We start from the raw sequence: 57,671 nt of genomic DNA, 5'->3' as shown, positions 1-57,671 counted from the left end.
ACTATAAAACCTATAATTGATGCTAGCGTGACATTTTTATAATGTTTTAAAATGTAATTTAATACATGAGAAAAAGTTACCAAACCAACTACAGAGCCTAATGTAAAGACTGCTAGTACTTTTAACATCCTAAGACGTTCTATATTTGCAGTAAAGCTAAAATCACCTATTAATACTTCAGAAAATGTATCAAATAAAGCATTTACAGAGTCCACTAATAGTAAGACGTAATTGCCAAGTAAAATTAAGATAAATGATCCTGAAAAGCCAGGTAATGTCATTCCTGAAACACTAATTATTCCGCAGAAAAAAACAAATATTAGGTTATCATTTTCTGTAGCAGGATCTAGAAAACTAATACCTATTCCTAAAACAGCACCAATAATTAAAGCTAAGTATGTTGTGGTTTTCCAATCTTTAAAATCCTTACTTATGTAATAAATTGAACCTATAATCATCCCGAAAAAGACACTCCAAACATAGAGTTGGTAGTGCGTAATAAGATAGTCTAGGATTTTTGAAATACTAAAATAGCTTACTATCATTCCAAAAAACAGTAAGCTTAAAAAACGTCCATTTATATAAAGATAAAACGCTTTAAAGCGTCCTTTTAAAAGTAATTTAAAAGCAGTGCCATTTACCTTTTGTAAGGAGTGTATAAACTCTTCGTAAAAACCTGCAACAAATGCCACGACACCACCAGATACACCAGGAACTTTATTAGCTGCTCCCATGCCTAATCCTTTTAAGATTAAAAATAGTTTATCTTTAAATGTGCGTGTGTTTTGCATTTAGCTTGCTTTATTACCTACCTTTTCAAGAATAAAAATAGTTAAAAAACCTGCAATCATCAATCCAATTGCTAAAACTAATTGAGCGTCTGTATTAGCGTTAATTTGAGAATAGGTTGATGGCAGTACACTTTGCTCTAAAACGGTTTTGTAGCTATCAAAATCTAAGCTGTTTTTTTGAAACACACTTAACGTTTGGTAGTCTGAAAGTCCAATAAAATCGACTACAGATCCTGAAGCGTCATCCATTACCGAAATGGTTTTTTTATAAGGCCAAACTTTATTTAATGAACCTAGAATAAAACCGGTTAGAATGGCTAGAGTTGTATTATGGTAATTTTTGAATAGCCATTTTAATACGTGGCTAAAACTAAGCAAACCAACAATTGCTCCAGTTGCAAATAGAGCTATTTTTTTTAAATCAAAGTCATGAAAAGCATCACTTAATGTTTTATATGCTCCTAAAATTACTAATATAAAACTACCAGAAATACCTGGTAAAATCATAGCGCAAATTGCTAAGGCTCCAGCAATAAATAAAAAATAGGAGTTGGTATTACTAGCTAAAGATGGTAAACTAGTAATATAAAATGCAGCTATAGTACCAATAATTAATGCGATAATGGTTTTAGCAGACCATTTGTTAATTTGTTTACCAACAAAAAAGATACTAGCTATAATTAAACCAAAAAAGAACGACCATATTAAAACTGGGTGTTGTTCTATTAGGTATTTTGCTAGTCTCATAAACGAAACAAAACTGATAATAATACCTGTTAAAAGCGCTAAAAGAAAGTTACCGTTTAGTTGTTTCCAAAAGGCAAAAAAACCATCTTTTTTTAAGGTCTTTATTAATGATAGGTTAACACCACTTATAGTTGTAATTAACTCTTCGTAAATCCCAGAGATAAACGCAATGGTACCTCCTGATACTCCAGGAACTGCATCTGCTGCTCCCATAGCAATTCCTTTTAAACTAATAACAAGGTAATCTTTTAAGCGTCTTTGCATAATTTGAGTTTTGTTGGTAACCAAAGGTATGCAAAAATCATTTTATGTTATGATTTATGTAACTTTTTTAACGCGTTTTTAAAGGTCGTAGATTGGTAGACCATTGGAAAAATTTCTTCTATAATAAATATTAGTTCCTCGTCAAAAGTTAATCCGTTTTTTAGGTGGTAGCTTCCTTTTTCAGTTTCTAATAAACCATAGTAAATACCAGCTAGTCTAAATTCAATTTCTGCATCTTCTGGGTAAAATTCTGCTGCCTGAATTAAGTTTAAGCTAGCAGCTTCAGGTTCTCCTAATTGAATTAAAATATCTGCTCTTTGTAACCAAGAGGCTAACTCATAATTTCCAAGTTCTAAAGCTCGCTTATAGCCACGTTCAGATTCTTCTAAAAAGTTTAGTCTGTGGTTTATTTGTGCATATAACTTCCAATATACTGCATTGTCTGCATTAATATTAATTGCTTTATTAATATAATATAATGCTTTTTGGTAGTTTTTTTGTTTGTTATAAAACTTTGTAATGGCTATCCAACCCTTATCAAGTAATGGGTCTTCTTTAACAGTTTTATAATAATATTGTTTTGCTAAATCTATCTGACCTAGTTTTTCATGACATTGTCCTAATCTTAATAAAGCAAAAGATGTAGGGTCTTCCAATTCTAGGGTTACTGCGTAATTTTCGATTGCTTCGTTATAACGCTTTAACTTTTCTAGGACTCTACCTTTTTCAATGTAAGCACCTACAAAAGTGTCGTCAGAGATAATTGCAAATTCAAAAGCACTTAAAGATTTTTCGTATTGTTTTATAGTAAAATATTGCTTACCTAATTGGTGCCAAGCAACTTCACAATATGGGTTTTTATCTAAATAACTATTTAAAAAGGTGATTGCTTCATCATTTTCATTTAAAAAATCGAAGCAATACATAATGTTGTATAACGCAGAATAGTCATCCATGTCATCATCTAGACAACGCATAAAACTCTGTTTAGCTTCTTCAAAGTTATCTAAAAATAGATATTCCATTCCTATTAAAGAATGTAGTTCTGAGGATTCTTCTGCTAAATCTAAAGCTATGTTTAAAACCTTAATCGCGTCTTGATGCTTATCATCTTTAGATAATATATTAGCTTTTTGAATGTATATTTCTTCGTTTGATGGCTCTAATACATACAAGGCATCTAGTAACTGATTCGCTTCTTTTAGCTTATTTTCAAACACATAAATTTCTACCTTAAATAATTTAAGATTAGTAGATGTAGGATGTTGCTCTAAGCCTAACTTAATAGCTTTTTTTGCTAAAGATACTTTACCTTGGTTAAGGTAATGGTGTATTATATTTTCAAATTCGTCCGAGTCAAAAAACAACACATTGTTTGTTTTTAACATCGATTCAAATCTGCTAAGCGATACTTTATTTGGTTCTTCTTGACTAAACTCCATAGGCACTGTTTAGGTGTTTCTATTGTAATAAATGTACTGTTCTATTACTTTTTAAATGGCATTTGCCACTTTTGTTTTTAACAAAGTAATCAACAATTACGGGTTTTGATGTGTTTTTGATTGATTGAAAGAGATTTACTCTTTAATTAGAGTCCGTTATTTTATTTAATAAGTCAATAATAATGCCACACCCTTTAATAATTTCTTCATTACTGATTGTTAAAGGTGGTGTTATACGTATTGCTTTAGGCTCAAACAGCAACCAAAAGAGTATTAGTCCTTGATTTTGCGCTTGTAGTACCACTTGGTCAGTGATGTTTGCTGCAGTAGTTATGGCTGCTAACATTAAACCACGACCTCTAATTTCGGTAATTAAAGGATGTTTTAAGTGTTGCCTGATTAATTGTTCTTTTTCTAAAGCTTGTGACATTAAGTCACTATTTGTAACTTCTTGTAATGTGGCTAAAGCCGAAGCTGCAATTAATGGGTTACCACCAAAAGTTGTAATGTGGCTTAGCTTTGGTCCATCCTGAAAGGCATCCATATGAGCCTTAGACGCTGTAAATGCGCCAATTGGTAATCCACCAGCTAATCCTTTTCCGGTAACGACTATGTCTGGAACCACATTATAATTTTGAAAACCAAATAATTGTCCTGTTCTGCCAATTCCTGGTTGTATTTCGTCTAAAATTAATAGCGCTCCAACGTCCTGACATTTTGCTTTTAATTTGGCTAAATAATGGTTTTTAGGCTCTATAAAACCAGCTCCACCTTGAATGGTTTCAACTATTACTGCAGCAGTTTTTGTAGTGATATGTTTAAAATGTGGTTGGTAATTAAACGTAATGTGACTAATATCTGGCAGTAATGGTCTAAAAGGTGCTTTTCGCTCTTCAAAGTCCATTAAACTTAAAGATCCTAAAGTATTACCATGATAGGCATTATGGGCTGCAATAATCTGACTACGTCCAGTAACACGTCGTGCTAATTTTAAAGCACCTTCAATAGCTTCTGTACCAGAATTAACTAAATACGTAGATGTTAAAGGTTCTGGTAAGTGATCTGCTATAAATTTACATAAGTCTACTGCTGGCTTTTGGACATATTCTCCATAAACCATAACATGCAAATATTTGTCTGCTTGTTGTTTAATGGCATTAACTACTTTTGGGTGGCTATGTCCTAATGTACATGCAGATACACCTGCAACAAAGTCTAAATAGGCTTTGTTATTAGTGTCGTAAATATAGCTTCCTTTAGCATAAGAAATTTCTAGAGCTAAAGGATATGGAGACGTTTGTGCTTGGTGTTTAAAAAATCTATCCTTCATAACTCCTAATCCTGATCAGTCTTAGATTGTACTTTTTGATTAACTGTTTGTTTTTTTGAAGTTGCTTTTTGTACAGCAGGAGTATTAGTATTTGTATTTAGAAATTTTTTAGGAACATTCCTTGAGGCTTTAGGAGCTTCGTCTTTTTTGTTTAAATTCTTCTTTTCAGCTTCGTCGTCTGCTTTTTTAACACGTCCAATTAGGGCTTCACCAAAAAACTCTTCACCTTCTTGATAAGGTTCTAGTCCTTTAATTACAGGTAATGTAAATGGTGGATCGTCTTTAAATAAATCTTCAACAGATTTTGGACGTTCATCATCACGCCAATCAAAACCTCTTAATTTTCTAGCGTTTAATGGTAAATCTTCTTCTGTGTAAAGCTTGCCTTCAAATTGTAAAAGTTTTCTAAGCTCAACAACTTCTTTTTCTTCAAAATAGATAATAATATCTGCAGATTTTGATTTTTCTATTCCAATTAACTCTTGCTTATCATTTCTACTAAAGTTAATAGATTCTGCATTTTTAAGTATATCTACTTGTTTGATTTGATTATCATCATCAAACATTCCTATTAAACGTTTACCAGAAATTTGATTGTATGAGTCTTTACTAATCGTGTCCTTACTAATTAAAAAAGCATTATAAAAAACGATGAGTGAATCTAATTTTTCTGTTTTAGGATTTGATTTTAAATGAATCGTATCACCTGTCATTTGATTGTCCAGATTCCAGAGTATTGGTTTTCTTGCAGCCGAAAATGCATCGCCTTTATTTAATCGTTTTAAATTGATTAACTGTGTTAGTCCTGTTTTATGGTCTGCATGAATCGAATCTGCTTTGGCACTAATATCTGATTTATATACCTTACCATTGTAATAGCCTCTAGTAATACGATGTTCTGGTTTACCTGTAACCATCAACGTGTCTGCATGCATGTATATACTATCTTTTTCTTGGATAGTAATTGCTAAAGCGCGTTTGGTAATAAACACAGAGTCTTTAGCACGATAGACTTCTGCATAATGTCCTTTAATGATACTACTATTAATAGTGTCTGTAACGGTTATATTATTAGTTGCTGAGGCAAAATTTAGTCTTCTGTCAAAATGTAAACTGTCACCAACAATGACACGATTATCGTAGTCTATTCTTGAGTTTCGGACAAAATAGCCAGTGTCGTTTGTGGTGTCGTAAAAACCACGTTCGCTGTAAATTTTGCTACTATCACCAACTATTGTTGAAGGACCATACATGTAGGCATGACCATTATCAGAATAGTAATCCAGGGTTTTTGTGTTAAGCTCGTAATCTGGATTGACAAGTTTGACACTATCTACAAAACGGTATTTTTTGTCATTCATATAATAACGACCAATACGACTTGTAATCGTCCCAGATGAGTCCCTTACAACTTTACCTCCAGATTTATAATAAGATTCTTGTTTTGCTCTGTTAAAGTATAGCGTATCAGATGTTATGGTAGATTGAGGATCTGTCAATACCACATCACCACTTGCAAATGCTAATTGTGTTTTACCAGAATACTCCACGTATTTTGACGTTAAGTTTATGGTGTCACCTTGCTTCATGTTAACATTTCCGTAGGCTTCAACAAAATCTTCTTTACCATAAAATATGGCTTTGTCGCAAAACATATCAATACCATCATGGTAAATATGGACTTGACCTTGATCACTTCTGGTTAGGATACTTGCTCCTGGAAAGTTTTCTTCGTCAATATCACCAAATGCACCAGAGTCTTTAATCTCGATGGTTTTTTGCTGTGCTATTCCTAATTGCATAGTCAGCATTAAGAATAAAAAATATATGTGTTTATTAATTTTCAAGATGTTATTGTTTGGCACAAAAATAACGATTTAATAGACTTAGTATTATCTATTAGGAATTATTTAAGATGAAAAAACCTGCTATTAAATTGAATAGCAGGTTGGTAATTTTAATTTATTTTTTAATTACATAAAAATAGTCTGTTTTCTGTCTGGTCCAACAGATACTATTTTAATAGGAATTTCTAATTCTTCTTCTAAAAATGCGATATAATCATTTAGCGCTTTTGGTAATTGAGAAGCTTCACTCATTTTTGTTAAGTCTTCGCTCCAACCTTTAAACTCTGTATAAATAGGTTCTACATTTTCAGGTTCTATGTTAAACGGTAAATGTGTAATCGTTTCTCCTTTATATTTATAAGCAGTTGCTACCTTTAAAGTTTCAAAACCAGATAAAACATCACTTTTCATCATCATTAATTGTGTAACACCATTAACGCGACAAGTGTATTTTAAAGCTACTAAGTCTAACCATCCACAACGTCTAGCACGACCTGTTACTGCTCCAAACTCTTGGCCAACTCTAGCCATTTCTTCTCCATCTTTATCAAATAACTCTGTTGGAAAAGGTCCAGAACCTACACGTGTTGTATAGGCTTTAAAAATACCAAAGACTTCTTTAATTTGGTTTGGTGCAATACCTAAACCAGTACAAGCTCCTGCTGCAGTTGTATTACTTGATGTTACAAATGGATAGGTACCAAAATCGATATCTAAAAGCGATCCTTGAGCACCTTCTGCTAAAATGGTTTTACCATCTTTTAGTGATTGGTGTAAATAGGCTTCACTATCTATAAATTGTAATTCTTTAAGTTTTTCAATAGACTCAAAAAATTCAACTTCCATTTCTTCTAGATCGTATTGTACGTCAACATTATAAAATGCGATCATAGCTTCGTGCTTATTAGCTAAAGCTCTGTATTTTTCTTTCCAGCTATCTAGTTCTAGGTCACCAACTCTAATACCGTTTCTACCAGTTTTATCCATGTATGTTGGACCAATACCTTTTAAAGTAGAACCAATTTTGGCTTTACCTTTAGAGGCTTCGCTAGCTGCATCTAATAAACGATGCGTTGGTAAAATTAAGTGTGCTTTTCTAGATACAATTAGTTTGGCTTTGTAATCAACATCAAATTGGTCTAAACCCTCTAATTCTTTAATAAAAACAACTGGATCAACTACTACACCATTTCCAATAACATTCATAGCATCTTTATGAAAAATTCCTGAAGGTATAGTACGTAGTACGTGTTTTATTCCGTCAAATTTCAAAGTATGTCCTGCATTTGGACCACCTTGAAAACGTGCTATGATATTGTAATTTGAAGTTAAAACGTCGACAATTTTTCCTTTGCCTTCATCTCCCCATTGTAAACCAAGTAGTAAATCTACTGCCATTTTTAATTAGTTGTGTTGTTATTATTTTTTTTTCGATTTCCGTAAAAATATAGTGAGTGCTTAGAAATTTCGATATCAAAGACTTCCTCAATTGTTTTTTTAATTGCCTGAATTCTTGGATCACAAAATTCTATAACTTCTCCTGTATCTTGAAGTATAACATGGTCATGTTGTTTATCAAAATAAGATTTTTCGTAATGTGCTTGATTTTTACCAAACTGGTGTTTTCTAACTAAGCCGCAATCTAGAAGCAGCTCGATAGTATTGTACAACGTAGCACGACTTACACGATACTTCTTGTTTTTCATGTTTAGATATAGGGATTCTATATCAAAATGTTCATCGTTAGAATAGATTTCTTGAAGTATAGCGTAACGTTCTGGTGTTTTTCTATGACCATTCGCTTCTAAAAAAGAAGTGAATACGTTTTTTACAATCTCTTGATTTTTTATATCTGTTTTTGCGCTCATAAATACCAAGCAAATTTACATCTTTTTTTGAGGTTGCAATCATAAAACTTAGACTTTACTTTAAGTGTTATTAGACAGTTATTAACAACATTAATTTAAACCCGAGTTACCTTGTCTATACCGTTAAGTTTTTTAAGATTATCCATTAACTTTTTAAGCATGGATTTGTTACGTACAATAACATTAATTTTTCCTTTAAAGATACCGTCATCACTCTGAAAACTAATACTATTCATGTTGACGTGCATGTTGGATGAGATGACTTTAGTAATGTGATTAACTAGTCCTAAATTGTCTATTCCAGATAAAATAATCTGTGCAGCAAACTCTTGTTGTGACGAGTCTATCCATCTTGCCTGAATGATACGATAGGCATAATTAGATTGTAAACTTATCGCATTTGGGCAATTTTTTTTATGCACTTTAATACCATCGTTTATGGTAATAAAGCCAAATACTGCGTCTCCAGGAATTGGATTACAACAATTAGCTAATTTGTAATCTAGTTTTTCTTCTTCTTTACCAAATACTAATAGGTCATATTTATTAGTAATTTCATCTTTATTAACTTCTTCTGGAGATATAGTTTGTTTTCTGGTAATTTTATTTTTGAAAAAACTCATCAAAGCATTGCTACGCGATGCAGCATACTCCTTAAGCATCGTGTTGTCAATATTACCTGTACCTACACGGTAAAATAAGTCTAAACTAGTTTTTAAATGAAAATAGCTAACCATTTCGTTAACCGATTTTTCATTAAGCGTAATTTTAAGTTGTTTTAGTTTTCGTCTTAAAATTTCTTTTCCTTCTTCGGCTATTATTTTAGTATCTTCTTTTAATAGCGATTTAATTTTACCTCTAGCTCTTGCAGTGGTCGCGTAATCTAGCCAGTTAGGGTTAGGTTTTGCGTTTTCTGAAGTGATAATATCTACTTGATCACCACTACTTAATTCGTGACTTAAAGGCACTAATTTTCCATTAACTTTGGCGCCTCTAGTTTTTTTACCAACTTCTGTATGGATACTAAACGCAAAGTCTAAAGGTGTTGCGCCTTTTGGTAAAGATTTTAATTCTCCTTTGGGTGTAAATACAAAAATTTCTTTGGAATACAGGTTAAGTTTAAACTGCTCTACAAAATCGACTGCATTGGTAGAGGCATTTTCTAAGGCTTCCTGCAAACGATTAATCCACATGTCTAAATTATCTTCTTTGTCCTCGGCATTTTTATATTTATAGTGTGCAGCATAACCTTTTTCGGCTATTTCATTCATACGTTCACTACGTACTTGTACTTCTACCCATCGTCCTTTTGGTCCCATTACAGTAATGTGTAAGGCTTCATATCCAGTAGATTTTGGAGAGGATATCCAATCACGTAATCGGGTTGGGTTAGGTCTAAAATGGTCGGTTACAATGGAGTAAATTTTCCAGGCTAGAAATTTTTCGTTTTCACGATCACTTTTGTATATAATTCGGACAGCAAATTTGTCGTAAACCTCATCAAATGTAACGCCTTGTTTGTCCATTTTACGTTTAATAGAAAATATGGATTTAGGTCGTCCTTTTATAGTGTAGTTTAGGCCTTCTTTGTCTAAGGATTTTTTTATAACATCATTAAATTCGGTTATGTAAGCATCTTGTTCTTCCTTACTTTCTTTAATTTTATTAAGAATTTTGTTGTAAGTATCAGGTGCTGTGTACTTTAATCCTAAGTCCTCTAATTCTGTTTTAATATTATATAATCCAATTCTATGCGCTAAAGGAGCATAAATGTATAAGGTTTCGGATGCTATTTTTTCTTGTTTATCAGGACGCATACTGTCCATGGTTTGCATGTTGTGCAAACGGTCTGCTATTTTTATAATGATAACTCTAACGTCGTCATTTAAAGTCAGTAGCATTTTTCTAAAATTTTCGGCTTGTAAAGACACGTCCATGTCTTTTTCTTTACTTAAAGACGAAATTTTTGTCAAACCATCTACAATTTTGGCTACTGTAGATCCAAATAAATCTTCAATATCTTTGACACTGTAGTTTTCGTTATCCTCAACCACATCATGCAGTAACGCAGCAGCAATAGATGTTGCATCTAGACCAATTTGTTGGGCAACAATTTTGGCAACAGCAATAGGATGGAAGATGTAGGCTTCTCCGCTTTTTCTGCGTTGTGGACGATGTGCTTCAACAGCGACATCAAATGCTTTTCGGATTAGTTTTTTGTCCTCTGTAGACAATGTGCGATAGCTAACTTTTAAAAGTTGCTTATAGGCTTTTGCAATGTCTGCATTTTCTTTTTCAATATCGATTTCTGTCATAGATTGCTCTCCTTCATTTAAAATAGAATGAATACTAAAAATACTACAAAATTATGAATAGACAACACACATTAGTCTAATTTTGATTAAAACTGAATAAGCTTTTTGTAAGATGAAAATATTGCAATAAAAAGGCTATTGCTCTTTATAAACTTCCATTTTTAAACCCATACCATAATTGTTTAAACCAGCGTTTAAAAGATTTGAGTTATCAATGTTTTTTTTATCAAAAAGAACCCATTGTCCATTGTTTTGAAAAACACGTTTTACAAAAGTGGTTTTTTCAGAAATTTGGTCTGTAAAAGGTAATAAAGGTCTAAACGTTGTCGATACTTTTACAATACCACGTCTAGTTTTAACTTCTTGATATTTTTTATTTGGAAGTAATTTTCCGTTTTTGTCTGTAAAGCCTAAAACTTGTATGGAAATGTAAATACCATCTTTTGGAATAAAAACATCAAATCCAGACACATCAAATTCAAAAACAGGTTTGGTGTCTTGTGTGGCAATAAAAATGACTTTTTCGTAGGTTAAAACATCTCCAGGTTGTCCATTATTGTTCTCGTAAAACTGTACTCTAAATAACGTTGAAAAAGGACGTTTTGCTTTATTACTTTTACCTCTTTTGTCCCAATCTTTAGCTTCGGTTTTAATAGGAATTAACACTTTAGTGACATGCTTTGGCTTGTTGTCTGTGTTAGGGAAAAATACAGCAATTTCACTTTCAATAGTTGGTAACCAACATTTATAATAGTCGTCATGTGCTGTTGGTTTAAGTGTAACTTCTTTGTGTTTTCCTGAAGGTTTAGCAGTAACGATAACCTCGTCTAAAAGGTCAGATTGTGGTGTTAAATAAAGGGTGTCTTTTAGTGTTTTTGAAGCCAGCTTAACGTCTTTGTATCCTAATGCTGAAACGAAAAGCGAATCGATATCTGAATATAGCTTTTTAGTGAAGAAAAATTTACCATCGTCATCAGCAAATATTCCATTTCCGTTTCCAAATGAAACTGTTGCAAACGAGACGCCATTTTTTGTAATACTATCAATAATTGTAGTTTGACTAAAACTATTAATTGTAAATAGTACTAAAAGTAAAATAATGAAATATCTAGAGTGCATACAGTCTATTTAATAATGATTAATACCAACGTTTTTTCTTCTTTTTTGACGCTTCACTTTTACGTCCTTTTTTATGTTTGCTCCCTTTTTTTGCAGATTTATGAATGATTGGTTTTGCTTTTGGGTCTAGTGGGTAAGGATGCTCATCTATAACATCTAATTGTAAATGAATCAGTTTTTGTATCTCTAGTAGGTAAGGTTTCTCGTCTGCACTACAAAGTGAGTATGCCATACCAGTTTGTCCAGCACGAGCAGTACGACCAATTCTGTGGACATAAGTTTCTGGGACGTTAGGAAGGTCAAAATTGACTACTGCATCTAAATTATCAATATCAATACCACGTGCAGCAACATCTGTTGCAATTAATATATTGACTTCTTTTTTCTTAAATTTATTTAAAGCTTCTTGTCTTGCAGTTTGACTTTTGTCACCATGGATACTGTCCACTTTATAACCGTTTTTAAGCAGCGTTTTTTCTAATTTATCAACACCATATTTAGTACGTCTAAAAATAATAATGTTACCGTTTATAGTGTTTCGTAGTAAATGTAAACCTAATTCTATCTTGTCTTTTTTAGGAACAAAGTATAGTAATTGATTGACATTTTTAGATGTCGAACTGTTTTGAGCGACCTCTATACGTTGTGGCTCGTTTAATATTGTAGTTGCTAATTGTTCTACTTTATAAGGTATCGTTGCCGAAAATAACAAGGTTTGTTTAGTCTTAGGACATAACCTTTCAATTTTTTTGACATCATCAATAAAACCCATGTCTAGCATTAAATCTGCTTCATCTAATACTAAAGTTTGGACATAGTCCAGATTAATAACATCTTGCTTATGTAAATCCAATAAACGTCCTGGCGTTGCAATTAAAATATCAACACCATCACGAAGTATTTCTTTTTGTGGATCGATAGACGCTCCACCAAATATTACTGCGCTTTTTAAGGTAGTGTAAGTCGCATAGGCTTCAAAATTCTCAGCAATTTGTATTGCTAGTTCACGCGTTGGACTAACAATTAATGCTTTAATTTTTCTTCCTTTTTTAGGCGCGTCTTGTTTGTCAAATAATAACTGTAAAATAGGTAACGCAAAAGCAGCTGTTTTTCCTGTACCAGTTTGGGCAGAGACAATAACATCTTTTTTGTTAAGTACCACAGGAATTGTTTTTTCTTGTACCAACGTTGGGTTGTCGTATCCTTTTTCGGCAATTGCGCGTAAAATAGGTCTATTTAGTTGTAAGTCTTTAAATGACATGAATTAAGATTTGCTACAAAGGTAGTTTTTTCCAAGCATTTAATAAGGCTTAATATTTATTTACACAACCGTGAGTCTTTACTTTTCTAGGACTTGAATAGTGTAGGAGGAGATAATATCATTTTTAAATTTTAAGTGCACATCAAAAATGCCTTCATTTTTAAATGTACTAGCTAATGTTATCTGACCATTGTCTTGTTTTGTGTATTCTAAATCACGAGTAATTTCATTAAAACCAGAATATTCTATTAATGTGACATCCTTGATATTAATGCCATCTGGAATTTTAAAGCTAAAATTTATAACATCGTTTCTTTTTATGGTTGTATTTAAATTTGAAGGGTAAATAGGAATGATTTGATGTGTAAACGTTTTACCATAAACCATTGGAGATGCTTGATAATCACTTGCTATTAAAGTGCTATCCAGTAACCATTTTTTATTAATTGGATAATGGTTTTTGGCAAATAGAATGGGTTCAGTTAAAAAGTAACCTAAATTATAGTCTTTTATAAAGACATCATTTATAAAATAACCACTAGACCAAGTAGCATCGCATAAATACCATTTGTCGTTTAACTTAACTGCATTCCAAGAATGGTTAACTAACTGTAAGGTATATACATTAGTGGTTGTGGAACGTCCATAACCATTAATTATTTTACATTCTATATTAGCCAAAAAGCACAACTCTTTAATTAAATAAGCATAACCTGTACACATGGTTTTATTTTGCTTTAATAGTTTTTTTATGGCTTTATTTTTATAAGAATTATTCCAATTTACATAGCCCATACTATCCTTTTGAAATTTTTTTCTGTTTTTACTAACCTTACTGTCTTGTACTAAATCACCTTTAATATTACTGCAAACCCAAGTGTATATTGCTCTAAATTTTTCTGCTTCAGTAGGTAAATTAAAAGTCAAATTATGAGCAAGTAAGGGAAGGTTTTTTAAATCTAAGTTGCTATGACGTTTAGCGATATTATCAGCTCTAGTAAAATTGATGTCATCAAAATCGGTAATTTGAGCTGTTACTATGGTGCAAAGCAAAAAACAAAAAAGTAGGCTTAGTTTTTTCATTTTAAAACACTTTATTTTTTAGACGAATAAACTGATTTAACAGCAACTTTACCCATCATAATATAAGAATCGTTACTTAAGCTTACATTTAAAAGGACGTTAGACATGCTGTCTGGATTTTGAATAACCATCTTTTTAGAGTCATAACCAACATAGCTAAACACTAAAATATCACCTTCTTTTAGCTTTTCAGGAAAAATAAATTGTCCATCAAATTCTGTTGTAACACCTACAGTGGTACCTTGTAAAACAACGTTTGCGGTAGGAAGTGGTAAACCATCGTTATCATATACAGTTCCTTTTACAGTAATATTGGCTTGATTTTGATTGATTTTTATTTTAGAAGTTTTGACTCTGGATAGATTGTCTTGTGCTTTTGCAGTTGTTAAAGAGAATAGGGCTAAACAAGCTAATCCAATGGCGCTTATAAAACTAAGTTTACTTTTTTTTGCTTTAACAGAAAGTGTTGTTAGTTGTGCGTTTTTAAATCTTCCGCAGACGTTAGTGGTTTGTTTAGTGTTGAAGTAAAGACCGATGTCTTCAGTAGTCATTTCAGTAAAATCGATAACCTCTTTTGTGCAAGCGTTACAAAAACCACCTTTAAGTGTAGGCGTAAATTGATTATAATTTTGATTGCAAGGCGTCGTGATGTTTAAATTTATTTGATTTTTCATGATTATAGGTTTAATACATTATTATATAACAAACCTATGGTAACAATAGAAGTAATAAAACCGACACTTAGTTAATCCTCCTTTTGGGTGAGTAAACCATGTCTTTTACAGAGGAAGCAAAATTACAGTTGGTTGATTATTGACACATTTTAGCAGTAATACCTAATTGATTGGCTAGCTTTTTGCGACGTAAAGTAACATTTTGAGGATTAGTTTTTAAAAACTTAATAGGTAATGTTGAATGTATTGTAATAGCATCAAAAGTAGATTTATGCTCAAAAAAACATTCGCTATTATAAATGGTATTGTTATAACTAAATTCAAACGCGATAACGTACAAGTAGGTTTCAATAGTTTTTTTTGATCCTCCATTAAACGTGGAGTTACTATGCGAATAGTCGTCCACACGCTTATTTATAACTTTAGCAGTCGTATAGCTACCGTATTTTTTTATTTCGGCTTGCTCATAATAATACATAAAACTAGAAGGTAATGTATATAGCATAAAGGCTAAGCTAAGCACAATAAAAAGGCCTCCAAATAGTATAAATCCTAAACCATTTTCAACTTTAAAGCCTATAAAAGCAAACAAAACACCAAATAAAATTATAGCAAACCCAATGCCTAAAATTCCGAAGTGTGGTTTAAAGGCTTGTTTAATAAAACGTATTTGGTCTGATACAGTCGTTTTCAATGCTTAGTTTTAAATTACTTAAGCAAGTTAATTAAAAACAGATTTATATTTAGACGTTGCATTTATTAAATTAGCAGATAACGATTTTAACCATAGTAATTGGTTGCTTATTAAATGCGCTTCTTGAAGATCTAATAAGGTGTTAGTATCAATCTCAGTCTGACCTGCTTGTATGTCTATATCTCGTTTTTCAGAAAGATTAGCATATTTGTTTTGTAACGTTTGATGTGCTTTATTTACATCATCTACTTCTGTAAAAGGAATAGTTTTATCTTTTTCTAATTTTAAAATCACATGTTTTAAAGTATCTGTAATACCATCGATAATGGTATCAAATTCTTCTGAAGCAGATGTTGTTTTATGATTTAAAATATAACTACCAATAGACGCTACAGCAGATAATATGGTATGATTTAAAGTAACGATATCGTAAATTAAAACTGATTCTTTTTGTTTAGATTTTGGATCTTGTGTTAATCTTTGAAAGGCTGCATTTAGATTACTCATAGCTAAAAAGGCTTCTTTCCTAGAAATTTTATAATCCAAGTTTTTAGCTTCTTTATTATGGTATAACTGTTTAGTAGCCTTTAAATAATTACTGTTAGATGTAATGGCGTTGACTATAACTGCATCTAAATTTTTATATTCCCAACTAGGAAACAATAGGTAATTGGCTAAAACAGCAATGGTTGCTCCAATCACAGTATCAATTACTCTGTATTGGATGACATCAAAAGCATTTGGATCAATTAAAGCATATACAAAAACAATATTAAGTGTAATAAAAGCAGCTCCAGCTTTATAACTTTGTTGGATTAGTGAAAAGGCAAAGGTTAAAGATATTACAGCTAATACCATATATACTACGGTATTTTGAGTAATTAATACAACAGTTGTTGCTATAATAGCTCCAATAATAGTCCCTATAATTCGGTTTTTAGAACGCTCTTTAGTTAAACCATAATTAGGTCTCATAATAACCACAATGGTTAATACAATCCAATAGGCGTTTTTTAAATCAAAAAGGCTTCCTAATAAAAAACCAAATACCATAGCTAAACTCACCCTAAACGCATGTCGTAACATAGGTGATTTTAAGCTAAAATGTTGCCATAAAATATTTAGTCTATAATCCTGAGAGGTTAAAAATTGTTTAGAATCCTGTGTTTTTAAAGACGCTTTAGTGTTGTCTTTAACTTTACTTAAAACGCGTCTAATTGCTTTAACTTCTTGCAATAATTGTTTTTGGTAATCTTGAAGATTTCTTAGTGTTATTGCACCTTCTCTAGCTTTTGGTAAGGTGATTTCTGTTACATAATCTTCAATAGCACTGTTGGTTTTATCTGTTATTTTAGAAATGGAATCAAAGTCAGGAAGTGTTTCTTTTTTAATTAAAAGTTCTGATAAAGTAATAAGGTGATTTCCTAGTGCTTTATTTAAATCTTTAAAAGGTGTTAAGTATGATTTTTGAAGACCAAATAACGTATCTATTTTAGAATAATCTAAGGTATTTGCTAATGCTAATTCAAAAATATCAACAAGCGATATAAAAATTAAAAGGCGTCTCTCATTGGAGTAGGAACGTCCAGAACGTTTTCGGCCTTCCAGTAGTAGTTCTCTTAAAGTTTCATGCTTTTCACTTATTTGTGTTTGTAGGATAAGTGCTTTTTTAGCATATTTTTCTCGTTTATTGGATTTAGTTAAAAGTTTACCTCTAATTTTTAAATACTGACCAGTTAAAGCTAAGGTATCTGATAGTAATTGGTCGTCATCTTTTTTAGGAGCAATCCATTTAGAAAACAGTGAAACAAACAAATACCATAAACCTCCAACTCCCATTAAACCAATATGTAAAAAAATAGCTGCAGGATTTGGTTTACTTATAGCTAAAGCTAAAACAATAGATAATAATCCAGAAAATGATATTAAAGAGGCTCTAAAGCCATAAACAGATATTAAACTAATTGCAAAGCTTAACACTGCAATAGCAACTATTAATAAGACAAAAACAGGTTTAGTAATAAAAATAATAAACGTCACTAACATGGTTAGTACTATACTAATTAGTATCCCATTTATTTTACGTCTTAAACTACCAGGAACATCACTTGGCGCATTTAAAAAAGCACCAACAGCTATGGAAGGTGCATAGACAAATAAGTCTATAGCACTAAAGATTACTAAAGGTAATACAGCAGCAATGGTAAGCACAACGCCTCTGTAAAAGCTTGAGCCTTTTAGGAACAATTCGATTGTTTTTAACTGTGTCTTTAGCTTGTTTTGCATTTAAGCAAAGGTAGTTTTTAATGTGAATTGGCTAGATTAATCTTGTGTTAATTATAATTGAAGCAATCCAAAGTCCTTTAATTTTTGCATTTGTTTAGAAAACCAAAAGAGTTCAAAATCTTCAAATTGGGACTCAAAATCTTGTTTTAATGCTGAAAATGAAAGCGCTTTTCCTGTGGTTGGTTTTAAGGTTTCAAGCGTATCTAGCAGCCATTCGCCTTCGGGCTTATTGACTGTAATTTGAAGTCGATCCGTTTTATCATGAAACGTTAGCTCCAACAATTCATTTACAAACCCTTTTTTAGTTTTTGTGTATTCTCTAACTAAAGGTAAATGACCTAACCAAACTATTTTTGCAGTTGGCTTAGTTGTTAAGCTAGCTGGTGTGTTTAAGCAATCCTCAATGTAATAAGGTGTAATTGTACTTTGCGGAATGTCAAAATCAAACCATTCTTGTAAGTCCATATCAAAGCCAATACCATGCATAAAATTAAATAGCGATTTTTTTAAACCGAAACTAAACATATTATGGTCAATGCCAGTTTTGTCTGTAAAATCAATATCATTATTTGCAAATGTAATAGACTTGTAGTTTGGTGTAACACCATAATCTGATGGATTTAACCCAATAGGACTGTGTGCTGTTAACGCAAATTGATGCCAAAAACCGGATTGTATAATACCAAGCTCAAACAACTGTCTGACCATCTCCAAACTATCAACAGTTTCTTGTACTGTTTGTGTAGGGTAACCATACATTAAATAGGAGTGTACCATAATGTTAGCTTGTGTAAAGTTACGTGTAACTTGTGCGACTTGCTCTACAGTCACACCTTTATCAATTAGCTTTAATAGTCTGTCTGATGCTACTTCTAAACCTCCTGAGACTGCAATACAACCTGAGGCTTTTAGTAAGTAACATAAATCTTGTGTAAAGTTTTTTTCAAACCTGATGTTGGTCCACCATGTAACGGTTAATTGACGCTTTAAAATCTCTAAAGCTAAGGCTTTCATTAATGCAGGAGGAGCAGCTTCGTCCACAAAATGAAATCCGTTTTCTCCTGTTTGTGCAATTAGCTGTTCCATTCTGTCTACTAAAAGTGCAGCAGCAATGGGTTCGTAAATCTTGATATAATCTAAAGATATGTCACAAAAGGTACATTTTCCCCAATAACAACCATGCGCCATAGTTAGTTTGTTCCAACGTCCATCACTCCATAAACTGTGCATTGGATTAGCAATTTCAATAACCGAAATATAATCTTCTAGCAATAAATCTGAGTAATCTGGCGTGCCAACTTGTAGTTGTTTGTAATCAGGTCGTGTGGTGTTGTTTTTATAAACGACTTTTCCATCTTCTAAAAGGAAGGTGCGTTTGTATTGTTTTTCTTTACTATTGAGATCAACGTTTATTGTAGTACTTCGATTGCGCTCAGCACGACCGTTGTTATTACTATTTTGGTCTTTGTTTTCTATATTGGTTTCGGAATTACTTTTATTGTTGTTAGGTTGACATACGTTTTGGTGCAATAACTCAATTGGCAGTTCACCATCATCTAAGGTAATAAAGTCAAAAAAGTCAAAAACACGTGTGTCTGTTACTTGACGTAATTCGGTATTAGGAAAACCTCCACCAATTGCTATTTTAATTTCAGGATAATTGGCTTTTATAAATTGTGCGCATCTAAACGCACTGTATAAATTCCCTGGAAAGGGAACCGAAAAACAAATTAACTTTGGTTGTACCGTTTTTAGTTTATCTTCTAAAATGGCTAGCGTTAGGTTGTCTATAAATGTTGGTTTATTTTGTAAGCTATCGTATAGCTCGTCAAACGCATTGGCACTTTGTCCTAAACGCTCAGCATATCTGCTAAAACCAAAATTAGGATCGATACACTCAATAATAAAATCCGATAAATCCTCAAGATATAAGGTTGCTAAATGCTTGGCTTTATCCTGCATTCCCATTTCGCCAAAAGCCCAATCCATATCTTCTAGCTGTTCAAATCTAGACGCTTGAGGTAGAAAATTTGTGGTGCATATTTGTCTTGCTAAGGTTTGATTTTTACCTTGAATAAACAAAATTATAGCATCTAAAGGCTGTAAATAATCTGCTTTTAACGTGTAAATACGTTGACAGTTTTCAGTTGAAATAGAATCGTTTTCTATTGCTAAATCAAAAAGTTTTTCAAATGTTTTTTTACTGAATAATTCTAAAATCACCTCAATCCCTAAATCCATCTGAAAGGCAGAAACACCTATCGTATTTAAAAATCCTTTTAAATAGGCAGTTGCAGGATAAGGCGTGTTTAATTGCGTAAAAGGAGGCGTTATTAGTAAAAGATCTTTCAAAAAAATGGCTTTAAAAATAGATTGCAGCAAAGATAAGTTAATGTAGCTTATCGGTTTTGTGTTCTATTAGTTTTTTATAAAAGCAGCTAGTTTTTGACGTTTTTTAAGTGGAATCGCATCATTATTTATAATTAAAGCTAATTGAGATTGGTCTTTTTGTTTCGCAAAAATTAAGGTGAATAATTGCGCTGTGGTTAAGCTCTCTGTTGCAGCTTGTACCAAGATCATTTTATCTCCAGGTTTTATCAAGCCTTCTTCCAAAACACGAACGTAAGTTCCTGGTCGTGCATGCTTAATAAATTGTTTAAGAATTGTTTGCGTACCAAAACGGATGCCTAATTTAAAACAAGGTTCTCTGGGTTGCGTGACTTGTACTAAAGCAGTGCCAATTTTATAAATATCACCAACAGTTATTTTAGTTTCGTCTAGGCCTTTAACGGTTAGGTTTTCGCCAAAAATCCCGTAATTAAAATCTAAATTTGGATATAAGTTTTGCCAATACGCATAATGGTCTTCCGAAAATAAATAGCAGGCTTTAAAAATGCCACCATGGTGTTTGCGGTCAGAGACCTCATCGCCTTTAACGTCTTCTTTTTCTAGATAAATACCTGCTGGAGTTGGGCTTTTATAAATTCCTGTGGTTTGTGTTTTTCCATTCCAGACAATAGTTGTTGGTTTTGCTATGTTGGTAGACGTGATTTCCATAAACTTTAATTACTATTAAAATACCAAAAAGGGATATTTAAAAGTGTTGTTTTAATAAACGCACTATCCTTTTTAACCAGTCTGTTTATAGTTAACACGTGTTTGCCTTCTGTAATGTTTTTTAAAGATAAAACGGTTTCAAAACCCTGTTGGTTATTATTGTGTTTAGCATAAATAAAGTCAGGATTATTATAATCTAAACTGTCTATTTTAAAACTATAAATATTAGATAGCGTTTGCATGTAATCTGCTTTAAGACGGTCTCGGCTGTTTTTTGCAATCATTTGATTGGTAGAGGTAAAAATATCCGATTTTAAGCCACGTTTATCCTCTTCTGGTTTAAGGGATTTGTTGTACTCAAAAATAACGTCTTCAATGTCATTTTGGTATTCTAAAAATACAGGTAAATAGTTGGTGTTTATTATTTTAGAAGGAATAGAAGCATCTGAAATAAATACGCCTTTTTCTGTGATGTTTTCGTCATAATTACTAGCATTAGCAGTAAAACTATTGGAATCATCCACTGCTGAAAAATAGTTGGAACGATTATAATTATAGGAAGCTAGTAGCATTATAACAAAATAAATAGGAATTAAAGTGAAACTTAGTCGTTTACCAAAACGATTATCCAAAAAATTATGGACCAAAGGACGATATAAAAACGACAACGTTAAATAGCTAAATACCCAATAAAACGGAAAGTAAATTTTTGCTAACCATTTGTTTTTTTTAAGATAGCCTTGTGTGACAAAATCTAAAAAAGTAAGCAGCATCCCAATAAGTATAAAAAACAATAATACCATACCTATTACAAATAACAAAAAGTGTTGATTTTCGTGATTACGAAGAAACAGATAGGCAATTGCAACAATACTTCCAATAACAATAAATACGGATAGTATGTAAAAAATTAGCAGAAATGAAACCGCAAAAAGGATACTGCAATAATCCTCTAGTTTTGCAATATACTTATCAAAAGAGCCTACTTTTTTACGTAAATAACGATCAAATTTAGGTCTGTAATTTAATTTTTTATAGTCTATATCTCCTGAGACGTAACGCAATCCTAAGGCACCAATCCATAAACCTCTTAGTATAACATGAAGTAATAATGTAAATAGTAAAATAGAACAAGAGATAAGCGCAATCATTAAGATTGTGGTTAAATACGAGTTACTTTCGTTTTGAGAAATATTAAAATATAACTCTAAGGGTTCAAAAGCTTGTGATAATCCATAAATAGAAAACCCAGAAATAATTAATTCTAACTGCCAACTTTCTTGTTGTAGTTTGTCTAGCCAAGCTTTAAAAGCTTTGGATCTATAATTATTTTGCATGGTATTACTCTGGTTGGTTTTTGTAAATATAGAGTAAATATTGAAAAACTACTTTTCGTTATTTAAAATAGTAGCAACTGCTTGTTTGTATTTTACAGGATTACTAGCTTTTTTAATGGCTTTATAAGTTTTTTGAGGATTAGAAAACGACTGCGAGAAAAACTCCCAAAAGCCTAACATTTTCATTTTTATTGGTGTTGGACCAGAAAGGTAGTCGTCGTACTGTTGGTAAATTGTATCATGAAACTGACTAAAAATCTCCCAACGGTCTTTAGGATATGTTGTGGTGTTATTTTTAATCATACTTGGTAAAAACGGATCTGCAATTAGTCCACGACCAATCATAAAATGATCAATACTAGGGAAGCGTGCTTCCATAGCTTTAAAACTTTCTACAGACGTAATATCACCATTGTAATATAACTTGTGTTTTGTGCCAGTAATACAACGCTCAAACGCTTCCAAATCTACTGGTCCTTTGTATAATTGCTTGCCAATTCTGGCATGTATCGCAATGTTTTTTAGTGGATAGCTATCTAGGATAGGGAAGGTGTCTAAAATTTCGGCAGCATGTTCATAACCCATTCTCATTTTCATGGAAACCGTTATGTCGCTCTCGTTATGTGCACGCTTTAAAATCTCGTCAATTTTTGTTGGATTACATATTAAACCAGAACCCATTCCGGATTTAGTAACCATTGGATAAGGACAGCCTAAATTCCAGTTTAACTCTTTATAACCTAAACTTTGGACATAATTTACGACAAACATAAACTCGTCAGCATCATTTGTCATAACTTGCGGAATCACATTTAAAGTCGTGTTATTTTCCGGTTGTAAATCTAATTGATACGATTGCTTAATTTTTAACTTTCCGTTAAGTCTAATATAAGGTGCATAAAACGTATCGATACCACCAAAATAATGATGAAACGCGTTACGGAATCTAAAATCCGTAAAACCTTGTAAAGGAGAAGAGAGTAATGTAATTGACATTTAAATGTAAAACAGGTAATATTAATTAGGCAAATATACCTTCAATTAATTAGAATTTAGCGGTTTTAAAAAAACCTAAGAATAGAATTAAATTTTACCCTTTAAAAATCAGTTAAAATTACTCAACATCAGGGAGTTTGTAGCTTTTGTAAGCACCTAAAATCCCGAATAAAGATAAAATTAAAACTACACCTTCAATAGATATTGACGATACTAAAGCACTTAAACCACCAGTAAATAATAAAATTACACCAATAACAGTATTACTAACAGAAACGTAGTCTGTACGTTGGTTGCCTTTAGCCATATCTACAATGTAAGTTTTACGACCTAGTCGGACGCCTCCATGAGCAATTCCTAAAATAAAAAAAGCTACAGGATATAACCAAACTAGACTTCTAACAGTATCAAAATAGGTAATTATAAAAAATAAGATAATCCCTAATCCAGACGCAATTAATACAGCAATTGCCATCACATTTTTACTGGATTTGTCAGCTAGTTTTCCCCAAGTTGGCGAGCTTACAATGGATGCGATTCCTTTGGCTATAATAAACAATCCAAGCAAATAAACTTCCTTGCCAATGTATTTTTGCGCTAATAATATATAGTAAGGAGCTGTTAAAGCAGAACATAATAATAGCGATCGTGCGATTACAAAATCTCTAAAATGCGCATCTTTTTTTAATAGTTTTAATTTTGAAATAAAAGACGTTTTGTCGTCGTCCGAAGCATCAGTATCTTCCGGAAACTCCTTAATTCTAGAATAAATTACAGCAGCAATTAACCACATTGCCGAAGCAAAAAAGATTAAATAGCTATAAAAGGTAATGGTTTGTTCGCTTTTAGATTGGTATAAAATAAACAATCCAGCAGCAAGTACTAAGATTCCAGAAACAGATACAGTGTAACCTTTTAGTTTTCCGCGTCTTGTTTTAGGAATGGTTTTTCCAGTCACATCTTTTGACGATAACGAGCAAATACTTCTGGACAAACTAAATATTATAACAGCTATTATAATTAGCCATCCAGCAGTAGTGCCTTCAAAATTTAAGGCTATAAAACCAATAGATGCAATTGCTAAAAATTGTAAAAAGGAACCTAAAACCCAAATCCATTTTCTAACAGGTTGTTTTTTGACATATTTTGATAAAAATACCTGCGGAACCATAGAACCTGATTCTCTAATTGGTACAATTAAACTAATTAAATATACAGGCGCACTAACATAACTCATCAACCATGTTAAAACCGTTTTTGGATTGCTTAATGTGTCTCCTAATTTGGTAAACACACTACTAAAAATTAATAAAAAATAGTTTTTTGGTACTGCTTCACAAGCTTGCTCAGTAATGTCTTTGCAAACACGTTCTTCCGTTTCGTTGTTTAAAAAGCGATATAGTTTTTCGGTTATGGACAAAAGGTTACTTGCTAAATTGAATTAATAATAATACCACAATAGCTATAATTATAAAGATAATTACCGTGTCTTTAAATTTGCTTGAGGTATCTGATATAATATGACCACTAGTTGTTTTAATAGGATCAGTATCTAAGGTTTCCATGTCTGGGAAATCTGTTGAAATCGTGTGTGGTCTTCCGTCGTAAAAATTAGGATTTTGTTCTAAATTTTCGACTATAATTTTACTTTCATAAAGACCAACATCCAATTGTTCTCTAACGGTTTTAATAGCTTGAAGCTTTTTGCCTTTAGATAATAAATTTAGGATCTTGGCCTTATTGATTTCAATAGCGTTAATAACAATAGTCATTATTACTCAGTTGCAGTTTTTAAAGCTTCTAAACCACCAACAACAGGTAACGTTACTGTAGTTTTGTCTAAATCTACGGTTAACTCAGTACCAGGTTTTGGATGGATTGTAAAGTCTTTATCGCTAGAAAATATAATTAATCCTATTTGCTGACCAGCTTTAATAATTTGATCATCTGGTTGTAATTTAAACGTTAAGTCATAAAATTGACCAGGTTTTAAAGGCTCACTTTCGGTTAACGACTTATAGTTTTGAGGATCAGCCCAACCACGTGTAATAATATTATCTGTTAATACTTTGGCGTCGTCTGTATATGGTAACGAGACTAACCAAACCGATAAATTAGCAGCAGGTTTACTACTAGATAAGCTTATGCTAATAGTACTTTCTCCAGATAAGTGTAAATCTTGTTTTAAAGTTGGTGTTGCGTATAATAATCTGTGTGTCGAGTTTGATGCTTGCGCATGGTCTTTCCCAGAAATGGTAAAATCGTCCACTAACGTTTCTGTTTTTTGACGTTTGCTAGCTTTTGTAGTTAGCATTCCCATTTGGTTACCACCTTTATTTAAATATAAAGTCACGTCTTTAGCCTCTGGATTTGGATAAGCATCGTAAGCAGTTGGTTGATCACGTTTATCGTTTTCTCTAACAATCCAAGCTTGTTTATCGTTTTCTACACCATTTTCTACTCCATGTAAATAGCGTGTAAACCAACGGTTCATCATAGTCATTGGTGGTGGTCCACCATGTCCATTTTGGTGGTAGTATATTTGGGTTGGTAATCCCATTGCTTTAGCTTTTTGGTAAATACGGTTACTGTGTTCTGGCATTACATTCCAGTCGTTAAAACCATGAGACATTAATAAAGCAGCTTTCATACCATCCATTTGGTTTAGGTAATCACGATCATTCCAGAAGTCGTTTAAATCTCCTGTTTTTCTGTCCATTCCGTTAGCCATTTCTGTATCTCTAACCGTTTTGTTGTTGTAAGGACGTTTGCTCTCGTCACCACTATGTATAAAGTCATATAACACATCAATATCTTCACCTAAATAACCTCCAGGATGACGCACTAAACCGTTTGATCTGTAGTAGTGATATGATGAGGTGTTAGGTGCAATTGGGATAATAGCCTCTAAACCTTCCACTCCAGTTGTCGCAGCAGCTAAAGGTAATGTACCATTGTATGAAGTCCCTGTCATACCTACTTTTCCTGTAGACCAAAAGGCTTTAACCTCTTCATCACCATCAGGTGTTGTGTATCCTTTAACACGACCATTTAACCAGTCAATAACTGCTTTAGGTGCTAAAGCTTCGTTTGGTCCACCAACGGTTGGACTACCTTGCGATAATCCAGTACCTGGAGACGACGAGTGTACTACAATATAACCACGAGGTACCCATTTAGAGATATGCGAATTTGATATAATTGGACGCTCTCCTAAACGTTTTACTTCAGGATGTGCACGCTCTTGGGTTGGTAACTCACCTAACTCATGCTCTACATTCCACATAATACCAGGAACATCTGGTGCAACTCCAGCAAAATAAGGACTAGTTACATATATTACTGGTAATTTTAAACCTTCAGTATCTGTTTGTTTTGGTCTAGTTACAGACACGTGCACACGATCTAAGGTGTCGTCTCCATCTGTGTTAAATGTAGTTTGTACCCAAAGGTCATGTCTGATGTAGTCTTTGTAGTTGCTAAATCCTTCGACAATTTGCGCTTCTCCATTTTCAAAAACAGGAACCGTTTTGTCTTGTGCAAAACCCATTGTAGCCACTAAAAATAGTGCTGCAAAAAGCCTTGACGTCATGCTTAATGTTGTCATAATAACTGGTTGTAAAGTTTGTTGGTTACAAGTTAGTTATTTTTTATAACACCTAAAGCGCTCAAATGTTAAGGGAATTGTAAATGTTTTAAAGGTGAATTTTGGGTGTTTGTAATTGCGGATTGTTATAAAACCCAATGCTATCCTAAGATTTTAGCGTCCTTTTTTTGACTCTAGATTGAATGTTTTTAAAAATTAAGTAACTTAAAACAACAAGTATAACTACTAATCCAATGGATTTATAAGCGTTATCGTTTTTAGGAAATCCATTTATGACCAAATCAATTAGGATTGTTAAAACAAGCACTATGTGTAGTACTAATTTTGGAGTGGTGAGTTTCATTTTGGTTTACTTTTTATTATTGAGGAGTGTTGCACTTTTAATTATTAAGTGGAAAGGTCACACCAACAGCAATTGCACCAGCAAATTGTTTAACCGAAGGTTGAAAAAAATATGTAAAGCCTAAATCTACATTGTTGTTTTTTCCTAGTTCTAAACCAAACGCTAACGGAATATGATAAATAATACCACCTTTGTCCACAGCGTCAAAAGCAGTTAAGGTTTTAAAAGATCCTATGGATGTTCCGATACCTAGCTCAATATAAGGTGCAACCCACGGAATTGGCGCACGTAATCTGGCTTTACCACCAAGCAAAAACGCTTTAGTTTCGGAAACCTCAAAGGTAGGATTGTTGTTTAAATCTTTACCATTAGAGTTTGTTATAATTAATCCAGCGTAAGGTCTTAACTCTAACCAAGATTTTACTTTAAGTACTAATTCGGTTTGTGCAAAAACACCTTTGTCTGCTACGTCAGTAATACTGTTATAAGGTACAGAAATACCATAACCTAGTTGCACATTTAACGATTTGTCTTTGGTAATTTGTGCTTGAGTAACCATTGTAGTTAATACAAGTAGCACTAGGGTAAAGGTGTTTTTTATTTTCATTTTGGTTTGGGTGGTTGGTTGTTTTTTTGGTTTTAATTTTAAACTTTAGTTAGCGACAAGCCATGGTCTTTAACTACAGCTACAATTGTTTTTTTTAGAATAATAATGAAAGATTATTCTGGTCTTTCAGGAATGTAAACCACGTCCACTTTGATTTCATTACCATATGTTACTACTATGGAACATAATACAGAAACACTTTTTCCGTTATGAACAGCAGGTTTCATTATAGGCATTTTTCTAAGTACTCTTAAGATTTCTGCTTGAATGGTTACTTCACAATTTCTCACTTTCATTCCAGTCAGGTTTCCAGAGTCGTCGATTATAAAAAACACATCGACTTGTTTAGGTTCAGAAAGATTTAAATCTTTAGAGACCTTCATGTTAAACTCACGTTTAATAAATGTTGCTATTTTATCGTCAAAACATGCTCTTGTTTCTTCTTTTGAGCGCGCTTCACAACCATTAAATACTGGAGCGCTATCTACATCTTTTAAAATGATACTATCGTCAGACGTATAGACTGCCATACCATCCTCTTGAGAGATTATACTGCATAATCCTAGTAAAGCCTGTTCTTCTGCTTCTGACATATTACCTTGAGCCATCACTTGTTCCTGAACCGCATTAATTTTTGTCATTAAATCACTTTCTGTGGTTTGTAACGTGTTAGATTCTTCTTTACAAGAAAAGCATAGTAGCATAGTAAAAATGGTTAGAATGACCATTATATTTTGGAATCCAAATTTTGTTTTACGATTAGATATGTATTTCATGAGTTTTGATTTTATTGTTGGTTACTGTAATAGTTTATGGTTAGTTGCGTGGATTGGCTACTAATTTAGTAAATAAATCAAAGATAGAAAACCCAAGAGGGTTTAAGTAAGTAGTCTAGTACTAGCTATAAGTTATACAGTGTTAGCCTTCGTTATTTTCGATGTTATTTTGCCAAGCTTTTAATTCAGAAATAAAATTTTCTAATGTTGGGATATAGCTTTGATAAACACATAAATAAAAATATGAGACTTTGTTTTTATAATCTTGACTATTTAAAAAATAATCTTTAGCTTGATTATTTATATTAAATTTTACGTAATCAGGAAACCAAGGATAGTTATCACTCCAGAATAATAAGTTTCTACTAACGCTGGATTCAATAATTTCCGTTGAGGCTTTAATTTGTATGGTAGCTCTATCGTAAATCCGAATTATATCTACCGAATTTCTATCTCGTAAGTGTAATTTTTTTAATTGATCAATTCCTGTTTTATCAAATTCATATAAAATAAATCCAGTAGCAAGATTTTCTAACCCTTGACCTATATCTTTTGAATTTATAGAATCATTTAGAACTTTATGATAGAGATACTCCATATCATTATATTCAGCAATTAGTTTATTTGCAATATTTATATTGTTTTCAATATCTGTATTAATTCTTGCATAAATATTATTGATATTTTTTTTATCCTTTTGTTTTTCATTATAGTTGTTAGCTTGAATGGCTAAAAGGACTCCAATAGTGACAAGAATAATTTCGCCAATAGCATAAATCAAATATTTGCTAAATTTATTTTCAGTCAGCATTTTTTGCCTGATTTTTCTAAAGAATTTTATCATTGATTTAGTTGTTGGTCATAATGAAGACTCACGTGTTTGTGTATGAGTTAGTTGCGTGGTTAAGCGACTAATTTAGCAAATAAAAACCGAATAGAAAATCCGCGAGGATTTATGGAAGTAGGTTATGAGCTAACAATAAATTATACACTGTGTTGCCAATAGTTTTTTAATTTGAATCTATAATTCTTTTCACCTATATCTTCTCTATATATTAAGTTTGCCGATGAGAATGTCAAAAGAAAAATAGTCATATCATCTAAATAATATTTTTCAATATTTGTTTCGCATCCAGATAGATATGTAATTCCCACCAATGCAATTTTTTTTCCTTTTAATAGTTGTAAGTTTTCAAATTCATCAGGATAAATTTTGTGTTGATTACACACCAATAAAGGTGTTAATTCATCATCTCTTAAAAATTCTTCTCTACTTACAATATTTGTTTCATTAGTAAAACGAAACTTATTTTTAGTGTTAGCAAAAGGTGTTTCTTTGAGTGTTTTATATTTTATTTGATTAATCATATCTGTTTTTCATCCGATAATAATGGTTCCAATGATAAATACAATTATTGCAGACCACCAATTGAAAAAATAAAATGATAATGGACATAGTATAAATTTTACTAAATAGCCTAAAATGTTTGATTTTTTAGATTCAGGCTTTCTATTTACATTTATTAGCTGATTTATTAATTTTTCAGCTTCTATAATTGATTTCTCACTTCCTGAAGTAGCTTTTCGAATTTTTATTAAAACTCATATTTCTCAAATTACTGGCAACGTGTTTGTATATGGTTTTTTGCGTGGTTTAGCACGTAATTTAGCAAATAAAAACCGAATAGAAAATCCGCGAGGATTTTCGTAAGTAGGCTAGAACTAGCAATAAATTATATACGGTGTTGGCAAATCTTTTTTTATGAATTAAACTCGTATAAATACTTTACTGTTTCCGTTTTTGACTTACTAATACTTGCAGTTATTTCTTCCTCAAATTTAGGTTTATGTGACAAATTAATACCATCATCAAACATTTTATTTGTTAAATCATCAATTAACAAATCAGTTGAGTCTTTTATACAATCGTATAATTTTTTATCTACAGCTAAAAATAAATCTGTGAATTCTAAACGTAATTGCTTTAATGTGTTTTGAAGGTTATCATTTATATCTTCTTTTTCATCATCAGAATGGCTTCTTTCAGAAATAGGTTGCATTATATTAATTACATTTTCGTAAAAGCTAAATAAATTCTTTAAGTTATGTTCAAGAATTATGGTTTTTAAAGAGTCAGTTTTTCTGTCTTTTGAGTTTTTTTCTTTTTCTTTTTTATTGGTGACATAATAAATATAAATAGAAAATAGAAGTGTGAATATTGCAATTATGATATTTGCAACTTTATCGAAATTGTCAAGAGTAAATGCGTTAGTTGTTGAAGTACAGTCCATAATTTATTTATCTAAAGCTGTTTTTTCTCTTAAAATTCTACTAATCGCTTCTTTAAGTGGTTTTTCGTAATTGTATGTGCCTTCGTTTTTAAAATTGAATTTTGCATAGAATTTTTCTTCTCCCAGCTTTTTCACTACGTTTATAAATAATTCCTCAAAAAACGAGGGATTAATAGAGTATAGGTTTGCTGGTATTATAAAGTCAACATTTTCAAATTTTGATTCAATTTCATCTATTTTTGAATCCTTTCTAACTTGTTCTCCTCTATCACGACCAGTAAAAATTTTTGCTTTTGGTGTTCTAAATTCTTCTAGATTAATTATATTTTTCATTCTATATCGTCTTTATTTATTAAAATTCGTGCACTTATTATTGTTCCAGGGAAATAGTTTTCTACCGACTTTACGTATTTGTAATCTGGTTTGTCTTCAATATCATTTGAATCGTTAAATGTCATTACTTTAAATTTATCCTTTCCTTTTGTTTTTGTTTGAATATTATAACTACCATCAAAAATTATATTTGTATTACCCGAAATTATTGCCATTCTTGAAATATCGTCAGCATTTTCATTTGTTCCTTTTAAGTTAAAAAAACTTTCGATGAATTGAATTGAACCATTTCCTCTTTTGTAACTATCAATTGAAACAGATGTGATACCTTGCTGTAAAGAATATAAAGTCCATAAAGTTTCTTCATCAAATGATTTATTCCAAAAGCTTCTTTTTGTATACTTATTAGATAAATCAGCCATTCTACTCTTCATTTTGTAATTTGTACATTCAGGTGATTTAAATTTTTCATAGATAGTTTCCCCGAAATTCATAATAGCTAAATTAAACACACCATAATCCTCACCATCAATATTATGTTTTTGAAAATACCCTGTAGAATATCTGTATTTTGTAGTTGAATGTTCTTCTGCATTAATTAAAATCTCTCCGATTACTACACTTAAATCTTCTATACTGTCAGAGGTAAGTTTCTTATCAAGTGTTGCTAAAGAGTTAATCACATAATCAACCATTTCAGTAGAATCTACTTCTTTCCTTTTAGCATTTTCAAGTTTATTAAACTCTTTATTGTGTACACAAAGTTTATATGGTGTTATATCGCTATATTTTCTAAAATCTTTTGTAATGATTGCTGGTGAACCAACAGAAAATAATAATTTCTGAATGTTTTTATTATTAATATTTATACCAGTTAAATTTGCAATATTTGATTGTGTATATCTATTTTGATTACGCCTTTTAATAAACTTATCTAAATCTCTTAAAATCATATCTGAATAGATTTGAGCAGAAAGTTCGATTCTTTCACAATCAGCGTAATCTATTTCTATTGATTTATATTTATCAAACAAGATATTCATTGTTAGATTTCGAATAAAATCAAAAGATTCTTTTTCATTTTCTATTAGACTAAACACTTTTGGTACTTTGATTTTATAAGTGTCTTTAAATACTTTTTCGTTTATAAATGAACTAGCAAATTTAGCTTTGTCATTTCCTAAAATATAGGTTAAATTTGAAGGAAGCCATTTATCAATCTGATTTTGATATGACAAATCATCTTTTAATTCAGCCTTAGATTTAATATAATTTTGGTGTTCTTGTTTTCTTTTTTCTTTTTTTTTCTTTTTTCTTTTCACGTCATTAAGAAACCTCTTTAATCCAATTCTATATTTTATTTGTTGTTTATTTTTCAATCGAAGTTTCTTTTTTTAAATGTTTGCCAACGGTCTTGTATATGGTTTGTTGCGTGGTTTAAGCAACTAATTTAGCAAATAAAAACCGAATAGAAAATCCGCGAGGATTTTCGTAAGTAGGCTAGAACTAGCAATAAATTATATACGGTGTTGCCAGTAGTTTTTTATAAATACTTGATGTTATTCATTAAATCTCGATACTTTAACATTCTTTCTGAATCAATTTCTACAATTCCATTTTCACTAACTTTCTCGGTCTTCTCCATTTCATCTCGAATTTCTAAAATCTGTTTTTGGATATTTAAAGTTTGAGCAGTTGAAACATATGCCAAGTTTTTAGGTTTGTTTTCGCGGAAATAATCTTGACAGAAGAAAAATGCTGTATTTAAATCTTTTACATTTTCTTTATCAATCCAAGCTTTTTGAGCTAAATGAATTAACCAATCCCAAACTAAATGTCCGTTATAATCTCGCGTTTCCCAGAATCTACCACATTCTATAATGTAATCGTGTCCATCTTTAGCAACTAATGCATCGGACTCGACTTGCCAAATTCCAAATTTTATTATTGCGATACTTGCATAAAATTCTTCGTAGTCAAATTGATTGTTCTTTTTTGTGTAGTTTACTGCTTTATAAAAATCTGAATGGTCTTCGGTAAAATTATTCGGAATTTCTCCATTTTGCCAAAGGTCATATAAATGGTTTTTTGCGTCTTGTTCCGTCATAGATATCTTAATTTTTACTTGTTCCTTTAATTAAATATGCTCCAGCAATAGCCATTAATCCTAAATAAATTGGCGCTGCTGACATATATCCTCCACCATCACTTGAATAATTTCCTGTCCATTCTGAACTCAAATTTCTTAACTCCACAATTCTGCCAAAATCGTTAGAAAATAGATTGAGAGTAAATAATAAAACTCCGATAATTGGTGGAATCAAAAGTATAATTCCGATTATCCTTTCAATATTTGGTTTTCTTTCAATTTCGTTATTTTCTTCCATTTTTCTTGGTTGGTTTAAATTAATGGCAACAATCAAATAAACTCCCAAAGGAGTTTATCCCTATTTGCTATCCTTTTATTTTTTTAATGTCTGTAAAACTAGGTTATTTTTTAGTACAATTATATACGTAGAACTACGTAAATTTATTTGTCAAAAGCTAAGTTATATTACTTGTTTCATTATAATTTACGGTAAACCGTAAACTAAAAATAAAAGCATAAATAATTAGTTGTAAATGGTTGTTATGTTTTTGTTAGTCTGTATGTTACCCATATATTATAGCCTCCAGATTTTGATGGACTATTACTTTTAGTGTCATAGGTTACGTCTCTGTTACTTAATAACTCAAGAAACCTTAACATCCTTTGTCCTTTACTACTATCAAAATCAATGGTGTCATATATTGGGTTTGCATAGGTGGTTTCGTCATCAATATTTAGAATAGTTTCAATTTTATACCCTAAATGATTGGCTAATATTTTTGCTTGTGTATTGGCATTTTTTAGTGCCAAAACAGCATGGTCGTCCTCGTTTTTAAATTGGTGTTCTGGCATTTTAAAATAGACTTTGTAAACATTAATTTGCAATGCACTACACCAAACCAATACGTTGTCAAATGTATTTAGGTCTTGATTTTCAAACTTGTATTGAGTTATTTGTTGGTTTTTTGACGTGGCAACTTTAACGACTGGGTTGTCCAATCCGTTTGCTGTTAGCGAGTCTTTTAAAGCTTCTATTTTTGTGATATCATGGTGTTGGACAGATAGTAATACTACGTTGCTTTCAGCATATTCAGTATAGTTGGATTGCCCTAAAATACGTAAGGTTATACTTTGCGCTTGACTGTAATTGGCAAAAGTTATAAACCATAGGATTAGTATATATAACTTCATTTAATCAACAAGTTTAAAGGTGATTGCTATTCTGTACGATTTTGTGATTTCGTTTTTCTTGCTTTCTACAGTATCGGTTCCAAAGGAAGATTCCTTGACTTCGATATTAAGAATTTTTCCAATGGTCATATTTATCTCGTCACCAATTGTTTTTGCTTTTCGCTTAGCATCATTAATAGCTAGTAGGCTTAATTCTGTTTCTAGGTCTTCATCAGAAGTATCATATAAGTATTTAATGTCAGTTATTTTTGCACCATCTATTGTTATGTTTGCGATATCTTCTAGAGTGTTAATGTCTGTTGTAAAATAATAACTTTTACTGGTGGCTCTAGAGTAGGTTTTACTTTGAATGATTACTTCTAGGTCACTTTCTGCGATTCCGTATTTTGAAAGCTCTACAATAGTAGTATTATATACGTATTCAAAAGCAATGTCCTTTGAGTCCTCTTTGTATTTAGTTGCTTTTTGTTCGGTAATCGTTAATTTTACTTTGGCTTTATTAGCGGTTAGTTCTTTTTTTGCGTTTCCGATAATACGAATGAATCTTTCAGTAGATTGACTGTAAATGGTTGTAGAAAAAATTAAGGTTACTAATAAAATTTGAAGTGTTTTTTTCATAATTGGTTATGCTTTGGGATGTTTTTTTATTGAAGCGATTGTGTGGTTATTTTACTAATTAATAGTTGTGCATTTTAATGTTTAAAATCATTCGGTAGTCCAATGTAGTTCTTTTAGTTTAATTAATCTATACCTATTACTACGTAAATTTATTTGTCAAAAGCTAAGTTACAATACTTGTCACATTATTTTTTACGGTAAACCGTAAATTAAAACTAAAGCATAAAAAAACCACCTTGAAAAGGTGGTTTGGTGTTATAAAACAATTTCAGGTTTTATCTAAATTCGATAATTTCGGCAGACATTGTAGCGTTAATTCTTTTTTTAGTTTCAATAATATCTATAGATACATTTACTAAAGTTCTGCTTCCTGTTAAGCTTACTCCTGCAGCTTTAGCGTTTTCTAGTAATTTAGCTTTGGCTTGAGAGATGATCCCTTCTTTATTGGTAATGTTACCTGTTACAATTTTTGTGGTTGCACTTCCTGTAAAGCTACCTAATACTGTAAAGTTATTGCTTGTTAAAACCGTTTGCGTTTGGTTTAGTTGGTTGTATCCTCCAGAGTGTAAACTTGATCTACATGATGAGAATAAAGCAAGGATTGAAAGCGATAAAATAATTTTTTTCATTTAAATTGTTGTTTGGTTATACTTGGGTTTATAATTTTTTGGTCTAATTATGCTAAATTATAGCTAACCTATGGTTTTATTTTACGGTAAACCGTAATGTTAATACAAAAGCATAAAAAACACCACTTTAAAAAGTGGTGTTTAATTTCCGCGAAAGCGTTATGTTATCTAGCTAAATATACCCAACCAGTTAATGGCTTAGGGTCTGTTTTGGTTTTTATAACGTAGTAATACGTTCCGGTTGGCAGCTCTTGTCCAGCGTTAGACTGTCCATTCCACTCTTTAGCGTAATTGGCTTTACTGTACACTTCGGTTCCGTATCTGTTATAAATTATGATGTTGTCTACTTCTAGGTAGCTTATGTCAAAAAAGTCGTTAAGTGTATCGTCATTAGGAGATATCCCTTGTGGTATGTTACAGTTATTAGCTTTTACAAACGTGATGGTTTGGTTTTTTGTACAATTTCCAATGGTGATTTGTACATTATATTCGCCAAAGCTATTAACATTTATTGCTGCTGTAGTCTCACCAGAATCCCATAAATACGTCGCATTGGTGACTCCAATATCTGCATTAATATTGTAATTATTTGGTAGACAGTCTTCGATAGTTTTAGCGTCTAAAAATGGGAATTCAAAAATGGATAGGTTTACTGTTGTAATGTCGTAACAGCCAATACCAATTGTGTTTTCTACTTTAATATATAGTGTAGTGGTTTGGTCTAATTGGTAATTGTTTGATAAGGCGTTTAGTCCTGCAATTGCATCAGCTTCTGAGGTGTGATAAGTTACCACTAAGTCTGTACTATTTTGTGTGCCAAGTACTGTAGTATTAAACTGATTTAAGTTGATTAGACTTGGGTCGTTTTCGCAATTAATAAAATCTGGTACTGGATTAGCAACAGGTTTAACATCTACAATAAGATTTACGGTAGTTATTGCAAAACAATCTGTATTACTAGTGTTAAATACCTTAGCGTAAATTATTTGATTGGCTGATGTGGTTGTATAATTATTTGGTAAAGGATTATTATCACCAATAGCGTCTAAATTGGTTAAATAGTAAACGACAGTAAAGGTCGTTGCAGATTGTCCTGCTAACACCTCACTATCTATGTTTGATAAATCAAAAGTTGCAATACCATCGTTAGTGTCGTCGTCACAAACTATAAAATCAGACACTGGATTAGCAATAGGTTGTGCATCCACAATTAGCTTAAAGTCTGTAATGCTATAACAATCTGGATTATTTGTATTGTAAATTCTTGCAAATATATCCTGGTTATTTGAGGTGTTAAAGTAATTGGTACTTAATGCGTTTTGATTGTTGTCTGCATCTGTAAAATTTGCAAAATAGCTAATTGTAAAGTCTGCTGCAGATTGCGATCCTAATATAAAGGCATCTCTTGTGGTTAAGTCAAACTGTTCTATTTGGTCATTAGACAAATCGTCACAAAGAATGTAATCTGGTATTGGGTTAGCAACTGGTATGTCGCTTATTGTTATGGTGTTAGTGGTTGTAACGACCTCGCCATTACTAGTTAACGTTAAGGTTATAACGTAGTCTCCAAGTGCAGGAAAGGTATGCGTTGGGTTTAAATCTGACGATGTTGGGCTACCATCACCAAAATCCCATAATGCTGAGGTAATTGGATCTGATGTTGTTAATGTAAATTGAGTAGTGTCTCCAATACAGGTATTAAAGACATCGTAATCTGCATCAATACATATTAAACTGTCTGTTAGTAAATCAATTTGCGTACTGTTTAACTGAAAGTTAGAACCTTCTATCAAAACACCTGCTCCTTGTTGAATACCATCTGCAGTTCCTGGATTAAAACTACTAATTACACGATAGGTAGATATTGGTATACCACCTAAACTGTTACTTAAGTCTGTTAGATAAGTATATCCACAAGACAAGGCTGGGACGTTACAACTACTACAGTTTGTTAATACTGAAGAGCAACCCGAATCAATTAATGCATCCGTAAATATAAATATAGATGTAGTATTTTCAAAAGCACCACCAGTGGTAAATAAGCCATCATTAATCATGGTGTTTATCGAGTTTGGTAATACATCTTGTATTAAATTATTACCTCCAGGATTATCAGGAATACTGATGGTTGGATTTACTGTAAATGGGTAAGATAGGTAGTAACTTGGTTGAGAGGTTGATGAGGCATTAGGTTGTCCGTATTGCACTAAACCAATTTCGGCTAATGGATTTTGACTAAATATTTGATTAGATAATTGCTGAATTGAGGCTTCCATGTCTTGACGTTCTGAAAAAGAAACAGAGCCTGAATCGTCCACAATAAATAGTACTTTGTTGTTACATTGTGAATAGCTGAAAGAGATACATACAGTGAAAATTAGAAAACTGAGAAGTGATTTCATTTAGATTAATTAAGCGATTATGGTTTAAATAATTGGTTAGCATTAGCATAAAATCGTTGTTGGTAAAAGCGATTTTAGTTAGGGATTTTATACGTGTAACAAAACTACACTTTTTTATTAACTAGCAAAATCCTGTGTTTTTTTTTGAACTATAACGTATTGGTTATTAATATCTATTGTTGTTGGGTTGTATATAATGCAAAAAAACCACCTGTTTTAGGTGGTTTTTGATTTCCGCGAAAGCGATAATTTAATTTTTAATAGCGTCTATTTTGTACAGCTTATAAAATAATGTTGGTAAAAATCCAAAATTAAGTAGCAAGAAGCCTACAAATATTAGGATGCCTGCATAAGGCCAATGCATAATTTTAAATAATGATGCTGTACTAAGTGTAAATAAGGCTAAAAAGCCTAAAACATAAACTGATTTTTTCATTTTGATTGATTTAATGTTCGTATTAAGATTGATATTTAAGTGTTTGTTCTTTATACTTATTGTAAAAATATAAAGGCAATGTGATGCATATTAAAAATAGAAATCCAGAAAAAATTAAAACACCTGCATAAGGCCAATGCATGATTTTAAATAAACTTCCTGTAATTATAATAAACGCAGTAATAAACTCTAAAATAATAAGGACTCTGTTTCTGTTTTTTGCTGATTTAAAATACAGTTGTGCGTTGGTTTCTTGTTGTATTTGGGTAATGGATAAGTAGCCTCCAAATTGCTGAATTGCTATTTTGTAAGCCTCGTCAAAACTAAGCTGTTCTTCGTTTTCTAGATAAGTGCAAATGTGGTCCAAGATATCTTCCTTTAAGTCTTGATTTTTTAAACCATATAACTCTAAATTGGTCGTTATGTAGTCTATATTTTGATCTGATAGTCTCATTTTACGGTTGGTTTAGGGTTAAATATTAGCGATAGGGTTTTAATAAAATCGTTAATCTGATGGCTTTGATCAATAATAACTTGCTGTCCAGATTTGGTTACCGAGTAGTATTTGCGGACACGTTTGCCAATATAAACTTTTTCGGTCTCGAGAATATTATTGCTTTCTAACTTGTGTAAAATAGGGTATAAAGCACCTTCTGAGATGTCTATTTTGCCTTTAGTCAGGTCTTTAACTTTTTGTGTAATCTCGTAACCATACATTTTATCATGCTGACTTAGTAGCTTTAAAATGATAGGTTGTAATGTTCCTTTAGTGAGTTCTTTGCTATACATATGTCAAATATACATTTTTTTACAATACATTTTAATAAAAGGTATTATTTTTTTATGATATAAAAAAAGTCACTTATGAAAAGTGACTTAAACTTGTGTTTTGATAACCTTTATAAGTGCTTTTTGAAGTAGTCCTCCATTTGGTATAAATCGTCATATTTATAAGGTATAACAGTATTGCTAGCGTATTTTTCTAGAATTGCAAATACTTGTTTTGCTTTGTCTTTTTGGTTATTATCTACTAAATCTTTGATTTTAGTTAATATTTCGTACCTGTAAAACTCAATGATGTCATGCTCTTTCGGAATGTTTAAATCAATAAGTTTAGTAACACTTAATAGATTGGTTATTGTTTTTAGGTATTGATTAAAGTCTTGTTTTTTATTTTTGAAAGTTACTTTATCTAATAAAACTTCAGAATTTAAAAAAGTGTTTAATCCTAAATAGCCTTTTGGATCAAACCCTTTAGTGAAGTAGACACTTTTTATAAATTGATTTTGCTTTAATATGCTTAATAATAACCTGTCTCCTCGTAATAAATAGCCATCATAACTTGAAGTGACAGTCCATTGTGCATTGTTTATGGTGACTTTTTGGTCATCCCATTTTATATAATTTATGGAATCTAATGCTTTATTAGGTATATCAAAAAGGGAGTTGTTATTTTTAGAAAGAAATCTAGGATACCAATTTGTATTTAGTAAACCTACATCTATTATGATAACGTCATTTCTATATTTTTTAACAGTTTGTAGATAATATAAAGGTAAGGTAGACATATCTCCAGATGAAATAATTAAGGCATTTTTATCGCAGTTTTTTAAAATTTGCTGATGCGTTTTAAGGGTGTACTTACTAAAACCACCTCTTTTTTGACCTTCTTTAAAAGCCCATATTGCAGAATCTTTTTTTTGTTCAAATAAGTACTTCATTCCCATTGTTCCCCATTCTGCTCCAATTTTGTAATACGGATTTAATGCAATTATTTCACCTGTATATTTGGGTGTTAATTGTATTACTTTTTCTAATTGATTACTAGTTTTTAATAATAAGTTTAAATCCATATCTAGTGCACCACGACCATCTTTAGCGTTAATACGACTATACGTATATCCCAAATAGTATCTTGCTTCTGGATGATTTGGTTTAATTAAAATGGCTTGCTCAAGCCAATCTGCAATATGATTAAAATTGACATGGTCATAAGCTTCTCTATCTAGACTTTCTATTCTTTTAAATTCTGTTTTTGCGTCGTTTAAAAGTGTTTGAAATTTAGTTTGACCGTATCCTATAGTTATTGAAAGATATAATAAGACTAATAAGAATTTTTTCATTTAAATATTTTCTTGGAATAAGTAATTGGCTTGATAGCTTATAAATAAGTAAAACGAAGTTCGGTAATTTTTATGACACTATCAAAGCATGAAAAATTATACTTGTACTCGTAGCTTTATCATTAATTAGTGTTGCATTATTTTAAATACTCTAACGTATTGACCATTTCAAATTTTGGACTTCTGTTTATAAATTCTCTTAAAAACGCTGTGTGTGCAGATCCCATGATTATAAAAACCCTATCCTTTTTAGTCATTGGTATTCTATTTAAATTAGAATATATTTTCATGTTTCTATGATAAAATTTAGCAGCATTATCTGCGCCTTCAAAATTATCCTCAGTACCAACATATAGTAATTTGTCTGCGTTAGCAACAATGGATTGATCCAGTTGTAAAGGCTCGTTAATTAATTTTAGTTTTTCTAAAACAGACATCGTCTTATAATTTTGATCACGTTTAGCCATTTCAGGATAATCTTTAAATGGCTGATTAGTTAGTTCTAAATAGGTTTTTGGATCTATAGCGTTTGTATAGTCTGGACTGGATTCAAAAAAATCGCCAACGCTATAATTATAACCCATGTGATTGTCAATTCCGTATAATTTGCTAACTGCATTTAAGCGTCCTACTTCAAAACCAATCATACTAGTTTCGCCAAAACTAGTGTCTAGTTGGTCTGGGTTTTTAAGAAACGCTTGATAGTCTTTATTTAAGGCGTCATTTAAGCTTGGTAAATTTTCTACACAAATAATGGTAGGTTTAAATGCAGCTAGCATTTGCGCAATTTGTTTTATTTGTTTTTGGGCTTCAGGACTAGTCTCATCAAAATCTGTACTGTTAGCATCTGTGGTTTCTCCAAAATGGAAGCTTCCAAAGTTTAAGACTTTAATTTTATCGTTACTAGTTGAAACATTATGGTCTTGTTTTAATATTTCGGGTGGTGTATTTGTGTTATTACAACTTACAATAAGAAGTACATAAGCTAATAAGAGAACCTGTTTCATGTTGGATTGATTTTTTGATTGATTGATTGATTGATTGATATTGTTATGTTATTGATTTATAACGAAGTTAGTTTTTAAAAACGAGATATTCAAGCATAAAAAAACCACCTATTACAGGTGGTTTTTAATTTCCGCGTAAGCGATATAATTATGTGATTTACTTTAGTAACTCGTAGCTACGTTTGATAAAGTCTGATAATTCTTTTCCTTTTAAAAGACCTTGAGATAAACGTGCTAAGTCTAAACTTTGCGTGATTAAATGCGCTTGTTTGTCTTTAGCTTCGGTATTTAAAATCTCGTTAACTAAATCAGAGTTTGTATTAACCACAAGGTTATACATTTCTGGCATGTTACCAAACATTTGCATTCCGCCTCCACCACCAGACGCTTGCATCTCTTTCATACGACGCATAAATTCTGGTTGTGTTATCATAAATGGTGTTGCATTGCTATCCATTGGCTCTAACTGTACCATAAACTTTTCTGATGGGATTACGTCTTTTAATAACGCATCTAAAGCTTTAGTTTGGTCTTCGTCTAACTTAGAGATTACAGTTTCGTCTTTAGCAATTAATTTGTCAACACTATCTGCATCTACACGAGAAAAGGTGATGTTTTCTTTAGTAGATTCTAATTTTTGCATTAAATGCGAAACAATCGGACTATCTAATAATAAAACTTCGTAACCTTTGTCTTTAGCAGCTTCAATATAGCTGTGTTGCTCATCTTGGTTACTTGTGTAAAGGATTACTAATTTACCGTCTTTATCTGTTTGTTTTGCTTTGATAGCATTGTATAATTCCTCGTAAGTGTAATATTTACCATCTACGGTTGGGTATAATGCAAAAGCATCTGCTTTGTCAAAAAACTTGTCCTCAGATAACATTCCGTATTCGATAACAATTTTAATGTCATTCCATTTAGCTTCAAACTCCTCACGATTATTATTAAATAGTGATTTAAGTTTGTCTGCTACTTTACGTGTAATGTACGAGCTAATTTTTTTAACTGCTCCATCTGCTTGTAAGTAACTTCTAGATACGTTTAACGGAATATCTGGACTGTCAATCACACCACGTAGCATAGTTAAAAACTCTGGTACAATCCCTTCTACGTTATCTGTTACGTAAACTTGGTTTTGGTATAACTGAATTTTATCCTTTTGCATAGCCATATCCTGAGTCATCTTAGGGAAGTATAAAATACCTGTTAAGTTGAACGGATAATCCACATTTAAATGAATATGGAATAATGGGTCTTCAAATTGAGATGGATATAACTCTCTATAAAAGTTATTATAGTCCTCGTTTTCTAATTCGGTTGGTTGTTTAGTCCAAGCTGGATTAGGGTTGTTAATGATGTTGTCTACAGTAATTTTTTTCTGAGGTTCAGTCGTTTCTTTACCTTCAGCATCTGTAGTCGTTTCTGGTTTGTGGTCAGGATCGTTTACTTCTTTAGTTCCAAATTTGATTGGAATAGGCATAAACTTGTTATACTTATATAGTAAGCTGCTAATACGTGCTTCTTCTAAAAACTCGGTAGAGTCTTCTGCAATATGTAAGATAATCTCAGTACCTCTGTCAGTCTTATCATGTGGCTCTAAAGTAAACTCAGGCGAACCATCACACGTCCAATGTGCAGCAGTAGTCCCTTCTTTATGAGATTTTGTAATGATTTCAACTTTTTCAGCAACCATAAATGCTGAGTAAAATCCTAAACCAAAGTGTCCGATAATTCCAGAATCTTTAGCGCTATCTTTATATTGGTCTAAAAACTCTTCTGCACCAGAAAAAGCCACTTGGTTGATGTATTTTTCAACCTCGTCTGCTGTCATCCCTAAACCTTGATCGATAATATGAAGTTTTTTACCTTCTTTATCAATCTTAACTTCAATTATTGGGTTTCCGTACTCAGACTTAGACTCACCAATACTAGTTAAATGTTTTAATTTTAATGTTGCGTCGGTTCCGTTACTGATTAGCTCACGTAAAAAGATTTCGTGATCACTGTACAAGAATTTTTTGATTAACGGAAAAATGTTTTCTACTGAAACGTTAATATTTCCTTTTGCCATGATTTTATGTTTATTTTTTTAAGTTCCGCTTAAGCGAAACCCTTCTATTAATTTCTGATTAGGTAATAGACAACAAAAATGCCAATTGCTGAAAGGTGACAAGATGACATTTAAAATAACCATAAAAGTATTATGCATGCATAACGAATAAAAAATAATTGTGAATTCGTTATTTATGAAAGCAGTAAATTGCGATACTATTTTTTTTAAACAGAAAAATAGCTTAGAATTAATAAAATTAAAATTAATGTACAATTCAAAAATTATTGGTTTAGGTAAATATGTACCTGACAACATCGTCACAAATGCGGATTTATCCAAAATGATGGATACTAATGATGAGTGGATTACAGAACGTACTGGAATAAAAGAAAGACGTTGGGTAAAAGAAGGCTCTGGTGACACCACTGCAACAATGGGAGTAAAAGCTGCCAAACAAGCAATAGAACGTGCAGGAATAGATAAGGATGATATAGATTTTATCATTTTTGCAACGTTAAGTCCTGACATGTATTTTCCTGGTCCAGGTGTGCAAGTACAACACGCTTTAGATATTAAAACGGTTGGTGCTTTGGATGTACGTAACCAATGTTCTGGTTTTGTATATGCATTATCTGTTGCAGATAATTTTATAAAAACTGGTATGTATAAAAACATATTGGTAATTGGTAGCGAGCTGCACTCTCATGGATTAGATAAAACCACAAGAGGTCGTGGTGTAACTGTAATTTTTGGAGATGGAGCAGGAGCAGCAGTTTTAACTAGAGAAGAAGACACTAATAAAGGTATATTATCTACACATTTACATAGTCAAGGTGAGCATGCAGAAGAGCTTGTTTTAGTTGCACCAGGAATGGGTAAACGTTGGGTGAATGATATTATAGCAGATAATGATCCTAATGACGAAAGTTATTTTCCGCATATGAATGGTCAGTTTGTATTTAAAAATGCAGTGGTCCGTTTTAGCGAAGTGATTATGGAAGGATTAGCTAAAAACAATATGGATAAAGAGGCTATTGATATGCTAATTCCGCATCAAGCTAATTTACGTATTGCACAGTTTATCCAGAAAAAATTTGGGTTGACGGATGATCAAGTGTTTAACAATATTATGAAATATGGTAACACAACTGCAGCATCCATACCTATTGCTTTAACGGAAGCTTGGGAAGAAGGAAAAATTAAAGAAGGCGACAACGTAGTGTTGGCTGCTTTTGGAAGTGGATTTACTTGGGGAAGTGCAATTATTAAATGGTAACAATTTAAGTGCTTTAATTTACTTTTGAAGCCACCTAGATTATATAAAACGAAAAGCCAGAAACATATATTTATGTTTCTGGCTTTTTCTATTAACTAACTACTTAAACTTAACTTTATAAATCTTTGTCTTGGTTTTTTTGTGAAGACTAATTCAAATAAAAAATAAAAACGATTTACTGTCTTGTTATTATTAAGACGCCAAAAAGTGAATTTTATTACGCTGAAAATCAGTATTTAACATGTATTTAACATTGTTAAGTATATAAACTAAAAAGCGTGTTAAAAACAAAACCCCAAAGCTGATCAGGCTTTGGGGTTTTTATTTAGCAACTAACTTAAACACTAACCATTAACTGTTTATTAGCTACTAAATAACCTCTAGATGGTATTATTTATAGGTTTACATAAATCCGCCTCCAGATTTAGTGTCATCATCTCTTTGTTTTCTTGCTTTTGCTTTATAGTTTCCGCCACCAAAACGGTACGCTAAACGTCCAGAAATTTGTTGACTTTCCCAATTAAAACGTCCCACTTGAGCGTAAGGTCTGTCACCTTCAAATTGTGCGTACATAGTATCAAAAATATCGTTGTAGCTTAAGCTAAAGCTCGCTTTGTTTTGTAAAAAGCTATAACGCATACCTAGGTTTACCATAAGCATATCATTCATTTCAAATTGAATGTTTTTATTTTTTCCGCTATACATTCCAAAAGCAGAAAAGCTAAGATCTTTTGTAACTTTAAAGTTGTTAAATGCTCTAACATTCCAAACAACATTATCTATTTTAACGGTATTTAAAACAATATTTTGATTGGTGTCAAAAGACTCGGCTAAACTTTTTTGGGTTTGCGAAAACAAATCAAAACTAGCATTTAAACTCCACCATTTTGTAGGCCTGTAGTTTGAAGATAACTCGATACCATAAGCAGTAGAGTTATCAAAGTTTAGATCTGTAAAAATTAATCTATTTGTATCTGTTCTGTCAATTAATATGGCTTGTTGTATTTCGTCTTCAATAATTCTGTAAAATACTCCTGCTGTAATGCTTCCTTTTTCTAATTGTCTTGTGTAATTAGTTTCAAACGAGTTTGTAAACTGTGGACGTAACGCTTGGTTACCAAACTGAGAGATTAAAGGTGTGTTCCATTCTGGTAGTGGATTAACCTGATTTATACCAGGACGATCTACACGTCTGCTGTAATTAAATTGATAAGCGTTTTTCTCGGATGGTGTGTAGGTTAAAAATCCAGAAGGGTATAATCTAAAATATTCATTTTCAAACGGAATGTTAGTTTGCTCATTAGACGCTAAATCTTTTTTGTAAGCCTCAGAGTCTACATTTACAGTCTCAGCACGTAAACCTAATTGGTAGCTCCATTTGTCTAGGGTTTTTCCATATGTTGCGTAAGCAGAATAGATGTCTCTAGTGTAATCAAACGTTGTTGTAGTAGGTATATATTGACCTAATTGATTAGTTTCTCTGGCATCAGATTGATAAAAAATATTGGTATTAAACAATCGTGCTTGCAAGCCTACTTCAAGTTTTGCAGTTTCAGATAAAGGGTTGCTATAATCTAAATTTATAGTTGTGCTTTGTCTGTCTGTATCTGTGTCTTCAATAAAATTTGGACGTTGCGAGCTAAAAAAAGTGTTTTTTGTATATCCAAAACCATTGTAAGTATCATGATCAACTTCTAACTCGATACTATGACCTTCATCATTTATGTCATGCTTGTAGTTAAAGTTGTATTGTTCAGAATTGTTATCGTTGTCGTTTCTTGTAAACTGAGATTCGTTTAAAGACGGATTAATTAAATAGTTAATACCAGAATTTACGTTAACCCAACCATCAAATAAGTTTTGATTGGTAAAAACTGAAATCGTATTTTTTTCATCTAAATAATAATCCACACCAACCTTAAATAAGTGTGATTTGTTATTATTTAAAATTTCAAATTTTTGCTGAATATCCTGTTCAATTCTGTTTATTTCACCAAAATTAAAGTTTTTAGTCACACTATTATTGTACGATCCATAGACATTAAATTTTCCGTTACGGTAATTGGCATCAATGGAGCTGTTAAATTTAGCTTCAATATCATGCGATAGACCAATATTTATGTTTCCGTTAAATCCAATTTTTGTGTTTTTATGAAGCACAATATTTATTAATCCACTCATACCTTCAGGATTATATTTAGCACTTGGATTAGTAATTAACTCGATACTTTTGATAGAAGACGACGGTATTTGTTTAAGTAATTGCTCCGCAGGAATGTTAGACAATTTGCCATCCACCATAACTCTAACGTTTTGGTTACCACGTAAGCTAATAGATCCTGTTTGTTGGTCCACACTAACGGATGGTAGGTTGTTCATAATCGCGCTAGCAGTAGCACCAGCAGTCTGTAAATCTTTACCAATAGTAATGACTTTACGGTCAACTTTTTGTTGTATTGTTGAGGTTTCTGCAACAATAGTTACTTCGTCCAAATTAGTTGCAGCCTCTTCTAAATTTATAGTTCCTAAATCTATTATTTTGTTGTCATTACTAATAACAATAGTTTTATTTTGAGGTAAAAAACCTAGATATTCAATAGTAACAATGTTAGTGCCTTCTGGGATTTGCTTAACTTCAAATTGCCCATCGTTATTTGTAATACCACCAGTAATTAATTTGTTATTGGTGTCTTTAACAATTACATTTACATAAGGTAAGGGTTGGTCAAGTGTTACGTCTAATACAGTACCAGTGATGGTTCCTATTTTGGGCGAATCGTTTGTGTTGTCTTGTGCTTGAATACTAAAGGCTACCAATAGTAAAGCAATGGTGAGTAGTTTTTTCATTTGTGATTTTGATTGATTGATGAAACTTGGTTATGCTATAAAGACGCCTTAATTAGTAATCTGTTACGCTTGAATAACATTTATTTTAAAATTTAACATTTATGAATAAGAAAACTTTAGTACTTGGCGCTTCATTAAAGCTAGATAGATATAGCAACATTGCGTTACGCAAATTGGTTAAGTATAATCATGACACTGTGGCTTACGGGATGAAAGCAGGAGAGGTGGTTGGTGTTACCATTGATACGCAATTACAACACTATGACGCTTTAGATACTGTAACATTATATTTAAATCCTTCACGACAAAAAGACTACTACAATTATATAGTTAGTCTACATCCAAAGCGTGTTATATTTAATCCTGGTACAGAAAATCCAGAATTATATCAAATATTAAAAGCAAACGGAATAGACTATGAGGTTGCTTGTACTTTGGTATTATTATCTACAAATCAGTATTAGGTTTCGCTTTCGCGGAAATTAAATACAGGCCTAAACAAGTTATAAGTCCATTAAGAGGAAGGATTTCCCAATGGAAGGCGTATTTGCCAATAAAACTATCCGGAAAGTTTGCAGGAAGCTCGGTAATAAAATAGGTGATTAGTATGGAAGCCAAGCCAACAATCCAAGCGTAGTTGTCTTTAATGCTTCGTTTGGTAAGTATACCAAAAGTAAATAATCCTAATAAAGGACCATATGTAAAAGTTGCAAATTTAAAAAGGTTATTAACGACGCTTCCTTCTAATTCATTAAAAATAACAACAACAATAATCAGTAATAAAGAGACACCAATATGTACTTTTTTGCGTAAAGGTTTTTGTTGGGCTAGTGGCAGTTTTTCAATATTTAAAAAATCTATCGAAAACGATGTTGTTAATGAGGTTAACGCACTATCTGCACTACTATAAGCAGCAGCAATAAGTCCAATTAAAAAGGTGATTTGTAATCCTAGACCTAACCCTTGATTCATTGCTATTTCAGGAAACAATAAATCGGTACGTACTTTACCTTCTACCTCAGGTATTGAAATGCCAAATTGCTCTGAATAAATAAAAAGCAAAGCACCTAATGATAAAAATATAACATTAACAAAGACCAATAGTACAGACATGCTAAACATATTTTTTTTAGCATCCTCAGGATTTTTACAGGTTAAGTTTTTTTGCATCATATCTTGGTCTAAACCAGTCATAGCAATGGTTATAAAAATTCCGCCAATAAAGTATTTCCAAAAGTAAGTACTACTATTTACGTCATCAAAAAAGAATAATTGACTTTTTGATTTAAAAGATGCTTTACTAAAAACCTCAGTTATGGACCAGTCTAATTTGTTTACAATCAAAAATATAGCCACAATTACAGAAGTTAACATAGCTAAGGTCTGCAAGGTGTCTGTCCAAACAATAGTTTTAATACCACCACGATTAGTATACAACCAGATTAATGCAATGGATATGACTACGGTTATCCAAAACGGAACACCTAATTTTTCAAAAACAATATATTGCATTGCTAAAGCCACTAAAAATAATCTAAACGCAGCGCCTGTAACACGAGATAGCAAAAAGAAAAAGGCACCAGTTTTATAGCTTACTGTTCCAAAACGTTGTTCTAGATATTGATAAATAGATGTTACATTAAGCCTGTAATATAAAGGTAAAAGTACTAGTAATACGATTAGATAACCCACAAAAAAACCAAAAACCCCTTGCATGTAGGCAAACTGTTGTCCTGCAATCAAACCAGGAACAGATATAAAAGTTACACCAGATAGTGATGCGCCAATCATACCAAAAGCGACAACGTACCAAGGTGATTGTTTTTTACCTTTAAAAAACACGTCATTTGAGTCGTCTTTACCTGTAAAATAAGAGATTAAAATTAGCACTCCAAAATAGGCTGCTATTAATAATAGTATTTGTATTGAAGTCATAAAAGGGTTTTATCAGTGCCAAAGTACAAAATTACTAAAAAGGACTTTAGTTTATAACACTTAAAAGTTTTTAGGTAAGTAAAATTGCTTTGAAAAGTTTGTTGAGTATTAGTGTATTCTTAACAAAAATAAATTCGTGAATCATTAGTAAAAACCTTAATTTTGTGGCTATGGAATTTTCTTCAAAACTTCTTGAAAATGCAGTAAACGAAATCTCGCAATTACCAGGTATTGGTAAGCGTACAGCTTTGCGTTTAGCTTTGCATTTGTTGCGTCAACCTAAAGAGCACACACATAATTTAAGTCATGCCTTATTAAATATGGTAAATGATTTAAAACTATGTAAATCATGCCATAATATAAGTGATAACAAACTATGCGATATTTGTTCTAATCCATTAAGAAAGGATGATGTCGTGTGTGTTGTGGAGGATATTAGAGATGTGATGGCTATAGAAAATACAGCGTCACATAAAGGGCTTTATCATGTTTTAGGTGGTAAAATATCGCCAATGGATGGTGTAGGTCCACATGATTTAAACATTCCTAGTTTGATCCAAAAAGTAAAAAGTGGACAGGTTAAAGAGTTGATTTTTGCTTTAAGTCCAACTATGGAAGGTGATACAACCAATTTTTATATTTACAAGCAAATTAAGGATTATAGTATAGAAACATCAACGATTGCTAGAGGAATCTCTGTTGGTGATGAGTTGGAATATGCAGATGAAATTACCTTAGGAAGAAGTATAATTAATAGAATTCCGTTTGAGTCTTCATTAAAATTATAAGCTAATAAATGGAGCATCAATTAGCCATTTTATTGCCTCACTACAATAATATTGAAGGGTTAACTGCTACATTACATTCGTTATTAACCGAAACAGAACCGTTTACATTAATTATTATCGACGATGGTAGTAATAACCAGAAGCAAGTAGATGGCGTAATAGCTTCGTTTAAGTCCAAGTTGGATATTACCTTAATAAAGCAAACAAAATGTCTTGGTGTAACTGCAGCCTTAAATAATGGTTTAAATTATATTCTAATCCAACCTCATTTTAAATATATAGCAAGACTAGACGCAGGAGATAAGTGTATAAATAATAGATTAGCAAAACAACTGCTGGCATTACAATTAGATCCCAAGTTAGGATTAGTCTCTAGCTACGTTACTTTTACAGCAAAGGATAATAGCTTTTTATTTAATTTTAAACCACCAGTAACTCATAGTAAATTACAAGAAGCCATTTATAAATACAACCCATTTATCCATCCTGCTGTAATGTATAAGACGGAAGTTGTTAAAATTATTGGGTTGTATCCAGAAAATTATCCAGCTCTTGAAGATCATGCTTATTTTTTTAAAGTAATTAAACATTTTAAAACTATGGTGCTGCCAGAGTTATTGTTAGAGTATGAGGTTAATCCAAATAGTATTTCTAATTTAAAAAGAAAGCAGCAAACTAAAAGCAGAATTAAGCTACTTAAGGATAATTATAATTATACATTTACTGCAACTTTAGGTTTGGTTAGAGCTTTTGCGACTAGTCTAATACCTAAAAGTATTTTACTATACTTTAAAAAAACTTTTTTTTATAAATAAATGAAAGTATTAACATTAAATACTGAAACTTTTGAAAAAGAGAGTCTTAAATTAATTTCTAAACTTGAAGTTAATCCAGATTTAGTTGTTGGTATATTGTCAGGAGGAGGTCATGTGTTGGAAGCTATCAAACAGCATCCCAATGTAAAAAGTAGTTTATTTGAAGTAGTAACCTTACAAAGACAATCTACAAATGTAAAACAGCGCTTTTTAAAACCTGTTTTATCCATATTACCATATTCTATCTTAAATTGGCTTCGTATTTTAGAGTCTAATAGTGTGAAAGCTAAAATTTCTAATTTAGATTTAGAAAAATTACAAGATAATATTATAGCATTTGATACAGTAAATACAATAGCAAAACCCATAAAAAACATGCTTATTATAGATGATGCTATTGATAGTGGAAAAACCATGTTTGTTGTTAAAAGTAATTTGCAGCAAAAGTTTCCTAAAGCAAAAATAAAAATTGCAGTATTAGCTTGGACAATTGATAGTTCAATAATAAAACCAGATTATTATTTGTATAATAACACATTATTAAGATTTCCTTGGTCCAATGATTATAAACGAAAATAAATCAAATAAAAAAGTTGTTGTAGTAGACTTGGATGGTACGTTGTATAGCGTTAATACCTTTCACTTTTTTATCAAATATTTGGTGCGTTTTAGTATAACAACATTCAATGTTATACTGCTTTTTAATCTTATAAAAGCTATGTTTTTAAGGTTGTTTGGCTTTATTAATCACTCTAAAATGAAATATATTATTTTAAAGGTAATTAAAGGAAATGAAAAAATAAATTATGAGGCTTTTGTGTCTAGTTTGTCAAATTATAAAAACCATTTAAAAGTAATTGAAGACACAACTTTTGATATTAAAATTTTAGCAACTGCAGCGCCAAATTGCTATTCAAAAATCATTGCTTTAAACGAAGGATTTGATGTGTGTTTGGCAACTAATACACCAGAAAAAAACTATAAATCCGATTTTGAAAATGTTAGAGATGTTAAAAAGCAGGCAGTTACCACTTATTTAAAAACATTGGGTAGCAATCGCGTTGATACTGTAGTAACCGATCATTTTGATGATTTACCATTAATTAAGATAGCTCAACACGTTATTTTAGTAAATCCCAATAAAGAGACTAAAAATATCTTAAAACAAAACCAAATATTTTTTAATATTGTATAATAAAAACACTATTAACGTTTTTTTAAGTTGATGTTTTAAACTTATTTAACCGTTTGATTGATTTTTTTATTAATTTTGCAATTCAACACAGTAAAAAGACTATTAGATTATTAATATGGCAAGATTTGAACTTAAATTACCAAAAATGGGAGAGAGCGTTGCAGAAGCAACGATTACCTCATGGTTAAAAGAAGTTGGTGACACTATAGAAGCAGATGAGGCAGTTTTAGAAATTGCAACAGATAAGGTAGACAGCGAAGTACCAAGTGAGGTTGACGGTGTTTTAGTAGAAGTACTATTTAATGTGGACGATGTGGTTCAGGTTGGTCAGACCATAGCTATAATTGAAACAGAAGGAGAAGGAGGTGCTACAACCGAAGCAGTTAAGCAAGACAATAGTCCTGCTTCAGAACCAGAAGCTGCAAAAGAAGTCTCTAAAACGATTGAAGTTGCGCAACAAGCAGCAGCTCCAATAGCATCAAACGATGATCGTTTTTATTCGCCATTAGTAAAAAATATGGCTAAAGCAGAAGGTATTGCGCAATCAGAACTAGATGTAATTACAGGAACAGGAAAAGATGGTCGTGTTACAAAAAACGACATGGTTACTTATCTAGAAAATAGAGGTAGTCAACCAGCCAAAGCAGCAGCACAACCTGCTACTTCAGCACCTGCACCAAAACAACAAGCTAAACCTCAAGCGCCAATGCAAGTTGCTGCTGGAGATGAAGTTATTGAAATGACTAGAATGGGTAAATTAATTGCTCATCATATGGTAGAGTCTACTCAAACTAGTGCACACGTACAAAGTTTTATTGAGGCAGATGTTACTAATATCTGGAACTGGCGTAAAAAAGTTAAGGATAGTTTTGCAAAACGTGAAGGTCAAAACTTAACCTTTACTCCAATATTTATGGAAGCTATTGCTAAGGCGTTACGCGACCATCCAATGATGAATATTTCTGTTCAAGGAGATAAGATTATTAAAAAGAAAAATATTAACCTTGGTATGGCAGCAGCTTTGCCAGATGGTAATTTAATTGTTCCTGTTATTAAAAATGCAGATCAATTAAACTTAGTAGGTATGACTAAGCAAGTAAATGATCTTGCTGGACGTGCTAGAGAAGGTAAGTTGGCACCAGATGATATCCAAGGTGGTACTTATACAGTAACTAATGTTGGTACTTTTGGTAGCATCATGGGTACACCAATTATTAGTCAGCCGCAAGTTGGTATCTTAGCTTTAGGAGCAATTCGTAAAGTGCCTGCAGTTATTGAGACACCAGAAGGTGATTTTATCGGAATTCGTTACAAGATGTTTTTATCGCACAGTTATGACCATAGAGTTGTAAATGGAGCGTTAGGAGGACAATTTGTTAAATCTGTTAAAGATTACTTAGAGTCTTGGGATAAAAACAGAGAGATTTAAATAACATAAAGTATTTTATAAAAAAAGCACAATCATTTGATTGTGCTTTTTTGTGTTTAATAACATTAGGTTATAATAGTATGCATCTTATAAATGTGACCATAGCATGTAGGCTAAAAATAGCAGATGGATAAGTAATGCGATTTTGGTAAACCGTTTTAAATTTGTTTTATGTATATAAATAGTAGAAATTATAGAGGTTATTGTTAAAACAGCTAACGTTATATCCAATTGGTTAATGTTTTTAAAAAGATTAAACCAACCGTTTAAAAAAGAGAGCTGTCTATCCGTTTGATTACTAATAGTATTAAAAACAAATATCCAGGTACCTATATAATACACATTTAATAACGCGACTAAGCTAGAAAACAATCTGTTAATCCTCATGGCTTATGTATTAGTTGTATTGTCGGTAATAATTTTTACTAATTGATCAGTATCAGATGTGTTTGTATTACTTAGGTCTACAGTAAACGTGTTGTCTATTTGGTAGACCGTTAAGTTATTATTTTCAAACGTATGGTATTTAAATTTTGAAAAAGTCAATCGGTGTTCTTTAAAATAACTATTAATTCGAATAGTCATTCCTAATTTGTTCCATTGCACATAGTTTTTTCTAAAATCTTTATTCAAAAAATAAAGTGCAAAAAGTATGTAGCCAAAACGTTGTATTCTTTTAATCCAAACGTCATCAATTGCATCAGTAGCTTGAAAAATAAAACCTGAAAAGATGCATAATAGTGCCACTATAAAAACAGTTTTAGATAACCACAAATTCTTAAAATTAGAAAGGTTGTCAAAGTATATTTTTTTCATAATAGGCTAAGAATAATTAATTTAAAACCAATTTAGGTAGCAGTATTTGTTAATTTAGTCCTTCGCGTAAAGCTTGAATAAACTCGTCTAAACTAGTGATATTGTTGTAAAGTTTGTCATCAATCTTTAAAATCGGGATTTGGCTAAAGTCACTTTTAGAATTAATGGATTTAAATTCTTTAATTATTTTATCATAATGTGTCGTGTCTTTATCTAGGTTATATTCAGTATAATTAATCTTGTTTTTTGTTAATATGTGTTTAGCATCAGGACAAATCGTGCAGTCGTCCTTAGTGTAAAGTGTGACCTCTTTGTTGTGTAATGCTCTGTCTAATTTAAAATCTATAATTTCAAAATCTTTATCAATCTCTAGGCTATAAGACACCTCGTTAACCACTAAAATGTAGGTGTATTTTCCTTCGGTATTATTTAGCTTCACCATGGTTAATACACGTTTTTTGCTATTACCAGGAATAGTCTCTAAAATCGGACGCTCACTACTACGTCTAAAATCATTAGTTTCAACTTTTAAAAAAACATCATAGGATATGGAGTCGGTATTTTCAATATAAAGCTCATATCGTTTTCCTTTTACCTCTTCTTTTATAGAGACATGTTTATGATTGTTCTGCGAGTAAACAGTCATAGTAGTAAAAGTGATAAGCAGCAGGATAAGGTTTCTAATCATTTTCAAAGTATTACAAAGTAAAAGTAACAGATTAGAATTATATTTGCATAAACCATACCAATAAATTCTTTTATGTCATTAAATTTAACAAAACCAATTTGCTTTTTCGATTTAGAAACTACAGGAATCAATATTACCAACGATAGGGTCGTAGAGATTTCTATATTAAAAGTGTTTCCTAACGGAAATAAAGAGAGTAAAACCTGGTTAGTTAATCCAGAAATGCCAATTCCAGCTGTGGTGTCTGCAATTCATGGAGTTACTGATGAGAGAGTTGCCAACGAGCCTACATTTAAGCAATTAGCACCAGAGATTAATGCGATGATTAAAGATGCAGATTTAGCAGGCTTTAATTCTAACCGTTTTGATATTCCGCTTTTAGCGGAAGAAATGCTGCGCGCAGATTTAGACTTTGACATGAAAGGTCGTGTTGCTGTAGATGTGCAAACAATTTTTCATAAAATGGAACAACGCACTTTAGGTGCAGCGTATAAGTTTTATTGTGATAAAAGTTTAGAAAATGCACACACAGCAGAAGCGGATACGTTAGCAACATACGAGGTTTTAAAAGCTCAGGTAGAGCGTTATGACGAACTTGAAAATGACACAAAATTTTTAGCCGAATTTAGTTCTCGCAAAAAATTTGCAGATTTTGCAGGTTTTATAAGTTATGATAAGGAAGGACAAGAAGTGTTTTCTTTTGGAAAGCATAAAGGCAAATTAGTAACAGAGGTTTTAGACAAAGAGCCTGGATATTTTGGATGGTTACTTAATGCAGATTTTCCGTTGTACACTAAAAAAGTGTTGACAGCAATTAAATTAAGAGCTTTAAATAATAAATTTTAAAATATGAAATTAATTTGTATCGGTCGTAACTACACAGATCATATCAAAGAATTAGAAAACGAAAAACCTACAGATCCTGTAGTGTTTATTAAGTCTGATAATGCCATACTTTTAAAAAAACAACCTTTTTTTATTCCAGATTTTTCAAACGATGTGCATCATGAAGTTGAGGTTTTAGTTAAAATTATCAAACTAGGAAAACATATTGATAAAAAATTTGCTCATAAATATTATGATCAATTAAGTGTAGGAATAGATTTTACTGCGCGTGATTTACAAAAAAAATTAAAAGATAAAGGTTTACCATGGGAAAAAGCTAAATCTTTTGATGGAGCTGCAGTAATTGGTAAATGGATTGATAAGTCAGAATTTTCTGATGTAGATAGTTTAAATTTTAGGTTAGAGAAAAACTCAAGTGTGGTTCAAACCGCAAACACAAGCCTTATGCTTTGGAAAATTGACGAATTGATAGAATATGTCTCAAAATATTTTACTTTAAAGATTGGAGATATTATATTTACGGGAACACCTTCAGGAGTTGGCAAGGTAGTTGCCAATGATAAGTTAAAAGGTTATCTAGAGGATAAAGAACTATTTTCTATAACAGTTAAATAATACATGGAACAACATTACAAACTACATAGACTAAAAGAATTAGCAGACGACGATCAAGAGTTTATTTTAGCTTTAGCTTCAACCTTTATAGATGAAGTACCAAGTGATGCTAAAGTGCTTAAATTGGCAGTAGAAAACAAAAATTATCTATTGACTTATCAAACAGCACACAAAATGAAACCTACAGTTGATATGTTTGAGTTAGGTATACTTGACGATATAATTGAGGTGCAAGATTGGGGTAAATTTGAAAAAAAAGAGATCGATATTACAGATAAATTAAACATCGTTTTAGCTGCTATTGATAAAGCAACTAACGAGATTATTCAAGATTTTAATTTATAATGCAAGCAGAAATAATTACCATTGGTGACGAGATTCTAATTGGGCAAGTAGTAGACACAAACTCAGCATTTATAGGTAAAGCACTAAATTCTATTGGTGTTTCTGTTTATCAAATAACCTCTATTCAAGACGATAGAGAGCATTTGTTAAAAGCATTTGCTGAAGCAGAAAACAATGCAGATATTATCATAATAACAGGTGGATTAGGTCCAACCAAAGATGATATTACAAAGCATACTTTAGCAGATTATTTTGAAGATACTTTAGTTCAAAATGATGAGGTTTTACTCCACGTAGAGCAGTTATTTAAAAAGTACATCAACCAACCTATTTCCGAAATTAATAAAAAACAAGCACTAGTGCCAACCAAAGCAAAAGTGTTAATGAATAGGTTTGGAACAGCTCCAGGTATGTGGTTAGAAAAAGGAAATAAAACCTTTATTTCTTTACCAGGTGT

56 protein-coding genes (2 of these 56 only partly in view) are annotated in these 57,671 nt (G+C 31.7%); 11 read left to right on the top strand and 45 right to left on the bottom strand.

What is annotated here, in order from left to right:
* From WNY60_RS09665 to htpG, 41 genes are all read right to left on the bottom strand, one after another.
* On the bottom strand, window positions 1–791 hold the 5' portion of the coding sequence (locus tag WNY60_RS09665; protein ID WP_342862237.1) for a DUF368 domain-containing protein. The gene continues 229 nt to the left of window position 1, outside the view; the window shows 791 of its 1,020 coding nt (coding positions 1–791); the start codon lies at window positions 789–791; the stop codon falls past the left edge of the window.
* On the bottom strand, window positions 792–1,802 hold the full coding sequence (locus tag WNY60_RS09660; protein WP_342862236.1) for a DUF368 domain-containing protein: 1,011 nt from the start codon (window positions 1,800–1,802) through the stop codon (window positions 792–794). It abuts the gene before it with no gap.
* A gap of 47 nt (window positions 1,803–1,849) precedes the next feature.
* A complete protein-coding gene (locus tag WNY60_RS09655) occupies window positions 1,850–3,244 on the bottom strand; it encodes a tetratricopeptide repeat protein (protein ID WP_145000443.1) in 1,395 nt (464 codons plus the stop codon).
* Between the two features lie 142 nt (window positions 3,245–3,386).
* A complete protein-coding gene (locus tag WNY60_RS09650) occupies window positions 3,387–4,574 on the bottom strand; it encodes an aspartate aminotransferase family protein (RefSeq protein WP_342862235.1) in 1,188 nt (395 codons plus the stop codon).
* A gap of 5 nt (window positions 4,575–4,579) precedes the next feature.
* Window positions 4,580–6,376: an OstA-like protein gene (locus tag WNY60_RS09645; RefSeq protein WP_342862234.1), complete on the bottom strand. Its 1,797-nt coding sequence runs from the start codon at window positions 6,374–6,376 to the stop codon at window positions 4,580–4,582.
* A 171-nt stretch (window positions 6,377–6,547) separates the two neighbouring features.
* Window positions 6,548–7,819, bottom strand: a complete 1,272-nt coding sequence (locus WNY60_RS09640; RefSeq protein WP_342862233.1) for an adenylosuccinate synthase — start codon at window positions 7,817–7,819, stop codon at window positions 6,548–6,550.
* A gap of 2 nt (window positions 7,820–7,821) precedes the next feature.
* Window positions 7,822–8,289 (bottom strand): transcriptional repressor, encoded by a 468-nt coding sequence (locus tag WNY60_RS09635; protein WP_028282732.1) that lies wholly within the window; start codon window positions 8,287–8,289, stop codon window positions 7,822–7,824.
* 95 nt (window positions 8,290–8,384) lie between these two features.
* On the bottom strand, window positions 8,385–10,604 hold the full coding sequence (locus WNY60_RS09630; protein ID WP_145000433.1) for a RelA/SpoT family protein: 2,220 nt from the start codon (window positions 10,602–10,604) through the stop codon (window positions 8,385–8,387).
* 135 nt (window positions 10,605–10,739) lie between these two features.
* On the bottom strand, window positions 10,740–11,723 hold the full coding sequence (locus WNY60_RS09625) for a hypothetical protein (RefSeq protein WP_342862232.1): 984 nt from the start codon (window positions 11,721–11,723) through the stop codon (window positions 10,740–10,742).
* Window positions 11,724–11,742: 19 nt separating this feature from the next.
* Window positions 11,743–12,984 (bottom strand): DEAD/DEAH box helicase, encoded by a 1,242-nt coding sequence (locus tag WNY60_RS09620; protein WP_342862231.1) that lies wholly within the window; start codon window positions 12,982–12,984, stop codon window positions 11,743–11,745.
* Between the two features lie 78 nt (window positions 12,985–13,062).
* Window positions 13,063–14,067, bottom strand: coding sequence for a transglutaminase domain-containing protein (locus WNY60_RS09615; protein WP_342862230.1), 1,005 nt, complete (start codon window positions 14,065–14,067; stop codon window positions 13,063–13,065).
* A gap of 11 nt (window positions 14,068–14,078) precedes the next feature.
* Window positions 14,079–14,741, bottom strand: a complete 663-nt coding sequence (locus WNY60_RS09610) for a carboxypeptidase-like regulatory domain-containing protein (protein ID WP_342862229.1) — start codon at window positions 14,739–14,741, stop codon at window positions 14,079–14,081.
* Window positions 14,742–14,877: 136 nt separating this feature from the next.
* Complete coding sequence (locus WNY60_RS09605; protein ID WP_145000422.1) at window positions 14,878–15,435, bottom strand: hypothetical protein; 558 nt, start codon at window positions 15,433–15,435, stop codon at window positions 14,878–14,880.
* A gap of 27 nt (window positions 15,436–15,462) precedes the next feature.
* A complete protein-coding gene (locus tag WNY60_RS09600; protein ID WP_339808173.1) occupies window positions 15,463–17,721 on the bottom strand; it encodes an FUSC family membrane protein in 2,259 nt (752 codons plus the stop codon).
* Between the two features lie 51 nt (window positions 17,722–17,772).
* A complete protein-coding gene (locus WNY60_RS09595) occupies window positions 17,773–20,073 on the bottom strand; it encodes a B12-binding domain-containing radical SAM protein (RefSeq protein WP_342862228.1) in 2,301 nt (766 codons plus the stop codon).
* 66 nt (window positions 20,074–20,139) lie between these two features.
* Window positions 20,140–20,778 (bottom strand): MOSC domain-containing protein, encoded by a 639-nt coding sequence (locus WNY60_RS09590; RefSeq protein WP_145000416.1) that lies wholly within the window; start codon window positions 20,776–20,778, stop codon window positions 20,140–20,142.
* A 5-nt stretch (window positions 20,779–20,783) separates the two neighbouring features.
* Window positions 20,784–22,115, bottom strand: coding sequence for a hypothetical protein (locus WNY60_RS09585; protein WP_145000414.1), 1,332 nt, complete (start codon window positions 22,113–22,115; stop codon window positions 20,784–20,786).
* A gap of 48 nt (window positions 22,116–22,163) precedes the next feature.
* Window positions 22,164–23,111: a tRNA-dihydrouridine synthase family protein gene (locus WNY60_RS09580; protein ID WP_191101312.1), complete on the bottom strand. Its 948-nt coding sequence runs from the start codon at window positions 23,109–23,111 to the stop codon at window positions 22,164–22,166.
* A gap of 118 nt (window positions 23,112–23,229) precedes the next feature.
* Window positions 23,230–24,531 carry an MFS transporter gene (locus WNY60_RS09575; RefSeq protein ID WP_342862227.1) on the bottom strand — a complete coding sequence of 434 codons (1,302 nt, stop codon included), beginning with the start codon at window positions 24,529–24,531 and terminating at the stop codon, window positions 23,230–23,232.
* A gap of 4 nt (window positions 24,532–24,535) precedes the next feature.
* A complete protein-coding gene (locus tag WNY60_RS09570; protein WP_145000410.1) occupies window positions 24,536–24,883 on the bottom strand; it encodes a hypothetical protein in 348 nt (115 codons plus the stop codon).
* A gap of 2 nt (window positions 24,884–24,885) precedes the next feature.
* On the bottom strand, window positions 24,886–26,703 hold the full coding sequence (locus WNY60_RS09565) for a Xaa-Pro dipeptidyl-peptidase (RefSeq protein WP_342862242.1): 1,818 nt from the start codon (window positions 26,701–26,703) through the stop codon (window positions 24,886–24,888).
* A 160-nt stretch (window positions 26,704–26,863) separates the two neighbouring features.
* A complete protein-coding gene (locus tag WNY60_RS09560) occupies window positions 26,864–27,061 on the bottom strand; it encodes a hypothetical protein (RefSeq protein ID WP_342862225.1) in 198 nt (65 codons plus the stop codon).
* A gap of 37 nt (window positions 27,062–27,098) precedes the next feature.
* Window positions 27,099–27,668: a hypothetical protein gene (locus WNY60_RS09555; RefSeq protein ID WP_342862224.1), complete on the bottom strand. Its 570-nt coding sequence runs from the start codon at window positions 27,666–27,668 to the stop codon at window positions 27,099–27,101.
* Window positions 27,669–27,781: 113 nt separating this feature from the next.
* The gene (locus tag WNY60_RS09550; protein ID WP_342862223.1) at window positions 27,782–28,444 is read right to left on the bottom strand and encodes a hypothetical protein; all 663 of its coding nucleotides are present in this window, start codon (window positions 28,442–28,444) and stop codon (window positions 27,782–27,784) included.
* 142 nt (window positions 28,445–28,586) lie between these two features.
* On the bottom strand, window positions 28,587–29,288 hold the full coding sequence (locus WNY60_RS09545) for a hypothetical protein (RefSeq protein ID WP_342862222.1): 702 nt from the start codon (window positions 29,286–29,288) through the stop codon (window positions 28,587–28,589).
* A gap of 140 nt (window positions 29,289–29,428) precedes the next feature.
* On the bottom strand, window positions 29,429–29,812 hold the full coding sequence (locus tag WNY60_RS09540; RefSeq protein ID WP_342862221.1) for a hypothetical protein: 384 nt from the start codon (window positions 29,810–29,812) through the stop codon (window positions 29,429–29,431).
* A 392-nt stretch (window positions 29,813–30,204) separates the two neighbouring features.
* Window positions 30,205–30,735: a hypothetical protein gene (locus WNY60_RS09535; RefSeq protein ID WP_342862220.1), complete on the bottom strand. Its 531-nt coding sequence runs from the start codon at window positions 30,733–30,735 to the stop codon at window positions 30,205–30,207.
* A 3-nt stretch (window positions 30,736–30,738) separates the two neighbouring features.
* Window positions 30,739–31,068: a DUF4325 domain-containing protein gene (locus tag WNY60_RS09530; protein WP_342862219.1), complete on the bottom strand. Its 330-nt coding sequence runs from the start codon at window positions 31,066–31,068 to the stop codon at window positions 30,739–30,741.
* Window positions 31,065–32,447, bottom strand: coding sequence for a hypothetical protein (locus tag WNY60_RS09525; protein WP_342862218.1), 1,383 nt, complete (start codon window positions 32,445–32,447; stop codon window positions 31,065–31,067). The genes WNY60_RS09530 and WNY60_RS09525 overlap by 4 nt, the downstream gene beginning before the upstream one ends.
* Before the next feature lie 164 nt (window positions 32,448–32,611).
* Entirely contained in the window at window positions 32,612–33,175 is a 564-nt protein-coding gene (locus WNY60_RS09520) for a hypothetical protein (protein WP_342862216.1), read from the bottom strand.
* Window positions 33,176–33,182: 7 nt separating this feature from the next.
* Window positions 33,183–33,503 carry a hypothetical protein gene (locus WNY60_RS09515; RefSeq protein WP_342862215.1) on the bottom strand — a complete coding sequence of 107 codons (321 nt, stop codon included), beginning with the start codon at window positions 33,501–33,503 and terminating at the stop codon, window positions 33,183–33,185.
* A gap of 194 nt (window positions 33,504–33,697) precedes the next feature.
* On the bottom strand, window positions 33,698–34,348 hold the full coding sequence (locus WNY60_RS09510; RefSeq protein ID WP_342862214.1) for a hypothetical protein: 651 nt from the start codon (window positions 34,346–34,348) through the stop codon (window positions 33,698–33,700).
* Window positions 34,349–34,966 (bottom strand): SIMPL domain-containing protein, encoded by a 618-nt coding sequence (locus WNY60_RS09505; protein WP_342862213.1) that lies wholly within the window; start codon window positions 34,964–34,966, stop codon window positions 34,349–34,351.
* A 275-nt stretch (window positions 34,967–35,241) separates the two neighbouring features.
* The gene (locus tag WNY60_RS09500; RefSeq protein ID WP_145000393.1) at window positions 35,242–35,595 is read right to left on the bottom strand and encodes a DUF6567 family protein; all 354 of its coding nucleotides are present in this window, start codon (window positions 35,593–35,595) and stop codon (window positions 35,242–35,244) included.
* 164 nt (window positions 35,596–35,759) lie between these two features.
* Entirely contained in the window at window positions 35,760–37,997 is a 2,238-nt protein-coding gene (locus WNY60_RS09495) for a gliding motility-associated C-terminal domain-containing protein (RefSeq protein ID WP_342862212.1), read from the bottom strand.
* A gap of 250 nt (window positions 37,998–38,247) precedes the next feature.
* Window positions 38,248–38,433, bottom strand: coding sequence for a hypothetical protein (locus WNY60_RS09490; protein WP_339808187.1), 186 nt, complete (start codon window positions 38,431–38,433; stop codon window positions 38,248–38,250).
* A 22-nt stretch (window positions 38,434–38,455) separates the two neighbouring features.
* A complete protein-coding gene (locus tag WNY60_RS09485; protein WP_342862211.1) occupies window positions 38,456–38,887 on the bottom strand; it encodes a hypothetical protein in 432 nt (143 codons plus the stop codon).
* Window positions 38,884–39,222: a PadR family transcriptional regulator gene (locus WNY60_RS09480; RefSeq protein ID WP_145000385.1), complete on the bottom strand. Its 339-nt coding sequence runs from the start codon at window positions 39,220–39,222 to the stop codon at window positions 38,884–38,886. The genes WNY60_RS09485 and WNY60_RS09480 overlap by 4 nt, the downstream gene beginning before the upstream one ends.
* 110 nt (window positions 39,223–39,332) lie before the next feature.
* Window positions 39,333–40,556: a hypothetical protein gene (locus WNY60_RS09475; RefSeq protein WP_342862210.1), complete on the bottom strand. Its 1,224-nt coding sequence runs from the start codon at window positions 40,554–40,556 to the stop codon at window positions 39,333–39,335.
* Between the two features lie 137 nt (window positions 40,557–40,693).
* The gene (locus tag WNY60_RS09470; RefSeq protein ID WP_342862209.1) at window positions 40,694–41,563 is read right to left on the bottom strand and encodes a DUF5694 domain-containing protein; all 870 of its coding nucleotides are present in this window, start codon (window positions 41,561–41,563) and stop codon (window positions 40,694–40,696) included.
* Window positions 41,564–41,720: 157 nt separating this feature from the next.
* Window positions 41,721–43,637 (bottom strand): molecular chaperone HtpG, encoded by a 1,917-nt coding sequence (htpG, locus tag WNY60_RS09465; RefSeq protein ID WP_145000378.1) that lies wholly within the window; start codon window positions 43,635–43,637, stop codon window positions 41,721–41,723.
* Window positions 43,638–43,884: 247 nt separating this feature from the next.
* Between htpG and WNY60_RS09460 the strand changes: the two genes are divergently transcribed.
* Complete coding sequence (locus WNY60_RS09460; protein WP_342862208.1) at window positions 43,885–44,895, top strand: beta-ketoacyl-ACP synthase III; 1,011 nt, start codon at window positions 43,885–43,887, stop codon at window positions 44,893–44,895.
* A gap of 402 nt (window positions 44,896–45,297) precedes the next feature.
* Here WNY60_RS09460 and WNY60_RS09455 read toward each other — a convergent pair whose 3' ends face one another.
* Entirely contained in the window at window positions 45,298–47,742 is a 2,445-nt protein-coding gene (locus tag WNY60_RS09455; protein ID WP_342862207.1) for an outer membrane beta-barrel family protein, read from the bottom strand.
* A gap of 101 nt (window positions 47,743–47,843) precedes the next feature.
* Here WNY60_RS09455 and WNY60_RS09450 point away from each other — a divergent pair, with 101 nt between their 5' ends.
* Window positions 47,844–48,206, top strand: a complete 363-nt coding sequence (locus WNY60_RS09450; RefSeq protein ID WP_342862206.1) for a CoA-binding protein — start codon at window positions 47,844–47,846, stop codon at window positions 48,204–48,206.
* Here the strand turns inward: WNY60_RS09450 and WNY60_RS09445 are convergent.
* Window positions 48,190–49,677, bottom strand: coding sequence for a sodium:solute symporter (locus WNY60_RS09445; protein WP_342862205.1), 1,488 nt, complete (start codon window positions 49,675–49,677; stop codon window positions 48,190–48,192). The two genes, WNY60_RS09450 and WNY60_RS09445, sit on opposite strands and share 17 nt — an antisense overlap.
* A 170-nt stretch (window positions 49,678–49,847) precedes the next feature.
* On the opposite strand from WNY60_RS09445, the gene recR reads away from it, so the two are divergent.
* From recR to WNY60_RS09420, 5 genes are all read left to right on the top strand, one after another.
* Complete coding sequence (gene recR / locus WNY60_RS09440; RefSeq protein ID WP_342862204.1) at window positions 49,848–50,465, top strand: recombination mediator RecR; 618 nt, start codon at window positions 49,848–49,850, stop codon at window positions 50,463–50,465.
* A gap of 8 nt (window positions 50,466–50,473) precedes the next feature.
* The gene (locus WNY60_RS09435; protein WP_342862203.1) at window positions 50,474–51,280 is read left to right on the top strand and encodes a glycosyltransferase; all 807 of its coding nucleotides are present in this window, start codon (window positions 50,474–50,476) and stop codon (window positions 51,278–51,280) included.
* Window positions 51,281–51,859, top strand: a complete 579-nt coding sequence (locus WNY60_RS09430) for a phosphoribosyltransferase family protein (RefSeq protein WP_145000364.1) — start codon at window positions 51,281–51,283, stop codon at window positions 51,857–51,859.
* A 178-nt stretch (window positions 51,860–52,037) separates the two neighbouring features.
* Window positions 52,038–52,475: a hypothetical protein gene (locus tag WNY60_RS09425; RefSeq protein ID WP_339808199.1), complete on the top strand. Its 438-nt coding sequence runs from the start codon at window positions 52,038–52,040 to the stop codon at window positions 52,473–52,475.
* 115 nt (window positions 52,476–52,590) lie between these two features.
* Window positions 52,591–53,904 carry a dihydrolipoamide acetyltransferase family protein gene (locus WNY60_RS09420; protein WP_342862202.1) on the top strand — a complete coding sequence of 438 codons (1,314 nt, stop codon included), beginning with the start codon at window positions 52,591–52,593 and terminating at the stop codon, window positions 53,902–53,904.
* A gap of 390 nt (window positions 53,905–54,294) precedes the next feature.
* Here the strand turns inward: WNY60_RS09420 and WNY60_RS09415 are convergent, their stop codons facing one another.
* Both WNY60_RS09415 and WNY60_RS09410 read right to left on the bottom strand, forming a co-directional pair.
* A complete protein-coding gene (locus WNY60_RS09415) occupies window positions 54,295–54,720 on the bottom strand; it encodes a hypothetical protein (RefSeq protein WP_342862201.1) in 426 nt (141 codons plus the stop codon).
* A 49-nt stretch (window positions 54,721–54,769) separates the two neighbouring features.
* On the bottom strand, window positions 54,770–55,408 hold the full coding sequence (locus tag WNY60_RS09410) for a glutaredoxin (protein WP_145000356.1): 639 nt from the start codon (window positions 55,406–55,408) through the stop codon (window positions 54,770–54,772).
* A 72-nt stretch (window positions 55,409–55,480) separates the two neighbouring features.
* On the opposite strand from WNY60_RS09410, the gene WNY60_RS09405 reads away from it, so the two are divergent.
* The 4 genes in view from WNY60_RS09405 to WNY60_RS09390 are tightly spaced (at most 3 nt apart) and all read left to right on the top strand, a layout consistent with a single transcriptional unit that may run on beyond the window.
* Entirely contained in the window at window positions 55,481–56,254 is a 774-nt protein-coding gene (locus WNY60_RS09405; RefSeq protein ID WP_145000355.1) for a 3'-5' exonuclease, read from the top strand.
* 3 nt (window positions 56,255–56,257) lie between these two features.
* Window positions 56,258–56,869: a fumarylacetoacetate hydrolase family protein gene (locus WNY60_RS09400; RefSeq protein ID WP_339808205.1), complete on the top strand. Its 612-nt coding sequence runs from the start codon at window positions 56,258–56,260 to the stop codon at window positions 56,867–56,869.
* A 3-nt stretch (window positions 56,870–56,872) separates the two neighbouring features.
* Complete coding sequence (locus tag WNY60_RS09395; RefSeq protein ID WP_339808206.1) at window positions 56,873–57,214, top strand: Hpt domain-containing protein; 342 nt, start codon at window positions 56,873–56,875, stop codon at window positions 57,212–57,214.
* A protein-coding gene (locus WNY60_RS09390) for a competence/damage-inducible protein A (RefSeq protein ID WP_145000349.1) crosses the window boundary here: on the top strand, window positions 57,214–57,671 show its beginning. 793 nt of this gene lie beyond the right edge of the window; 458 of the gene's 1,251 nt are visible here — the first part of the coding sequence; it begins with the start codon at window positions 57,214–57,216; its stop codon lies beyond the right edge, outside the window. The genes WNY60_RS09395 and WNY60_RS09390 overlap by 1 nt, the downstream gene beginning before the upstream one ends.

Origin of the sequence: Olleya sp. AS48 (genome assembly GCF_038900355.1) — a bacterium.
Classification (GTDB): domain Bacteria; phylum Bacteroidota; class Bacteroidia; order Flavobacteriales; family Flavobacteriaceae; genus Olleya.
The sequence above is the reverse complement of the archived record's forward strand: the minus strand, read 5'-3'. Positions and strand labels throughout refer to the sequence as shown.

Coding starts and splice junctions, on each gene's coding strand:
- WNY60_RS09455 (WP_342862207.1), bottom strand. CDS start 47,742: ATGAAAAAACTACTCACCATTGCTTTACTATTGGTAGCCTTTAGTATT.
- WNY60_RS09660 (WP_342862236.1), bottom strand. CDS start 1,802: ATGCAAAGACGCTTAAAAGATTACCTTGTTATTAGTTTAAAAGGAATT.
- WNY60_RS09615 (WP_342862230.1), bottom strand. CDS start 14,067: ATGAAAAAACTAAGCCTACTTTTTTGTTTTTTGCTTTGCACCATAGTA.
- WNY60_RS09410 (WP_145000356.1), bottom strand. CDS start 55,408: ATGATTAGAAACCTTATCCTGCTGCTTATCACTTTTACTACTATGACT.
- WNY60_RS09430 (WP_145000364.1), top strand. CDS start 51,281: ATGAAAGTATTAACATTAAATACTGAAACTTTTGAAAAAGAGAGTCTT.
- WNY60_RS09585 (WP_145000414.1), bottom strand. CDS start 22,115: ATGCAAAATAATTATAGATCCAAAGCTTTTAAAGCTTGGCTAGACAAA.
- WNY60_RS09510 (WP_342862214.1), bottom strand. CDS start 34,348: ATGAAGTTATATATACTAATCCTATGGTTTATAACTTTTGCCAATTAC.
- WNY60_RS09570 (WP_145000410.1), bottom strand. CDS start 24,883: ATGACTATTGTTATTAACGCTATTGAAATCAATAAGGCCAAGATCCTA.
- WNY60_RS09500 (WP_145000393.1), bottom strand. CDS start 35,595: ATGAAAAAAATTATTTTATCGCTTTCAATCCTTGCTTTATTCTCATCA.
- WNY60_RS09400 (WP_339808205.1), top strand. CDS start 56,258: ATGAAATTAATTTGTATCGGTCGTAACTACACAGATCATATCAAAGAA.
- WNY60_RS09645 (WP_342862234.1), bottom strand. CDS start 6,376: ATGCAATTAGGAATAGCACAGCAAAAAACCATCGAGATTAAAGACTCT.
- WNY60_RS09530 (WP_342862219.1), bottom strand. CDS start 31,068: ATGAAAAATATAATTAATCTAGAAGAATTTAGAACACCAAAAGCAAAA.
- WNY60_RS09555 (WP_342862224.1), bottom strand. CDS start 27,668: ATGAAAATAAAAAACACCTTTACCCTAGTGCTACTTGTATTAACTACA.
- WNY60_RS09540 (WP_342862221.1), bottom strand. CDS start 29,812: ATGATTAATCAAATAAAATATAAAACACTCAAAGAAACACCTTTTGCT.
- WNY60_RS09495 (WP_342862212.1), bottom strand. CDS start 37,997: ATGAAATCACTTCTCAGTTTTCTAATTTTCACTGTATGTATCTCTTTC.
- WNY60_RS09565 (WP_342862242.1), bottom strand. CDS start 26,703: ATGACGTCAAGGCTTTTTGCAGCACTATTTTTAGTGGCTACAATGGGT.
- WNY60_RS09475 (WP_342862210.1), bottom strand. CDS start 40,556: ATGAAAAAATTCTTATTAGTCTTATTATATCTTTCAATAACTATAGGA.
- WNY60_RS09480 (WP_145000385.1), bottom strand. CDS start 39,222: ATGTATAGCAAAGAACTCACTAAAGGAACATTACAACCTATCATTTTA.
- WNY60_RS09650 (WP_342862235.1), bottom strand. CDS start 4,574: ATGAAGGATAGATTTTTTAAACACCAAGCACAAACGTCTCCATATCCT.
- WNY60_RS09435 (WP_342862203.1), top strand. CDS start 50,474: ATGGAGCATCAATTAGCCATTTTATTGCCTCACTACAATAATATTGAA.
- htpG (WP_145000378.1), bottom strand. CDS start 43,637: ATGGCAAAAGGAAATATTAACGTTTCAGTAGAAAACATTTTTCCGTTA.
- WNY60_RS09395 (WP_339808206.1), top strand. CDS start 56,873: ATGGAACAACATTACAAACTACATAGACTAAAAGAATTAGCAGACGAC.
- WNY60_RS09490 (WP_339808187.1), bottom strand. CDS start 38,433: ATGAAAAAATCAGTTTATGTTTTAGGCTTTTTAGCCTTATTTACACTT.
- WNY60_RS09445 (WP_342862205.1), bottom strand. CDS start 49,677: ATGACTTCAATACAAATACTATTATTAATAGCAGCCTATTTTGGAGTG.
- recR (WP_342862204.1), top strand. CDS start 49,848: ATGGAATTTTCTTCAAAACTTCTTGAAAATGCAGTAAACGAAATCTCG.
- WNY60_RS09640 (WP_342862233.1), bottom strand. CDS start 7,819: ATGGCAGTAGATTTACTACTTGGTTTACAATGGGGAGATGAAGGCAAA.
- WNY60_RS09470 (WP_342862209.1), bottom strand. CDS start 41,563: ATGAAACAGGTTCTCTTATTAGCTTATGTACTTCTTATTGTAAGTTGT.
- WNY60_RS09580 (WP_191101312.1), bottom strand. CDS start 23,111: ATGTCAATTACATTACTCTCTTCTCCTTTACAAGGTTTTACGGATTTT.
- WNY60_RS09450 (WP_342862206.1), top strand. CDS start 47,844: ATGAATAAGAAAACTTTAGTACTTGGCGCTTCATTAAAGCTAGATAGA.
- WNY60_RS09550 (WP_342862223.1), bottom strand. CDS start 28,444: ATGAAATACATATCTAATCGTAAAACAAAATTTGGATTCCAAAATATA.
- WNY60_RS09425 (WP_339808199.1), top strand. CDS start 52,038: ATGAAATATATTATTTTAAAGGTAATTAAAGGAAATGAAAAAATAAAT.
- WNY60_RS09610 (WP_342862229.1), bottom strand. CDS start 14,741: ATGAAAAATCAAATAAATTTAAACATCACGACGCCTTGCAATCAAAAT.
- WNY60_RS09655 (WP_145000443.1), bottom strand. CDS start 3,244: ATGGAGTTTAGTCAAGAAGAACCAAATAAAGTATCGCTTAGCAGATTT.
- WNY60_RS09405 (WP_145000355.1), top strand. CDS start 55,481: ATGTCATTAAATTTAACAAAACCAATTTGCTTTTTCGATTTAGAAACT.
- WNY60_RS09545 (WP_342862222.1), bottom strand. CDS start 29,288: ATGATAAAATTCTTTAGAAAAATCAGGCAAAAAATGCTGACTGAAAAT.
- WNY60_RS09625 (WP_342862232.1), bottom strand. CDS start 11,723: ATGCACTCTAGATATTTCATTATTTTACTTTTAGTACTATTTACAATT.
- WNY60_RS09505 (WP_342862213.1), bottom strand. CDS start 34,966: ATGAAAAAAACACTTCAAATTTTATTAGTAACCTTAATTTTTTCTACA.
- WNY60_RS09620 (WP_342862231.1), bottom strand. CDS start 12,984: ATGTCATTTAAAGACTTACAACTAAATAGACCTATTTTACGCGCAATT.
- WNY60_RS09560 (WP_342862225.1), bottom strand. CDS start 27,061: ATGAAACTCACCACTCCAAAATTAGTACTACACATAGTGCTTGTTTTA.
- WNY60_RS09630 (WP_145000433.1), bottom strand. CDS start 10,604: ATGACAGAAATCGATATTGAAAAAGAAAATGCAGACATTGCAAAAGCC.
- WNY60_RS09460 (WP_342862208.1), top strand. CDS start 43,885: ATGTACAATTCAAAAATTATTGGTTTAGGTAAATATGTACCTGACAAC.
- WNY60_RS09520 (WP_342862216.1), bottom strand. CDS start 33,175: ATGACGGAACAAGACGCAAAAAACCATTTATATGACCTTTGGCAAAAT.
- WNY60_RS09590 (WP_145000416.1), bottom strand. CDS start 20,778: ATGGAAATCACGTCTACCAACATAGCAAAACCAACAACTATTGTCTGG.
- WNY60_RS09600 (WP_339808173.1), bottom strand. CDS start 17,721: ATGCAAAACAAGCTAAAGACACAGTTAAAAACAATCGAATTGTTCCTA.
- WNY60_RS09635 (WP_028282732.1), bottom strand. CDS start 8,289: ATGAGCGCAAAAACAGATATAAAAAATCAAGAGATTGTAAAAAACGTA.
- WNY60_RS09535 (WP_342862220.1), bottom strand. CDS start 30,735: ATGGACTGTACTTCAACAACTAACGCATTTACTCTTGACAATTTCGAT.
- WNY60_RS09420 (WP_342862202.1), top strand. CDS start 52,591: ATGGCAAGATTTGAACTTAAATTACCAAAAATGGGAGAGAGCGTTGCA.
- WNY60_RS09415 (WP_342862201.1), bottom strand. CDS start 54,720: ATGAAAAAAATATACTTTGACAACCTTTCTAATTTTAAGAATTTGTGG.
- WNY60_RS09485 (WP_342862211.1), bottom strand. CDS start 38,887: ATGAGACTATCAGATCAAAATATAGACTACATAACGACCAATTTAGAG.